The 50,521-nt window shown below is 65.1% G+C and carries 40 protein-coding genes; 26 read left to right on the top strand and 14 right to left on the bottom strand.

Annotated features, from left to right (window positions below):
• The first annotated feature begins 311 nt into the window (after positions 1-311).
• Positions 312-1,892, top strand: coding sequence for an ATP-binding cassette domain-containing protein (locus ABZ004_RS38145; RefSeq protein ID WP_355686824.1), 1,581 nt, complete (start codon positions 312-314; stop codon positions 1,890-1,892).
• A gap of 129 nt (positions 1,893-2,021) precedes the next feature.
• Here the strand turns inward: ABZ004_RS38145 and ABZ004_RS38150 are convergent, their stop codons facing one another.
• Genes ABZ004_RS38150 through ABZ004_RS38160 form a run of 3 tightly spaced genes read right to left on the bottom strand, consistent with a single transcriptional unit; the run spans position 2,022 to position 5,052 of the window.
• Positions 2,022-2,987, bottom strand: a complete 966-nt coding sequence (locus ABZ004_RS38150; RefSeq protein ID WP_355686826.1) for an aldo/keto reductase — start codon at positions 2,985-2,987, stop codon at positions 2,022-2,024.
• A complete protein-coding gene (locus ABZ004_RS38155; RefSeq protein ID WP_355686827.1) occupies positions 2,984-3,736 on the bottom strand; it encodes an SDR family oxidoreductase in 753 nt (250 codons plus the stop codon). The genes ABZ004_RS38150 and ABZ004_RS38155 overlap by 4 nt, the downstream gene beginning before the upstream one ends.
• Positions 3,733-5,052 (bottom strand): L-fuconate dehydratase, encoded by a 1,320-nt coding sequence (locus ABZ004_RS38160; RefSeq protein ID WP_355686829.1) that lies wholly within the window; start codon positions 5,050-5,052, stop codon positions 3,733-3,735. Before ABZ004_RS38160 ends, ABZ004_RS38155 begins: the two co-directional genes overlap by 4 nt.
• A gap of 192 nt (positions 5,053-5,244) precedes the next feature.
• Between ABZ004_RS38160 and folP the strand changes: the two genes are divergently transcribed.
• The 3 genes from folP to ABZ004_RS38175 are packed head-to-tail and all read left to right on the top strand — an operon-like array spanning position 5,245 to position 7,490.
• Positions 5,245-6,057, top strand: coding sequence for a dihydropteroate synthase (gene folP / locus ABZ004_RS38165; RefSeq protein ID WP_355686891.1), 813 nt, complete (start codon positions 5,245-5,247; stop codon positions 6,055-6,057).
• Positions 6,057-6,791 (top strand): pyrimidine reductase family protein, encoded by a 735-nt coding sequence (locus tag ABZ004_RS38170; protein ID WP_355686831.1) that lies wholly within the window; start codon positions 6,057-6,059, stop codon positions 6,789-6,791. Before folP ends, ABZ004_RS38170 begins: the two co-directional genes overlap by 1 nt.
• Positions 6,792-6,800: 9 nt before the next feature.
• The gene (locus ABZ004_RS38175; RefSeq protein WP_355686833.1) at positions 6,801-7,490 is read left to right on the top strand and encodes a class III extradiol dioxygenase subunit B-like domain-containing protein; all 690 of its coding nucleotides are present in this window, start codon (positions 6,801-6,803) and stop codon (positions 7,488-7,490) included.
• Here ABZ004_RS38175 and ABZ004_RS38180 read toward each other — a convergent pair.
• Together ABZ004_RS38180 and ABZ004_RS38185 are read right to left on the bottom strand one after the other, a co-directional pair.
• The gene (locus tag ABZ004_RS38180) at positions 7,466-8,125 is read right to left on the bottom strand and encodes a hypothetical protein (RefSeq protein WP_355686834.1); all 660 of its coding nucleotides are present in this window, start codon (positions 8,123-8,125) and stop codon (positions 7,466-7,468) included. The genes ABZ004_RS38175 and ABZ004_RS38180 overlap by 25 nt on opposite strands.
• Positions 8,126-8,134: 9 nt before the next feature.
• Positions 8,135-9,109 carry an iron-siderophore ABC transporter substrate-binding protein gene (locus ABZ004_RS38185; RefSeq protein WP_355686835.1) on the bottom strand — a complete coding sequence of 325 codons (975 nt, stop codon included), beginning with the start codon at positions 9,107-9,109 and terminating at the stop codon, positions 8,135-8,137.
• Positions 9,110-9,332: 223 nt separating this feature from the next.
• Here ABZ004_RS38185 and ABZ004_RS38190 point away from each other — a divergent pair, with 223 nt between their 5' ends.
• From ABZ004_RS38190 to egtD, 8 genes are all read left to right on the top strand, one after another.
• Complete coding sequence (locus tag ABZ004_RS38190) at positions 9,333-10,334, top strand: iron ABC transporter permease (protein ID WP_355686837.1); 1,002 nt, start codon at positions 9,333-9,335, stop codon at positions 10,332-10,334.
• Positions 10,331-11,359 carry an iron chelate uptake ABC transporter family permease subunit gene (locus tag ABZ004_RS38195; RefSeq protein ID WP_355686839.1) on the top strand — a complete coding sequence of 343 codons (1,029 nt, stop codon included), beginning with the start codon at positions 10,331-10,333 and terminating at the stop codon, positions 11,357-11,359. Before ABZ004_RS38190 ends, ABZ004_RS38195 begins: the two co-directional genes overlap by 4 nt.
• A gap of 5 nt (positions 11,360-11,364) precedes the next feature.
• The gene (locus tag ABZ004_RS38200; RefSeq protein ID WP_355686841.1) at positions 11,365-12,141 is read left to right on the top strand and encodes an ABC transporter ATP-binding protein; all 777 of its coding nucleotides are present in this window, start codon (positions 11,365-11,367) and stop codon (positions 12,139-12,141) included.
• Positions 12,138-12,797, top strand: a complete 660-nt coding sequence (locus ABZ004_RS38205; RefSeq protein WP_355686842.1) for a (2Fe-2S)-binding protein — start codon at positions 12,138-12,140, stop codon at positions 12,795-12,797. Before ABZ004_RS38200 ends, ABZ004_RS38205 begins: the two co-directional genes overlap by 4 nt.
• Positions 12,798-13,044: 247 nt before the next feature.
• A complete protein-coding gene (locus ABZ004_RS38210) occupies positions 13,045-14,271 on the top strand; it encodes a glutamate-cysteine ligase family protein (RefSeq protein WP_355686844.1) in 1,227 nt (408 codons plus the stop codon).
• Complete coding sequence (gene egtB / locus ABZ004_RS38215; RefSeq protein WP_355686845.1) at positions 14,268-15,602, top strand: ergothioneine biosynthesis protein EgtB; 1,335 nt, start codon at positions 14,268-14,270, stop codon at positions 15,600-15,602. The genes ABZ004_RS38210 and egtB overlap by 4 nt, the downstream gene beginning before the upstream one ends.
• Entirely contained in the window at positions 15,602-16,372 is a 771-nt protein-coding gene (egtC, locus tag ABZ004_RS38220; protein ID WP_355686847.1) for an ergothioneine biosynthesis protein EgtC, read from the top strand. The genes egtB and egtC overlap by 1 nt, the downstream gene beginning before the upstream one ends.
• Positions 16,369-17,346: an L-histidine N(alpha)-methyltransferase gene (gene egtD / locus ABZ004_RS38225; RefSeq protein ID WP_355686849.1), complete on the top strand. Its 978-nt coding sequence runs from the start codon at positions 16,369-16,371 to the stop codon at positions 17,344-17,346. Before egtC ends, egtD begins: the two co-directional genes overlap by 4 nt.
• A 107-nt stretch (positions 17,347-17,453) precedes the next feature.
• On the opposite strand, the gene ABZ004_RS38230 is transcribed toward egtD, so the two are convergent.
• Genes ABZ004_RS38230 through ABZ004_RS38240 form a run of 3 tightly spaced genes read right to left on the bottom strand, consistent with a single transcriptional unit; the run spans position 17,454 to position 20,599 of the window.
• On the bottom strand, positions 17,454-18,758 hold the full coding sequence (locus ABZ004_RS38230; protein ID WP_355686851.1) for an extracellular solute-binding protein: 1,305 nt from the start codon (positions 18,756-18,758) through the stop codon (positions 17,454-17,456).
• Between the two features lie 10 nt (positions 18,759-18,768).
• Positions 18,769-19,695, bottom strand: a complete 927-nt coding sequence (locus ABZ004_RS38235) for a carbohydrate ABC transporter permease (RefSeq protein ID WP_355686853.1) — start codon at positions 19,693-19,695, stop codon at positions 18,769-18,771.
• Complete coding sequence (locus ABZ004_RS38240; protein WP_355686855.1) at positions 19,676-20,599, bottom strand: sugar ABC transporter permease; 924 nt, start codon at positions 20,597-20,599, stop codon at positions 19,676-19,678. The genes ABZ004_RS38235 and ABZ004_RS38240 overlap by 20 nt, the downstream gene beginning before the upstream one ends.
• Before the next feature lie 123 nt (positions 20,600-20,722).
• On the opposite strand from ABZ004_RS38240, the gene ABZ004_RS38245 reads away from it, so the two are divergent.
• Complete coding sequence (locus ABZ004_RS38245) at positions 20,723-21,703, top strand: LacI family DNA-binding transcriptional regulator (protein ID WP_355686857.1); 981 nt, start codon at positions 20,723-20,725, stop codon at positions 21,701-21,703.
• Between the two features lie 367 nt (positions 21,704-22,070).
• Positions 22,071-22,937, top strand: coding sequence for an alpha/beta hydrolase (locus tag ABZ004_RS38250; protein WP_355686859.1), 867 nt, complete (start codon positions 22,071-22,073; stop codon positions 22,935-22,937).
• 341 nt (positions 22,938-23,278) lie between these two features.
• Here the strand turns inward: ABZ004_RS38250 and ABZ004_RS38255 are convergent, their stop codons facing one another.
• Positions 23,279-23,974 carry a CHAP domain-containing protein gene (locus tag ABZ004_RS38255; RefSeq protein ID WP_355686861.1) on the bottom strand — a complete coding sequence of 232 codons (696 nt, stop codon included), beginning with the start codon at positions 23,972-23,974 and terminating at the stop codon, positions 23,279-23,281.
• A 185-nt stretch (positions 23,975-24,159) separates the two neighbouring features.
• Here ABZ004_RS38255 and ABZ004_RS38260 point away from each other — a divergent pair, with 185 nt between their 5' ends.
• The gene (locus ABZ004_RS38260) at positions 24,160-24,828 is read left to right on the top strand and encodes an NBR1-Ig-like domain-containing protein (protein WP_355686863.1); all 669 of its coding nucleotides are present in this window, start codon (positions 24,160-24,162) and stop codon (positions 24,826-24,828) included.
• A 119-nt stretch (positions 24,829-24,947) separates the two neighbouring features.
• On the opposite strand, the gene ABZ004_RS38265 is transcribed toward ABZ004_RS38260, so the two are convergent.
• Positions 24,948-25,454: a MarR family transcriptional regulator gene (locus tag ABZ004_RS38265; RefSeq protein ID WP_355686865.1), complete on the bottom strand. Its 507-nt coding sequence runs from the start codon at positions 25,452-25,454 to the stop codon at positions 24,948-24,950.
• A 97-nt stretch (positions 25,455-25,551) separates the two neighbouring features.
• Here ABZ004_RS38265 and ABZ004_RS38270 point away from each other — a divergent pair, with 97 nt between their 5' ends.
• The 11 genes from ABZ004_RS38270 (at position 25,552) to ABZ004_RS38320 (ending at position 46,221) form a co-directional block, all read left to right on the top strand.
• Positions 25,552-26,463 carry an ABC transporter ATP-binding protein gene (locus ABZ004_RS38270; protein WP_355686867.1) on the top strand — a complete coding sequence of 304 codons (912 nt, stop codon included), beginning with the start codon at positions 25,552-25,554 and terminating at the stop codon, positions 26,461-26,463.
• The gene (locus ABZ004_RS38275; protein WP_355686869.1) at positions 26,460-28,049 is read left to right on the top strand and encodes an ABC transporter permease; all 1,590 of its coding nucleotides are present in this window, start codon (positions 26,460-26,462) and stop codon (positions 28,047-28,049) included. Before ABZ004_RS38270 ends, ABZ004_RS38275 begins: the two co-directional genes overlap by 4 nt.
• Positions 28,050-28,248: 199 nt before the next feature.
• Positions 28,249-31,920 (top strand): hypothetical protein, encoded by a 3,672-nt coding sequence (locus ABZ004_RS38280; protein WP_355686871.1) that lies wholly within the window; start codon positions 28,249-28,251, stop codon positions 31,918-31,920.
• Between the two features lie 201 nt (positions 31,921-32,121).
• Positions 32,122-34,932: a LamG-like jellyroll fold domain-containing protein gene (locus ABZ004_RS38285; protein ID WP_355686872.1), complete on the top strand. Its 2,811-nt coding sequence runs from the start codon at positions 32,122-32,124 to the stop codon at positions 34,930-34,932.
• 29 nt (positions 34,933-34,961) lie between these two features.
• Complete coding sequence (locus ABZ004_RS38290) at positions 34,962-41,720, top strand: polymorphic toxin-type HINT domain-containing protein (RefSeq protein ID WP_355686874.1); 6,759 nt, start codon at positions 34,962-34,964, stop codon at positions 41,718-41,720.
• Entirely contained in the window at positions 41,720-42,196 is a 477-nt protein-coding gene (locus ABZ004_RS38295) for a hypothetical protein (RefSeq protein WP_355686875.1), read from the top strand. The genes ABZ004_RS38290 and ABZ004_RS38295 overlap by 1 nt, the downstream gene beginning before the upstream one ends.
• A 226-nt stretch (positions 42,197-42,422) precedes the next feature.
• Positions 42,423-42,893, top strand: coding sequence for a DUF4304 domain-containing protein (locus ABZ004_RS38300; protein WP_355686877.1), 471 nt, complete (start codon positions 42,423-42,425; stop codon positions 42,891-42,893).
• Positions 42,894-43,609: 716 nt separating this feature from the next.
• On the top strand, positions 43,610-43,870 hold the full coding sequence (locus ABZ004_RS38305; protein WP_355686878.1) for a hypothetical protein: 261 nt from the start codon (positions 43,610-43,612) through the stop codon (positions 43,868-43,870).
• Positions 43,871-43,906: 36 nt separating this feature from the next.
• The gene (locus tag ABZ004_RS38310; protein ID WP_355686880.1) at positions 43,907-44,605 is read left to right on the top strand and encodes a hypothetical protein; all 699 of its coding nucleotides are present in this window, start codon (positions 43,907-43,909) and stop codon (positions 44,603-44,605) included.
• A gap of 446 nt (positions 44,606-45,051) precedes the next feature.
• Positions 45,052-45,486, top strand: coding sequence for a DUF4259 domain-containing protein (locus ABZ004_RS38315; RefSeq protein WP_355686882.1), 435 nt, complete (start codon positions 45,052-45,054; stop codon positions 45,484-45,486).
• A 186-nt stretch (positions 45,487-45,672) separates the two neighbouring features.
• A complete protein-coding gene (locus tag ABZ004_RS38320; protein ID WP_355686884.1) occupies positions 45,673-46,221 on the top strand; it encodes a Hint domain-containing protein in 549 nt (182 codons plus the stop codon).
• Positions 46,222-46,335: 114 nt separating this feature from the next.
• Here ABZ004_RS38320 and ABZ004_RS38325 read toward each other — a convergent pair whose 3' ends face one another.
• The 4 genes from ABZ004_RS38325 to ABZ004_RS38340 are packed head-to-tail and all read right to left on the bottom strand — an operon-like array spanning position 46,336 to position 50,439.
• Entirely contained in the window at positions 46,336-47,328 is a 993-nt protein-coding gene (locus ABZ004_RS38325) for a LacI family DNA-binding transcriptional regulator (RefSeq protein ID WP_355686886.1), read from the bottom strand.
• Positions 47,325-48,740 (bottom strand): GH1 family beta-glucosidase, encoded by a 1,416-nt coding sequence (locus ABZ004_RS38330; RefSeq protein ID WP_355686887.1) that lies wholly within the window; start codon positions 48,738-48,740, stop codon positions 47,325-47,327. Before ABZ004_RS38330 ends, ABZ004_RS38325 begins: the two co-directional genes overlap by 4 nt.
• On the bottom strand, positions 48,740-49,579 hold the full coding sequence (locus ABZ004_RS38335) for a carbohydrate ABC transporter permease (protein WP_355686889.1): 840 nt from the start codon (positions 49,577-49,579) through the stop codon (positions 48,740-48,742). The genes ABZ004_RS38330 and ABZ004_RS38335 overlap by 1 nt, the downstream gene beginning before the upstream one ends.
• Complete coding sequence (locus ABZ004_RS38340; protein WP_355686890.1) at positions 49,576-50,439, bottom strand: sugar ABC transporter permease; 864 nt, start codon at positions 50,437-50,439, stop codon at positions 49,576-49,578. Before ABZ004_RS38340 ends, ABZ004_RS38335 begins: the two co-directional genes overlap by 4 nt.
• Between the last annotated feature and the right edge of the window lie 82 nt (positions 50,440-50,521).

The following is a 50,521-nucleotide window of genomic DNA, read 5'->3' on the forward strand; positions in this document are numbered from 1 at the left end:
GCTGACCCCGCGCCCCGCGGCGCGGTGCGCTGTGCGCTGTGCGGCGGTGCGGGGTGCGCGGTGCGCGGTGCGCTGTGCGGGGGTGCGGGGTGCGCGGTGCGGGGTGGGCGGTGCGCGGTGTGGTGGTGTGAGGTGCGGGGGTCCGGGTGCCTAATCGGGTTGAACGGTGAGTGGCGGGTCCTCTAATCTTGAGCACGTCACATTGCCAACGGCAGGAGTCTGGGTTGTCGAACTGAGATCTCTCTTCAGTTGCGGTTGATCGCCACCGATCGGTAGGCGGTCTCGTTTCGAGATCTCTGAGGACGGCCTTTATGTCTTACTCCTTGACGTGTACTGACCTCTTTTTCGCCTGGCCCGACGGCGACGTGCTGTTCGACGGCCTCAGCTTCGTCGCCGGACCGGTGAGGTCCGGGCTGGTCGGCCGCAACGGCGCCGGCAAGTCCACGCTGCTCCGGCTGATCGCCGGCCGGTTGAATCCGCAGCGCGGCGCGATCCGGGTCGCCGGTGAACTCGGCTATCTGCCGCAGGACCTGACCCTCGACGTCACGCTGACCGTCGACCAGGCCCTCGGCATCGCCGGGATCCGGAAGGCGATCACCGCGATCGAGGCCGGCGACGCCTCCGAGCAGAACTTCGCGGTCGTCGGCGACGGCTGGGACGTGGAGGAGCGGGCCGAGGCGTTGCTCGGCAAGCTCGGCCTCGGCTCGATCGGCCTCGACCGCAACGTCGGCGAGCTGTCGGGCGGCGAGACGATCCTGCTCGGCCTGGCCGGCGAGCTGCTCAAACGACCCGACGTCCTGCTCCTCGACGAGCCGACGAACAACCTGGATCTGCGCGCTCGCAGACACCTGTACGACGCGGTCGACACCTTCCGCGGTGCGCTGCTCGTGGTGAGTCACGACCGCGAGTTGCTCGACCGGGTGGATCAGATCGGTGACCTGCGACGGGGTGATCTCACCTGGTACGGCGGCAACCTCACGGCGTACGAGGAAGCCGTCGCTGTCGAGCAGGAGGCGGCCGAGCGGATGGTCCGGGTCGCCGAATCCGATCTGCGCAAGCAGAAGCGCGAACTGGCCGAGGCGCGGATGAAGATGGATCGGCGCCGGGCCGCGGGGCAGCGCGCGTTCGAGGCCGGCGGGATCCCGAAGATCGTGGCCGGCAACCTGAAACGCAACGCCCAGGTGTCGGCGGCGAAGCACATCAACATGCACACCGATCGCTTCGACGCTGCCAAGGAGGCGCTCGACGAGGCGGAGGAGAAGGTCCATGACGACGACAAGATCCGCGTCGACCTGCCGAAGACCTCCGTCCCGGCGGGCCGGATCGTCCTTCAGCTGGAGGACTTCGTACTCCGCACAGGTCTCCATGCCTCATTAGAGATCCGTGGACCGGAGCGGATCGCGTTGGTCGGTCCGAACGGCGCCGGCAAGAGCACCCTGCTGCACGCGATCGTGGCGGACGAGAAGCCCCGCGTTCCCTATCGATTGGTACCGCAGCGACTGGATCTCCTGCGCGACGACCTCTCGGTGGTGGAGAACCTGGCCCTGCTCGCCCCCACGGTCGAGAACCAGGATCGCCGCTCCCGGCTGGCCCGATTCCTCTTCCGTGGCAGGGCTGCTGACCAACCAGTCAGCACCCTCTCGGGCGGCGAACGCTTCCGGGCCACCCTGGCAGCTCTCCTGCTGGCGGACCCACCGCCACAGCTGTTGATGCTCGACGAGCCCACCAACAACCTGGACCTGTCCAGCGTCGCCCAACTCCAGGAGGCCCTCGCCTCCTACCAGGGAGCCCTCGTGGTCGCCAGCCACGACCTCCCCTTCCTCCGCACCATCGGCATCACCCGCTGGATCCAGCTGGACCACGACGAATTGACCGACATTGAACCCCTCTAACCCGTACTACGAACCGCGCTGCTCCGCTCCACCTGCTCTCGGTGTGGCGCGGTCGCGGAGGGCTAGGACAGGCAGCTGTGGCCTTGAACAGGAGATGACATGTTCAAGGCCACAGCTAGTTGTTCAGAGCTAAGGGGTTGGAGCGTCTTCGCGGAGGAGGCCGGTGGATTTTAGGTCGGTCCAGACGGCGGAAGGGATGTCGATGCGGGAGAGGGCGGCGTTGGTGTGGACCTCTTCGGCGTTGCGGCAGCCGACGGCGATGCCCGCGACGGCCGGGTGGGCCAGCGGGAACTTCAGTGCGACGGCGGGGAGCGTTACGCCGTGGGACTCGCAGACGTCGGCCAGTTGGTTCGCCTTGGCGATCAATGCGGGCGGCGCCGGGCTGTAGTTGAAGGTGGCGCCGGGCGCCGGCCGGGGCCGGGACAGGAGGCCGGAGTTGAAGATGCCGACGGCAACGATCTGGACGTCGTTGGCCACACAGGCCGGTACGACGTCGTCCAGGCCGTCCGGGTCCAGCAGGGTGTAGCGGCCGGCCAGCATGATGACGTCGAGGTCGATCTCGGTGACGAACCGGGTCAGCATCGCGGTCTGGTTCATCCCGGCACCGATCGCACCGATGACGCCCTGCTCGCGAAGTTCGATCAGCGTCGGGAAGGCCGTCGCGACCGCCTCGGAGTAGTGGTCGTCGGGATCGTGGACGAAGACCACGTCGAGGCGGTCGGTGCCGATCCGGCGCAGCGAGTCCTCGATGCTCTGCAGCACGCCGTCGCGACTGAAGTCCCAGCGACGCCGCCGCTTGGTGACCACCGCGAAGCCGCCCTCATCGTCGGGCGCCTCGGTATCCGTCGAGTAGATGATCCGCCCGACCTTCGAGGACAGCACGTACTCCGACCGCGGCTTCCCCGCCAACGCCCGGCCCAGCCGCTCCTCGGCGAGCCCGAGTCCGTAGTGCGGCGCGTTGTCGAAGTACCGCCAGCCCTCGTCCCAGGCCGCCTCGACCGCGGACACCGCTTCGGCCTCGGAAACAACGGCGGTCATCCCCGCCAGCGGTGCCCCGCCGAGCCCGATCCGCGCGTCGTCCGGAAACAGCTTCACGAGCGAACCGCCGGCAGCCGCAGGTTCTGCATCCCGCCGTCGACAGCCAACGCAGTACCGGTCGTGGAACCGGCCAGCGGCGACGCGAGATAGACGATCGCCGCAGCGACCTCATCGGCCGAAACCAATCGGCCCATGGGCTGCCGGGCCTCCAGAGCAGCCCTTTCAGCAGCAGGATCCGAGGCGACATCGAGCAATCGGCCGACCCACGGAGTATCCGCAGTACCGGGATTGACGCAGTTGACCCGGATTCCCTCGCGCACGTGATCTGCGGCCATCGCCATCGTCAATGCCAGTACGGCGCCCTTGCTCGCGCTGTACAGAGCCCTGTTCGGCAAGCCCGCGGTCGCCGCGATCGAGCAGGTGTTGACGATCGCCGCCGCCGACGAGCGCCGCAGGTACGGCAGCGTCGCCCGGGTCACCCGAGCGATCCCGACCACGTTCACGTCGAGGACGCGATGCCATTCCTCGTCGTCGTTCCCGGCGACCGTCCCTTGCGCGCCGATGCCGGCGTTGTTGATCAGGATGTCGATCCCGCCCAGCTTCAACGCGGCCGCGGACACCGCGTCCCGCACCGAACTGTCGTCGCTCACATCGGCGGCGATCCCGGACAGCGGTGCCGGCACCTCCGGCTTGAGGTCGAACACCACCACGTCGGCCCCGCGCGCGGCGAGCAGCGTCGCCGCGGCCAGCCCGATGCCCTGGGCTCCTCCGGTGACCACTGCCTTCAAACCGGCGAAATCAGTCACTGCACGCTCTCCTTCTCGAGGTCGGTCCAGATCTTGCCATTCGGGTACCGGAAGTCGCACAAGGTTTCCGCATCCATCTCAGCACTGAACCCGGGTCGCACCGGCGTGACGTACTGGCCGTCCCGCACCACGACCGGGTCCAGGAAGTGCTCGTGCAGATGGTCGACGAACTCGATCACCCGGTTCTCGACCGAACCGCTGACCGCGACGAAGTCGAACATCGACAGGTGCTGCACCAGTTCGCACAACCCCACCCCACCGGCATGCGGACACACCGGTACGCCGAACTTCGCCGCCAGCAGCAGGATCGCGATGTTCTCGTTCACCCCGGCGACCCGTGCCGAGTCGATCTGCACGAACGACAGCGACTCCGCCTGCAGCATCTGCTTGAACACCACCCGGTTCTGCACGTGCTCACCGGTGGCGACCCGGACCGGCGCGATCGCCCGGGCGATGGTGGCGTGGCCGAGAATGTCGTCCGGACTCGTCGGCTCCTCGACCCACCACACGTCGTACGGCTTCAGCGCCTCGATCCAGGGGATCGCGTCGGCGACATCCCAGCGCTGGTTGGCGTCGATGGCGATCCGGATATCCGGCCCGACCGCCTCCCGCGCCAGCCGCATCCGCCGGATGTCGTCGTCGAGCGAGGCGCCGACCTTCAGCTTGATCTGGGTGAACCCGTCGGCCACCGCCTCCTGACAGAGCCGGACCAGTTTCGCATCGTCGTACCCGAGCCAGCCGGGCGTCGTCGTGTACGCCGGATAGCCCTGCTCCCGCAGCACCTTCTCGCGCTCGGCCCGGCCGGGCACCGCGGCGTACAGGATCTCCAGTGCCTCGTCGCGGGTGAGGGCATCGGTGAGATAGCGGAAGTCGACCAGGTCGACGATCTGCTCAGGGGTGAGATCGGACAGCAACTTCCACAGCGGCACCCCGGCGCGCTTCGCCGCGAGATCCCAGACCGCGTTCACCACCGCGCCGATCGCCATGTGCATGACGCCCTTCTCGGGGCCCAGCCAGCGCAGTTGCGAGTCGTGCACGAGTGACTTCCAGAAGCCACCGAGGTCGGCCAGTGTCGCGTCCACATCGAGTCCGACGACGTGGTCGCGGAGCGCCTCGATCGCGCCGGTCTGGACGTCGTTCCCGCGCCCGATGGTGAACGCGAACCCGTGTCCCTCGAGGCCGTCGCCGGCATCGGTCCGCAGGATCAAGTACGCCGCGGAGTAATCGGGGTCGGCGTTCATCGCGTCCGACCCGTCGAGGTGCAAGGACGTGGGGAAGCGGACGTCGTACGTCTCGAACTCCGTGAAGCGTGGCATCGACATCCGTTCTGCCGTGATCCGACGTGACGGACGGATCCTATAGGATATGTGCCACCTTGCCCACTGGTCGGGGGGTTTAATTCACCGGATCAACAAAGCCCGGCCGATACAGTCGTCCCCGTGCCGGAAGAACATGAGCAGGTACTACGGCTGGGCAGCAGGTCGTTCGGGCCGGGGGAGTTCGCCCTGATGGCGATCGTGAACCGGACGCCGGACTCGTTCTTCGACCGCGGTGCCACCTTTGCGACCGAGGCGGCGTACCAGGCGATCGACCAGGCGGTCGCCGACGGTGCGGACCTGGTCGACATCGGCGGCGTGAAGGCCGGGTACGGCGAACCCGTCTCCGAGGAGGAGGAACTGCGCCGGACGGTCGACTTCGTCGCCGGGATCCGCGAGCGCCATCCCGATCTGGTGATCAGCGTGGACACCTATCGCAGTCGTGTCGCCCGTCGGGTGGGCGCGGCCGGTGCGAACCTGATCAACGACACCTGGTCCGGCTCCGACCCCGACATGCCGGCCGCCGCGGCCGAGGTCGGCGCCGGGCTCGTCTGCAGCCATGTCGGCGGACTCACGCCGCGGACCGACCCACACCGGATGGCGTACGACGATGTGGTGGCGGACGTGATCGCGACGACCACCCTGCTGGCCGAGCGAGCCGTCGCGGCCGGGGTACGACCGGACGGGATCCTGATCGATCCGACCCACGACTTCGGCAAGAACACGCTGCAGTCGCTCGAGCTCACCCGCCGGCTGGACGAGCTGACCGCCACCGGCTGGCCGGTCCTCGTCGCCGTCTCCAACAAAGACTTCATCGGCGAGACACTCGACCTCCCACCGGGACAGCGGGGCAACGGAACGCTGGCCGCGCTGAGTGTCTCCGCCTGGCTCGGCGCCCGGGTCTTCCGCGTCCACGACGTCCCGGCCGCCCGGCAAGCCCTCGACCTGATCGCCGTACTGCGGGGCTCGGCCGAGCCCGCCGGAACCCGAAGGAGCCTGGCTTGATGCATCGCCTGAACAGCGCAGAGATCACCGACGACGAGATCACCGAGGCGTACCAGGTCGAGGACCGGTCGGTGCCGCACCTGCGCTGCAACTTCGTCACCAGCCTGGATGGCGCGGTCGAGATCGACGGACAGTCCAAGTCGCTGACCAGCCCGGAGGACAGCGAACTGTTCGGCAAGATCCGGATGCTCAGCGACGTCGTCCTGGTCGGCGCGGGCACGGTTCGGATCGAGGGCTACAACCCGTTGCGGCTCGGTGCCGAGCGGCGGGCCTGGCGTCAGGATCATGGTCTGGCCGAGAACCCGACGCTGGCGATCGTTTCGTCGCGCCTCGACCTCGACCCGATCAACCGGGTGTTCGCGGACGCGCCGATCCGGCCGCTGGTGATCACGCATGCGGCCGCACCGCCGGATCGCGTCGAGGCGCTCGGCGAGGTGGCTGACGTGATCATCTGTGGTGAAGCAGAGGTCGACCTGGCGGCCTCCGTGTCCGCGTTGGCCGAGCGGGGTCTGCCGCAGATCCTCTGTGAAGGCGGGCCGCATCTGCTCGGTGCACTGACGGACGCTGATCTAGTGGACGAAATGGATCTCTCGCTGTCGCCACTACTGGCCGGTCCCGGCGCGGGGCGGATCACAGCAGGTCCGTTCGACACAGTGACACGACGATTCGTACTGCACTCGACACTCGGCGCAGACGACGGCTCCTTGTTCATGCGCTACTTGCGAGCTAGCTAGGGTTATTGGGTGCCTATTGTCAGTGCTGCTGTCTGTCCGCACCCGCCGCTGCTTGTTCCTGCGGTGGCAGGCGGTGCAGCAGCAGAGCTGGACGTACTACGCGCTGCCTGCCTCACCGCGATCGACCAGCTCGCGGATGCCGACGCATTGGTGATCGTGGGCGCGGGGGCGACCACAGGTACGCAGTACGAGAGCTCCGCTGGTGGCAGCTTCGGTCCGTACGGCGCTCCCTCGGTGCGGGTGGGCTCTGGTCTGGCAGTGCTGCCGTTGTCGCTGATGATGGGGTCGTGGCTTGTCTCGCAGAGCAAGGCAGCTGGTCTGCCGACTGTGCTGCGGACTGTCTCTGCTGACGAGTCGTTGAGCGGTTGTCTGGAGCTTGGTCAAGAGATTGCTGCTGGCAACGATCGTTTGGCGTTGCTTGTGATGGGGGACGGGTCGGCGCGGCGGAGTGAGCACTCGCCGGTGCACCTGCATCCGCGGGCGGAGATCTTCGACAGCACGGTCGCTGCTGCGCTGTCCTTGGCAGACACCACCACTCTTGCTGCACTCGATCCGGAGCTGGCCAGTGAGCTCAAGGCAGCTGGGCGAGCCCCGTGGCAAGTACTGGCCGGTGCGACGGCCTCTGCGTCGTACAGGGGTGAGCTGCTCTACCACGCAGCTCCGTACGGCGTCGGCTACTTCGTCGCAGCCTGGTCCTGAGGTACGTCTGGCCAGCGGTCCGCTGTGGCTGCCAGGTCGGCATGGCCTGCCTCTGTCAGCTGGTTGATCAGTTCAACCCGAGCAGCTCGTACTGCGTCGACCGCTTCCTCCGCAGTGGGGTATGGGCCGGACCAGTTGCAGACGGCGTCCCCTGCGAACCAACCGGCGGCCGCTCGGCGTACGTGCGACGCCGCGAGGCGATCAGCGGGTAGTGCGTCACCGCGCTCGGCGGCGATCTGGATGACTGCGTCGACGGTGACTACCTCCGCGCTCAGGTCGGTGAGCGGGCGGAGGTAGACAGCGTCGGTGTAGACGAACTCGTAGCCGGCCGGGGCCTGCTCTGCCAACCAGTCGAAGGCTTCGCGGGCCGTCGTACGGAGTGTCTCGGCGTTGTCCGGATCGGCCAGGGTGTGGACGCCGCACATCCTGGTGTGGGTCGGCCGAAGCTCGTTCTGCCACAGGCGAACCTGCAACTCGCCCCGCCCGTCCAGCCGGCGCCCCAGAATCCGGGCCAGCCCCACCACGTCGAAGTTCAGCTCGTCCGGCGTCCGCTTACTCCCCGGCTCGAACGGCTCGCCAGGCAACGTCCCCCGCGTAGTCCAAGGCCCGACATGCCAACGCTCCAACGTGGTCATGAATTGACCCTAACTGTGCTCGGGCACGGCTACGTCGAAGGTGGTGCAGAGGTCGGTGAGGATGGACCAGGCGCCTTGCAAGCCGACGGCGGTCATCCAGGTGATGTCGGGGACCTCGTGCACCTTCGGCGCGAGCGGCTTCCAGAGCGGGTTCGCCTTGAACTGGTCGGCCGTCTTCTTGCTCAGGCCTTTCTCGTCGTTGTAGGTCGCGACGAAGATCGCGTCACCGTCCGCGTCCTTGATCCGCTCGGCGCTGATCTCGGCCGCGAATCCGTCGACGTCCTGCGACTTCGGCCGCTTCAGCCCGGCGTCCTTCAGCACGATCCCGGAGAAGCTGGCGTTCTGGTACAGCCGGGTCGGCCCGTCCACGAACCGGACCACCGAGATGGTCGGGTTCTTGGCCTTCTCGTTGATCGAGGCACCGACCGACTTCGCGGCGGTCTCGTAGCTGGTGATCGCCTCGTTCGCGCGATCCTCCTCGCCGAGCGCCTTCGCCTCGAGCCGGATGTTGTCCTTCCAGGTCGGCCCGGTCGTCTCGCTCATCACCGTCGGCGCGATCTTGCTCAGCTGCGAGTACAGCTTCTCGTGCCGCACCTTCGCGGAGATGATCAGATCCGGCTTGAGGGCCGCGATCTTCTCCAGGTTCGGCTCCGCCAGCGTCCCGACCGACACCGCGTCCGCTCCGTACTTCGTCCGGTCGTCGCCGAGGTAGTCCGGCAGCTTCCCGTTGATCGTCCGGTAGTCCGTGAACCCCACCACCTGCGCGTGCAGGATCAGCGACGCATCCACGAAACTCGTGTCCAGCGCGACGACCCGCTTGGGCTTGGCCGGAATCTCGGCCTTCCCCATCGCGTGCTCGACCGTCCGCGGGAACCCGGCGTTCGCCGAGGCCTGCCCCGGATCCTCCTTCTTCTCCGAGGACCCTCCGCACCCCGTCAGAGCCAACGCGACAACAGCAACCAATGCCCCAAGGCGGACGCGCACAACCACTCCCCAACACTCGACAACAGATCCCAAGCACCCTACTCCACCAACTTAGGTAACCCTAACCATCCGGGCGTGCTGACGGACAGGAGGTGTGCCGCAAAAGCCGAGCCGGCGACGGCCGGTTGAGCCGGACCACCTGCCCGACCAGCGGACACCTCCTGTCCGTCGGTACACCGGCCACTGCGAACTGGCGGGTAAGGGTCACCTAAGGTTGGGGGTTATGTGGGGTGATCGCCGGGAGGCGCGGGTGGCGGCGCTGGTGGTTCTGGTGGTTGTCGTGGGGGTGGCGTTCGGGGCGAGTTTGGCGTTGGGGTCCCGGTGGTTGGGGGCGGGGGCGGTGTGGCATGCGCTCAGCGACAACACGGGGGCCGATGCGGATGTGATCGTCCGGAGTCTGCGGTTGCCCAGGACGGTGGTGGCGTCGGTGATCGGCGTGTGTCTGGGGATCGCGGGGGCGTTGATGCAGGGGCATACCCGGAACGCTTTGGCGGAGCCGGGGATTTTTGGGGTTAGCGCGGGAGCGGCGCTGGCGGTGGTGCTCGGGTTGCAGATCGGGCTGGTGGAGTCGGTCGGGTCGACCGTGTGGTGTGCGTTGGTCGGGGCGCTGGTGGCGACGTTCGGCGTACAGCGGCTGGCGTCGCGGGGGAGTGGAGCGTCGCCGGTCGGGCTGGCGTTGACGGGTGCCGCGGTGGCCGCGATGTTGGGGGCGTTGACGTCGGCGATCGTCTTGCTCGATGCGAACACGTTGGACGGGTATCGCTTCTGGGCCGTGGGGTCCGTGGCCGGGCGAGGCTTCGATGTGGTCGGGCAGGTGTTGCCGTTCGCGGTGGTCGGGTTGGTGCTGGCGATGCTCAACGCGCGCGACCTCGACCTGCTGGCCCTGGGCGACGATGTCGCCGCCGGTCTCGGATTGTCCGTACGCCGTGCGCGGCTCGTCGGACTCCTCGCGATCGGGTTGCTCACGGCGGCAGGAGTCGCCGCCTGCGGGACGATCGGGTTCCTCGGACTTCTTTCAGGTCATGTTGCAAGGCGGATCTTCGGCGCCCGGAACGCCTGGCTGATCCCCGCCGCCGGATTGACCGGAGCGGCCGCGCTGATCCTGGCGGACCTGGTCGGACGGCTGGTCGGCGGAGCCGGTGAGGTCCAGGCGGGCGTCGTACTGGGCATCGTCGGCGCCCCGCTCTTCGTGATCGTCGTACGGCGCCGGGCGGTCGCTCTGTGACCGCCCGAACCGCCACTCTCACCACAGTCTTCGCGGCAGCCGCAGTAGTTCTTGCACTCCTTTCACTAAGCCTTGGTACGACGAAGCTCCCGCCGGCCGAGGTCTTGAAGGCCCTCCTCGGTGCTGGCGAAGCCGGGACCCGGCTGATCGTGATCGAACTCCGCCTGCCCCGCGTCGCGACCGGCCTCCTCGTCGGGATCGCGTTCGCGGTCTCGGGCGCACTCCTGCAGACCTTGTCGCGCAACCCGCTGGCCAGCCCGGACATCATCGGCGTGAACTCAGGCGCGTCGGCAGCGGCGGTCGGCGTGATCGTCCTCGCGGGAACCGGCGGCGGCAACATTTCCGGCGCCGCCGAGCAAATCGGCCTGCCCCTCGCGGCAATGCTCGGCGGACTGCTGGCCACCCTGATCGTCGGTCTGCTCTCGATCCAGCGCGGTGTCGTCGACGCGAGCAAAGTGGTCCTGATCGGCGTCGGCGTCGCGGCGGCCGCCAACTCAGTCGTCGCCTGGCTCCTGGTAGTCGGCGACGTCACCGACGCGGGGCGTGCCGCTGCCTGGTTGGCCGGCTCGCTCAACGCACGCACCTGGGCCGATGCGACACCAGTAGGGATAGCAGTAGTAATCTTGTTGCCGATAGCAATAATGTTCGGTCGCGAACTGGAAGCACTGGTATTAGGTGACGACGTCGCTTCCTCACTCGGAGTCCGGGTCTCAAGAGTCCGCTTGGCACTCCTCATCGTGGCGACGGTTCTCGCCGCGATGGCAACAGCCGGTGCCGGCCCGATCGCGTTCGTCGCGCTGGTGGCCCCGCAGATCGCGCAACGCCTGGCGAAGACGGATCGCCCACCGATCCTCACCACGGCGATGCTCGGCGCCCTCTTCGTCACCGCCGCCGACCTGATCGCACGAAACGGCCTGCAAGTCCTCCAGGTCGGCCCGTACGAGCTCCCCGTCGGAGTCGTCACCGCCGCGGCCGGCGCGCCGTACCTGCTCCACCTCATCGGTCGTCAGCAGAAGGGGCGCTGAACAAAGTGCACGTCGAGAACCTCACCCTCGCCTACGACCCCGACAAGCCGGTGGTCACCGACCTCAGCCTCACTCTGCCGACCGGCCGACTGACGGCGATCGTCGGCCCCAACGGCTCCGGCAAATCCACCTTGTTGCGCGGCATGAGCAGGTTGCTCAAGCCAAGCAACGGCCGTGTTCTCCTGGACGGCAAGGACATCCATCAGCTTCCGGCCCGCGAGCTGGCCAGGAAACTAGGTCTCCTCCCACAAGGCCCGATCACCCCCGAAGGCATCACCGTCACCGAACTGGTCTCCCGCGGCCGGCATCCGCATCGCGGGCTGTTCGCCCGACTCACCGCGGAAGACGACGCGGCCATCGACGAAGCGCTCGAAGCCGTCGAACTCACCCGTCTCAAGGACAGGCCCGCCGACCAGTTGTCCGGGGGCCAACGGCAACGGGTCTGGATCGCGATGGTGCTTGCCCAGGGCACGCAGTACCTGTTGCTCGACGAGCCAACGACGTACCTGGATCTCGCCCACGCAGTCGACGTGATGAACGTGGTCCACGCGGCCGCCCACGGCGCTGGAAAGACCGTGGTGACTGTGCTGCACGACCTGACGCTGGCTGCTCAGTACGCCGATCACCTGGTCGTGATGGGCGATGGCAAGATCGCAGCACAAGGCAGACCTGCCGACGTACTGACCGTGGAACTCCTCGACGACGTGTTCGGCCTGCAAGCGACGGTGGTGGAAGTCGGCGGAGCGCCTGTCGTCGTACCGGATCGTAGGCTGCTGATATGACCTACTCCGCCAAGCAGCTCGCCGACCTGCTCGACGGCGAGTGCTCCTGGCTGGCCGTCCGTACTGCGGACGCGCTGCCCGGGCCGGAGTGGATCGACTGCGCGGACCTGCTCGCGGAACAGCAGGCCGGCGGCGACCCGACGTACGGGTGGCGGAAGGCGTTGCACGACGACTACGGGCGGGAGTACGCGATCGAGCCGCCCGAGCAGATCGCGGCGATGTTCGTGCTGATGTGGTACGTCTCGGTGCCGTCGATGATCGCCGGGATGGCGACGGCACTCACTGGGGTGTCACCGGACGTTTCGCCGCAGTCCCTTGCTTTTCGGAGGCATCCGACAGCGCACTACCCGGCCGAGGTCGCCCTGCTGTCCGGCCGGGTGGTCGGACTGGACGAGGCGGCCGCGCAGGTCGATGCGCACACCCGGACCTTCCTCGACTCCTACCGCCCCGGCGTGAAGCTGAGCTCGCGGCAGCGCTTCGGCGCGGTCGAGGACGAGCTCCGCGGCGCGCTCAAACTCATCGAGGACGCCCCGCACCGAGCCGCCGCGGCACAGGCTTTCAAGATCGACCTGGACCAACCCATGCGTACGTCGTGTTGCTTCATCTACGCACTTCCCAACGTCAACGCGTGCGGTGGTTGCCCGAGGGTGAGCTGACAGATTTCGCTCAGAGCGCAACTGGCGACCGATGCGACCAGTCGTGCGGGTGGCGGCACGACGGGTACCGGCGGGACCGGGAAATCCTCCTCCGGACGCTGCCGCGGAATATTGTCGGTGCCGCCCGGCACTATGTCGATCATGAATCTGACACAGTGTCCGGCGACCTCCCCGGCGCCGCTGACGTCATCAATGGGTAACCAGCTGTCGGTTGTCCGTGCCCAGGGCCGCGGTTAGGTTCGATGACGTGACGGAGCCTGGTGGTATCCCGGCGACGGCCCCGATCGGCTCACGTGCGGCCGCGGAGGGTTACGTCGAAATGGTGTGCTTCAAGCACGGTCCTCCCCAGCTGCAGGGCGTCGAGCTGGAGTGGACGGTGCATCATGCGGACGATCCGCACCGACCTCTCGATGCCGCACTACTGAGCAAGGCCCTGGGCGCTCATGCGCCCGCCACCCTGGTGCCCGGCAGCCCGCAGCTGCCGCTCGGCCGGGGTGCTCTGGTCACGGTGGAGCCGGGTGGCCAGGTCGAGATCTCCGGCCCCGCGTCAGCTTCAGTCACGAGGCTGATCGACGACACCGCCGCCGACGCGGCCGAACTGACTTCTCTGCTGGCAGCCGCCGGACTGGTACCGGGCGAACACGGCCTGGACGCCTACCGGCCGCCCCGCCGCATCCTTACTGTCCCGCGGTACGCGGCGATGGAACGCGCGTTCGCCCAGCTCGGCCCGCACGGCCCGAGGATGATGTGCAGCACCGCCGGACTGCAGATCTGCCTCGACGCCGGTGAAGCGGACCAGACCGCAACGCGCTGGCGGGCGCTGCACGACCTCGGCCCGACCCTGGTCGCGCTGTTCGCCAACTCCCGGCGCCGGACCGGCGAGGACACCGGCTGGGCCTCGGCCCGGACCGAGGCCACCTTCGGTACCTGCGCCCCGTTCACCGAGCCACCGCCGCTGGACGGCGACCCTGCCGCGGCCTGGGCCCGGATGGCGATGGAGGCGCCGGTGCTCTGCCTGCGCAGGGGTGACAACTGGGACGCACCGGCCGGGCTCACGTTCGGTGCGTGGGCCGACGGGGCGCTGCCCGGCGACCGCCCGACGTACGAGGATCTCGAATACCACCTGTCCACCTTGTTCCCCCCGGTCCGGCCGCGCGGGTATCTCGAGGTGCGGTACCTGGACACCCAGCCCGGCGACGGGTGGATCGCGCCGACCGTGCTGCTGACGGCGTTGATGTCGGATCCCGCGATCATCGCCCGAGCGATGGCGGCCGCCGAACCCGCAGCGGGCCGATGGTTCCCGGCGGCGCGGGAGGGACTCGACGACAAGCTGGTCCTGCAGGCCGCACGGGACGTGGTCGACCTCGGCACCGAAGTACTGGACCGCACCGGCGTCGGTCCCGATCTGCTCGGGCAAGTCGCAACCCGGCTGACCCGCATCGTCGACGACACCCAAAGAAGGCGAGCCTCATGAGTCACCAGTTATCCGACCTGACCGAGGAGGGTCTGCGGGCCTTCGTTGCCGGGCAGCTCGAGCGGTCGCGGTCGCGGACCGTGCAGCTGACCGATGCGGTCGACACCGACGATCTGGTCCGTCAGCACTCGAAACTGATGTCGCCGCTGGTCTGGGACTACGCCCACATCGGGAATCAGGAAGAGCTCTGGCTGGTCCGTGACGTGGGCGGTCGCGAGCCGGTCCGGCAGGACATCGACGAGCTGTACGACGCGTTCATGCACGCCCGGGCGGACCGCCCGTCATTGCCGTTGCTGAGCCCGACCGAGACCCGCGCCTACGTGGTCGAGGTGCGGGACAAGGTGCTCGACGTGCTCGACCACGTGAAGCTCGGCGGCGATCGGGAGCTGGTCGAGAACGCGTTCGCCTTCGGGATGATCGTGCAGCACGAGCAGCAGCACGACGAGACGATGCTCGCGACGCACCAACTCCGAACCGGTACGCCGGTGCTCGACGCGCCCGCGCCGCCTACCGGCCGTCGACTCGCGCTTCCTGAAGTCCTGGTTCCGGGCGGTGTCTTCGAGATGGGGACGTCGATCGAGCCGTGGGCGCTGGACAACGAGCGGCCGGCGCATGCGGTGCACGTCGCGCCTTATGTGATCGACACCGCCCCGGTCAGCAACGGCGACTACCTGAGGTTCGTTGTCGGTGGCGGTTACCAGGATCCGAAGTGGTGGTCCGAAGCAGGTTGGGCGCATGTCCAGAAGGCTTCGCTCAAGGCACCGCGGTTCTGGGCGCAGGTCGACGGCAACTGGATGCGGACAAGGTTCGGTCACCGCGAGCTGTTGCCGCTCGACGAGCCGGTGATGCATGTCTGCTTCTACGAGGCCGAGGCGTATGCGGCCTGGGCGGGCAAGCGTCTGCCGACCGAAGAGGAGTGGGAGTTCGCTGCCCGTTTCGACCCGGCGACCGGCCGGACCAGGCGGTTCCCGTGGGGCGACGAGAGCCCCGGTCCGCAGCACGCGAACCTGGGCCAGCGGCATCTGCAGCCCGCCCCGATCGGTGCCTATCCGGCCGGCGCCTCGCCACTCGGTGTCGAGCAGCTGATCGGCGACGTCTGGGAGTGGACCAGCAGCGACTTCAAGCCGTACCCGGGCTTCCGCGCCTTCCCGTACGACGAGTACTCGCTGGTCTTCTTCGGCAACGACTACAAGATGCTGCGCGGAGGCTCGTTCGGCACCGACGAGGTGGTCGCCCGGAGTACGTTCCGCAACTGGGACTACCCGATCAGACGGCAGATCTTCGCCGGCTTCCGCTGCGCGCGGGATCCTCTTCCGTCGGAGCTTGTCTAGTGTGCCGACACCTGGCGTACCTCGGACCGGCGGTGCCGCTGGCATCGCTGGTCCTGGAGCCACCGCATTCGCTCTACCGGCAGAGCTGGGCGCCGGCGGACATGCGGGGTGGCGGTTCGGTCAACGCGGACGGCTTCGGTCTCGGTTGGTACGTCGACGGTGCACCGGTGCGCTACCGGCGGAGTGTGCCGATCTGGGCCGACGAGTCGCTGCCAGGGCTGGCCGGCTCGATCAAATCCGGAGCACTGCTGGCCGCAGTACGGAATGGGACGGTTGGTCAGCCGCTGACGGAGACTGCTGTTGCGCCGTTCACCAGAGATCAGTGGTTGTTCAGCCACAACGGGCTGATCGCCGGCTGGCCCGGTTCCGTCTCCAAACTGGCTGAGACCCTGCCCGTCTCCGAGCTGCTCACCCTCGACGCCCCAGTGGACTCCGCGTTGCTGTGGGCCTTGGTGCAAGACCGCCTGTACTCCGGTGCGCCTGCTGCCGAGGCGGTCGCGTCGGTGGTGCGCGACGTCGCCGCGGTCGCACCAGGTTCGCGGCTCAACCTGCTGCTGACCGACGGCGAACAGATCGTCGCGACGACCTGGACGCACGCGCTGTGGTTCCGGCGTACGGCGGACTTCGTTGCGGTCAGCTCCGAGCCATGGCAGCCCGAAGGCTGGGAAGAAGTGCCCGACCAATCGTTGCTGGTAGCAACCAAGAATTCACTGGCGATCACCCCCTTGGCTCCCCAACAGGCGGAGTCACCGATGGAAGGACGAGAGTGACCCTCATCGACCCCGAGATCGATATTCATCTGACCCCGGACTACGCGGCCCGCGCCCTGCGCGAGGACGCCCGGGACGGGTTGACCGCGGAGCCGAAATGGCTGGCGCCGAAGTGGTTCTACGACGCGCGTGGCAGTGAGTTGTTCGAGGAGATCACCCGGCTGCCGGAGTACTACCCGACCCGGGCGGAGCGGGAGATTCTCGAGGCAAGGTCCGGTGAGATCGCGGCGCTGACCGGGGCGAAGACGCTGGTCGAGCTCGGTTCGGGATCGTCGGAGAAGACGCGCCTGCTTCTGAACGGGCTGCGTGACCACGGCACGTTGACGACCTTCGTCCCGCTGGACGTGTCGGAGTCGGCGCTGCGCGAGGCGGCGGCCGCGATCACAGCGGACTACCCGGGCCTCATCGTGCACGGCGTGGTCGGCGACTTCACCGAGCACCTCGACAAGCTGCCGGGTGATGCCCCACGCGTGGTGGCGTTCCTCGGTGGCACGATCGGGAACCTGCTGCCGGACGAGCGCGAGGTCTTCTTCGCGTCGATCCGGGAGGTGCTGGAGCCGGGGGAGTGGCTGCTGCTCGGCACGGATCTGGTGAAGGATCCGGCCACCCTCGTCGCGGCGTACGACGACTCCGCGGGTGTGACGGCGGAGTTCAACAAGAACGTCCTGCGCGTGCTGAACCGGCAACTCGGCGCGGACTTCGACGTGGATGCGTTCACGCACGTCGCCGTGTGGGATGCGGAGAACGAGTGGATCGAGATGCACCTGCGCGCCGATCGGGCGATGCAGGTGCTGATCCCGGAGATCGGGCTCGAGGTCGAGTTCGCCGCCGGCGAGGAGCTGAGCACCGAGGTGTCGGCGAAGTTCCACCGGTACGGCGTCGAGGCCGAGCTCGGCAAGGCCGGCTTCACCCCCGGCGCCTGGTGGACCGACTCCGAAGAACGCTTCGCCCTCTCCCTCTGGCAAGCCGTCTAGCCGCTTACGTCCGAAGAACCGGAGGTGACGTCCCTCCGGTTCTTCGGACGTTAAGAGGGTTAGCCGGCCGACCTCCACCCCCCGCTTTCCCTAGCCTCAGCCTTTGATCAACCTGCAGATTTGATCAGGTCGTTGATCTTGCCGACGTAGGTCTGCAGATCGCTGACCGGCTTCTTGCCACTCAGGATCGGCTGGTACCAAGCCGTCGTGAGATCCGCGACCTGGGAGGCCCAGGTAGTGGTGAAGCGAACTCCGACCGTCTTCTCAGCCGCGAGATCAGCCTTGACCGTGTCGACGACCGTGGTCTGACCGGCCTTGGTGAGCGCGTCGAAGTAGCTGGCCTGCGCCGGGGTGTACGCCGGGGGCGCGACCGGCGAGGCGGGCAGCACGGCATCCCATACCTTCGAGTTCAGGTATTCGAGCACCTTGTACGTCGCGTCCTCGTTGGCCGTGTACTTCGGGGTGCAGATGCCCACCGAGTCGTACAGCGTGGTCGGCGTGGTGACCTGCGGGAACGGAGCGAACCCGTACTTGATCTTCGGCTTGTCGGTCTGGAACCCGGCCGCCAGCCACTGACCGCCGAACATCATCGGCACCTTGCCGGCCGAGAACAGCGCCTGCACGTTCGACGCGTCGTACCCGGGCGGAGCGACCGCGCCGGACTTGATCGCCGCGGCCAGCTTGGTCACCCCCTCGACGTACTTGTCGTCCGCCTCGGCCTTGGTCGGGTGGTTCACGTTGTCGGTGAACGGCGCGCCACCCGCGGACACGGAGTACATGCTCATCGTGAACGGCGAGTCGGCGGAGGTCAGCTGGTCCGCGACCAGTCCGTACTTCGCGCCGCCCTTGTTCGCCAGCTTCGTCGCGGCGGAGTACATGTCGTCCCAGGTCCAGCCCGACTTCGGCTCCGCGATGCCGGCCGCCTTGAACGCGTCGACGGAGTACCAGACGCCGTAGGTGTTCATCAGCGATGGCAGGCCGCCCATCTGACCGTCGGCGGTCTTCCAGTTCTCCATCGCGGATCCGACGAACTTGTCCGCGGTGAAGTCGCCGTCGCCCTTGCTGATCCGGTCGGCCCAGTCCACGGTCAGGCCCTGGGCGGTGTACTGCTGCTCGGTGTCGTTGCCGCACCAGAACAGGTCGGGCAGCTTCTTCGCCTGGGTCAGCGACGCGAGTTTGTCGCCGTACCCGCCGCTCGGGGTGTCGACCCGCTTGACGGTGATCTTGTCGTCCTTGAACCCGGCCAGTGCTTTGTCGATTGCCGCGTTGGTCTGGGCAGACTCCCACGTCATCACGGTCACGGTGACCGGGCCGTCGGTCTTCTTGCCCGAGTCGTCGGAGCCGCCGCACGCGGCTGTTGCCGTCAGCAACCCGGCGCACGCCAGCGTCGTACCGAAGATCTTCTTGTTCACAGCTGTGCTCCTATTTCTGGGTCGTGCTGCCGAGCGAGCCGAGGCCCTGGATGAAGTAGCGCTGCGCGGCGAAGAAGATGATCAGCGGCGGCAGCATGTAGAGCAGGTTCGTGGCCATGTAGTAGCTCCAGTCCGGCGTCTGCCCGGCGAACGGGGAGATGAAGGACGCCATTCCGACCGACAACGGCCATTTGTCGGAGGTGTACAGGTAGACCAGCGGATTGAGGAAGTCGTTCCAGGAGGCCTGGAAGGCGAGGATCGCCATCGTGATCCAGGCCGGCTTGGTCAGCGGCAGCATCACGCTGACGAAGATCCGCAGGTGGCCGGCGCCGTCGATCTTGGCGGCCTCGTCGATCGAGTACGGGATGGCCAGGAAGTACTGCCTGGCCAGGAAGATGAACAGCGGATTGCCGCCGAAGAAGGCCGGCACGATCAACGGCAGCCAGGTGTCGTACCAGCCGATGCTCTTGTACATCTGGAAGAGCGGGATCAGGCCGACCACACCGGGCAGCAACATGCTGCCGACGAACAGGTAGAACCAGAGCTTGCGGCCGGGGAACCGCAACCGGGCCAGCGCGTAGCCGGCCATCATCGCGGTCATCACCCCACCGAGCACGCTGAGCACGGTGATGATCGTTGAGTTGAGCAACAACCGCGGGAAGTGGATCGCCTTCGGCCCGTCGATGAAGTTGCTCCAGTTGAACTCGTGCGGGAGCAGTTTGGGCGGTACTTCGAAGACGGCCGTCTTGCTCTTCAGGCCGATCGCGATCATCCAGAGCAATGGGACCACCATCACGGCGCAGATGAAGAGCGCGGTTGCATACCACGACGCCGTACCGAGTGGTCTGTGTTTCTTCGGGCGCCTGGCCGGTTCGTCGAGTGCTCGCGCCAGTACGACGGGAGCCTCGGTCGCGGGGTCAGTCGGGAGTGTTGTCACTGTACGTCCAGAGCGAGGAGAACTTCGCGGTCAGGGCGATCACGGCGATGATCAGGATGAACAGCACCCAGACCTGGGCGGAGGCATAGCCGAGCTGCGGAATCCTGCCCAGGTTCGAGAAACCGTTGTTGTAGATCGAGAGCATCAGCACGTTGGTGCTGAAGCCGGGCCCGCCGCCGGTGAGGATCTTGGGCTGGTTGAAGGTCTGCAATGCGGCCGTGGTCTGCAGGATCACCTGCAGCAACATGATCGGGCTGATCATCGGCAGCGTGATCCGGAAGAAGACCGCGGCCGGTCCGGCGCCGTCGACCTTCGCCGCTTCGTACAGCTCGGTCGGCACCGCCTGCAGCGCGGCCAGGAAGATGATCATCGTGCCGCCGACGCCCCACAGCATCACGATCACGATGGACAGCATCGACATCGTCGGACTCTGCAGCCAGGAACTGGTCGGCAGGTGCAGCTTCTCGAGGATCGTGTTCGCCAGGCCCACCTGGGGATTGAGGATGAACTTCCACAGCGTGATGGTGGCGATGGCCGGCAGCACGACCGGCAGATAGGCCAGCGTCCGGACGATCCGGACCCCGGCGAACCGCTGGTTGCAGAACATCGCCAGGGCCAGGCCGATGCCGAGACTCAGCGGGACATAGAGCACGACGAGATAACCCGTTGCCTTGAGCGACGGCCAGAACGCGGGGTCGACGGTGAACATCCGGCGGAAGTTGTCCAGGCCGACGAAGACGGGATCGGTCAGGCCGTTGTACTTCGTCAATGCGAGGTAGAACGAGCGGATCAGCGGATAGACCACGAAGACCGAGAAACCGATGATCGGCGGCAGGATGAACAGGTACGCCGCCCTGGTATCGGAGCCGGCACTGCGGCTCATCCCGACTCGGGAACGATTCATCCTGCCTCCTGGACGGTAACGTTTCCAACCGCTTACTGTTGTGTGACGATGCCGTGTCGTGAGAGGGAAGTCAACCCTGTGTCCGAAACGTTTCCAAAGCAATCCGGGTCCAGCCGGCCGACGATGATCGACGTCGCGAAGGCGGCCGGAGTCGGGCTCGGCACGGTGTCCCGGGTGGTCAACGGCGGCGCGGGCGTGCGCGAGCAGACGGCGTCCCGGGTGCGGGCCGCGATCGACCAGCTCGGGTTCCAGCGCAACGAAGTCGCTCGCGCGCTGCGGCCCGGGAAGAAGTCGTCCAGCCTCGCGCTGGTGCTCGGCGATCTGACCAACCCGTTCTATGCGACGATCGCGAAAGCCGCTTTGGAGGTGGCCGGGCAGGACGGGTTCGCTGTCGTGCTCGGGTCCGTCGACGAGGACCCGGAAGGGGAGCGGCGGGCGATCCAGGAGCTGATCGGGCGCCAGGTCGCGGGGCTGATGATCGTTCCTGACCAGGGGGATCACTCGTATCTGGCCGGGGCGGGGATTCCGGTGGTGTTCGTCGACCGGCCGGCGCACGGGATCGACGCGGACATCGTGACGGTGGACAACCAGGGTGGTGGGCGGCTGGCCACGGATCACCTGCTGCGGCAGGGGCATCGGCGGATCGCGATCCTGCTGGCGCCGTCGTACCACACGACCGGGCGGCGGTTGCGCGGTTACCGGCTGGCCCATCGGACTGCTGGGCTGGAGGTCGACGAGTCGCTGGTCGTTCAGCTTCCGGAAGGTACCGCGGAGGCGGCGGAGAAGGCGACTCGCGAGTTGATGCATCGGTCGGACCCGCCGACCGGTCTGTTCGCCTCCACCAACTTCGTTGCCGAGGGCGTCCTTCGCGCACTCCGCGAGGTCGACCAGCAGCCCGCGGTAGTCGGCTTCGACGATTTCCGAATGGCCGACATGCTTCCTACTCCGGTCACCGTCGTTGCCTCCGACACCGCCGAACTAGGCCGCCTGGCCGCCCGCCTCCTCCTCGACCGCGCCTCCGGCACCGACACCCGAGCCCCCCAACGCATAGTCCTCCCCTGCGCCCTCATCCAACGAGGCTCCGGCGAACGCCCACCGGCCTGACCACCCCGGCGCCGCCCGCACCGACGCACATGAGGTGGTTGCCCCCGCCGCTCGCAACACCGCACCGCCATCCGGGCTCCCCACACCCAACGACCACCTCCCGTCCGTCGGTTCACCCCTACCCCTGCCCTCGGCCCTTCGCCCTTCCACCTCGCGGCGGTGCTGCGTCGAGCGTCTTTGTGCATGAGATGAGCATCTGGCGGGCGAGCGTCTGCTGATCCCATGCACAAAGACGTCCCGAAGTGACCGCCGACTCGCCTGCGGTTGAGGTGAGTGTGGCGTGTGAGGGGCGCGTTGGGGGAGCGTGACGTTCTGCTTCGGGGAAATTGGGCGGGATTTCGGCGGTTGGATCGGTAGCGTCGGCTGGGTGATCAGTGATGTGGACGGCTTGCCGGTGTACTACGAGTCCTTCGGCGAGGGGCGGCCGATCGTCTTCCTGCCCGGCTGGGGGAATGCGAACGGCGAAGGCCGGGACGTTCACGAGCCGGTGTTCGCGGGGCGAGAGGGGTGGCGCCGGATCTACCTCGACCCGCCCGGAACCGGGAACACACCGTCACGCCCGTGGATCGAAGACCAGGACGGAATGCTCGACGTGATAGCCCGCGCGATCGACAAAGTAGTCGGGCCAGCTCGCTCCGGGATCGGGTCGGCGCAGTCCAGGCTCGAGCCCGACTACCTCGCGGTGGAGCCGGACCATCTCGCGGTCGGGTCCGGCGATCTCGCGGTTGGGTCGGGCCGGTTTGCGGTGGTGGGTACTTCGGCCGGTGGGTTGCATGCTCGTGGGTTGGTTCGCCGAGACCCTGCTCGGATCATGGGGATGCTGCTGCGCGTGCCTGGTGTGGTGGTGGATCGCGCGGCGCGCCGACTGCCGGAGTACCAGGACCTGGGCCCCCAGTTCCAGGAAGCGAGTGAGCAGAAGCAGGCGAAGTACTACGACCCGGCCGAGCAGCAGGCGGATCTCGAGTTCCTCAGCGCGATCCAGAGCGACGTCACGAAGTACGGCCTGAGTGGTGACCTCCGAGTGCGACTGGAAGCGCCGACCCTGATCGTCACCGGCCGGCAGGACGTCATGACGGGCTACGCCGACGCTTGGGCCCTTCTCGACGACTACCCGCGCGCGACGTACGCAGTACTGGATCTCGCTGACCATGACCTGCCGGTCGTGAACCATGGCTTATATCAAGCCTTGGTGTCCGACTGGCTCGATCGCATGGAGGCAGCGGATGCGCCCTGAGACGCAGCCGGCGCTCGACCTACCCGGCCGTCTACGACTTGGTGAGGACAATAGGAACCAGGTTTCGCCGAGAAACCCGAGCGGTGTTCCGATCGAGCAGGACGGCCAGGTAGTTGCTGCCAGCAACCTCACGCTGTGGTGGGCGAAGCAGCATCGCGCAGAAGCTCGACTTCACGCCGTACGGACGAAATCTCGTCTTGAAACAAGCCTAGTGTCCGTAGGCGATGAAGCTGGCGTTCAAGGTGCCTCGCTGACGGGACGCGAGGACCCGGTCGCTGGAGGGGCGGTTGCGACCGGGTCCTGGTCCGTCGGGCCCCCGTGCCTGGGGTCCGGCGGACGGTCTAGAAGTTGGGCCAGGCCCAGCCGAGGTAGCTGTTGAAGTAGGGGAGGGAGCGGGTGCCGATCGCGCCGCTGACGCTGGTGGCCCAGAAGGTGCCGTCACCCTTGGCGACTCCGACATGCCCGTACGGCGCGGCGAGATCCCAGAAGACCAGGGCGCCCTTCGGCGGGTTGAGGTCACCGGGGTGCGCCATGCCGCGGGAGACGGCGTCGTTCCAGTCGATCTTGGCCGAACCCCAGACGAGGTCCTTGCCGTAGGAGTTCTCGGCGGCTTTCTCGCAGTAGCCCTGGTACGCCGTGGAGCCGCTACGCGCGGCGTACCAGGCGATCGCCTGGTCGGCGCGCGGGTTGCTGCTGCACAACGGTGCGATCAGGCCGGTGCTTCCGGTGTTCACGTAGGCGTCGGTGATGAAGCCCTTGCCGGGGATGTGGTCCCAGACCAGACTGCGACCGAACTTCCCGGTCACCGGTTCGCCGTAGGTCTGGCAGTCGATCTCGACCGCGCCGTTCGGCTGGTTGCCGACCGAGCCGAACGTGGTGGCGTTGCCGGACCGGATGGCGACCCCGGTACCGCTGTCGGTGACGACCGTGCCGGTGGCGGCGTGGGCGGGCAGGGTGACGGCACCGACCGCGGCGACGCCGCCGACGAGGGCGGTGCTGGTGATGCGCGCGAAGGTCTTGAGGAGAGCGGTCCGCATGATCAGATCCCTTCGATCAGGCCGGAGTTCGGGGCGGGGCTTGGCGATCCGGCGCTGGTTCCAGAGAATCAAAGGGTCACCGTGTTGTCGCAGTGGGCAACGAAAACGAATAACGGACAACCGAGTAGTCTCTGTGAACGAGTGACACTGGGGAGAAGACCGTGAGGCCAGCGCAGGCTCGCTCCGTGATCGGCAGTCGCATGCGGGAACTCCGGGAGGCGGCCGGCGTCCCGCTGACCCGGGCCGCGACCCTGTCCGGCTGGGACAAGGGCCACCTGTCCCGGGTCGAGCGCGGGCACACCAAACCAAGTCGGGAACTGATCGAGTGGTACGACGAATCGTTCGGCGCCGGCCAGGCGCTGGTGAACCAGTCGATGGAACTGGATGAGGCGGTCCGGGCCGGCAAGGACATGTCGCTACGGGACATGCGGCGGCGCGGATCCGTGCTGCATCCGATGCTGCTCGGTGGATCGGTTCCGGCCGATCACCATCCGGAGGATCGGGCCGAGTTGGTGGGGGAGACCGTGCCGGACGGCACCCGGGTCTGCCGGGACCAGGAGTTCGAGAAGAGCTGGGAGATCCGGAACAGCGGCGAACGGCCATGGCACGATCGCTGGCTGACCCGGCAGGGCGCCGCCGGGACGCCCGGCTGGATGCGGTCGCCGGCGCACACCAGGTTGCCGGACGCCGTGCCGGGTGAGGTGGTGACGGTACGGATGACGTTGCAGGCGCCGTCGCAGGTCGGAGCCTCCACGGCTTATTTCAAGGTCACCGACGAGGAAGGCCGGCTCTACTACCCAGGCCTTGAATCACCACCTGTCTATTGCACGATCTTCACCGTCTATGAGCTCTGAACGATGGTAGGTGATGGACACCGTCGCGGGCGGCGCGCTCCGCTAGAACGAAGTACGTAGTACTGGCTGCGCGAGTACGTAGTACTGGGGGCCTGGGATCTTTTCTGGATCCCGGGCCTTTACTTGTTGCTGTATTGCGCGTCGAGTTCGGCGTCGATCTCTGCCTTGCGCTTGATCCAGCGGTCGCTGAGACCGTCGACCTCCTCCTGGATGAACTTGAGGAAGCCCAGCGTCCCGCGGAGCCGGCGATCCGTGTCGGTACCCTCGCCGGCCGCCTCGATCATCAGCCGCACGCTGTCTTCCCAGCGGGTCAGGAAGCGGTCTTGCCGCATCATGCTCTGGTACCAGAAGTCGTCCTGGACCACGTACACGTCGCGGCGGCTGCCCGGGTCGCGCTCGCGGCTGGCCAGCCGCATCTGCTCGAGGTAGCGGACGGCTCCGGAGATCGCGGCCGGGCTCGCCTGCAGCTGCTCGGACAGCTCGGCCGCCGTCATCCGGCCCGGCTCGCTGCCCAGGATGGCGGCGAACACGCGGGCCGCCATCCGGGGCCAGCCCGTCTCGGCCAGCAGGTTGCCGAACTGCTCGGCGTACCGCTGGGCCGCTTCGTCGTCTCGTTGTGCGCTCACCGCCCCATCATCTCCTTTCGGTGACCGAAAAACCTGACCTGTGAGAGACGTGTTAGGAACATTCACAAACTTCTGAATGAAGTGTACCTTCTGAAGTATGACATCAGCCATCGTCGTCTCCGGACTGCACAAGTCCTACGGGAGTACACACGCCCTCGACGGTCTCGACCTCGACGTCGCGACCGGCGAGGTGCATGGATTCCTCGGCCCGAACGGAGCGGGGAAGTCCACCACCATCAGAGTCCTCCTCGGCCTGCTCAAAGGCGATCAGGGCGACGTGTCGCTGCTCGGCGGCGACCCGTGGCGCGATGCGGCGACGCTGCACAAGCGGCTCGCCTACGTCCCGGGTGACGTCAACCTCTGGCCGAACCTGACCGGCGGTGAGGTGATCGACCTGCTCGGCCGGCTGCGCGGCGGGCTCGATCCGAAGAAGCGCGACGACCTGCTGCAGCGGTTCGACCTGGACCCGACCAAGAAGGGCAGGACTTATTCCAAGGGCAATCGGCAGAAGGTCGCCCTGGTCGCGGCGCTCGCCTCGGACGTCGAACTGCTCATCTTGGACGAGCCCACGTCGGGCCTCGACCCGTTGATGGAAGAAGTTTTCCGCCAGTGCATCGAGGAGGAGCGCCACCGCGACCGGACCGTGCTGCTGTCGTCGCACATCCTGTCCGAGGTCGAGGCGCTCTGCGACCGGGTCAGCATCATCCGCCGCGGCAAGGTGGTCGAATCCGGCACGCTGGCGCAGCTCAGGCATCTGACCCGCACCTCGATCCAGGCTGAGCTCTCTTCGGCTCCGGTCGGACTCGACCGGCTGCCCGGCGTACACGGACTCGATGTCGAAGGCAGCAGAGTGCGGTGTGAGGTCGACACCGCCTTGTTGGAAGGCTTGATGAAAGAGCTGGCCGAAGCCGGCATCAAGAGCCTGGTAGCGCAGCCGCCGACGCTGGAAGAGCTCTTCCTGCGGCACTACGAGGAAGACACCGCTGAGCCTCTGGCGGCCGTGCGATGAACGAATTCGCTGGTACGTCGACATTGGTACGCCTCGCGCTCCGGCGGGACCGGGTGCTGTTGCCGATCTGGATCATCGTGTTCGTCTCGATGGCGGCCGGATCGGCCAAGGCATCGATCGACCTCTACCCGGACGTCGCCGAGCGGGTCTCCGCGGCCAACACCTCGAACTCTTCGGCGGCGCTCGTCTTCCTCTACGGCCGGATCTTCGACACCACCTCGTTGGGTGCATTGTCGCTGTTCAAGCTGACGTCCTTCGGGGCAATGCTGGTTGCCTTGCTGGCTGCGATGTTGGTCGTCCGGCACACCCGCACTGAGGAGGAGTCGGGCAGGCTGGAGTTGCTCAGTGCAGGGGTTTTGGGCCGGTACGCCGCACTGACGTCTGCCTTGATTGTCTCGGCGGGCACTGTCATCGTGATCGGCCTGCTGACTGCCCTGAGCCTGATCGGGACGGACCTGCCTGCTGCCGGTTCGTTCGCTTTCGGCCTCACCTGGGCCAGCGCCGGTCTCGCCTTCGCCGGGGTCGGTGCAGTGACCGCCCAGCTCAGCGAGGGCGCCCGTACGGCGAACGGCCTGACCGCCGTAGTACTTGGAATTAGCTATGTACTAAGGGGTGTAGGCGACTCCGGTCAGCAGTGGCTCTCGTGGTTCTCGCCGATCGGATGGTCACAACAGATCCGCCCGTACGCCGGGGATCGCTGGCTCGTAGTACTGGCTCCCCTCGCGCTGATGGCGCTGCTCGTCGCCGCGGCTTTCGCCCTGGTACGACGGCGTGATGTCGGCGCCGGCCTGGTGCGACCTCGTCCGGGCCCTGCCACAGGAGCGCCGTCGCTGCGTTCCCCGTTGGCGCTGGCCTGGCGGTTGCAGCGAGGAGCCTTGTACGGCTGGGCGTTCGCCTTCTTGCTGCTCGGCGTCGTCGTCGGCAACATCGCGAGCAACGTGGACGGGTTCGTGACTTCTTCCAGTGCTAAGGAAATGGTCGAAAAGCTCGGCGGCGTGAACGGCATCACCGACGCCTTCCTCTCCACCGAGATGGGGATGCTCGGCCTGCTCGCCTCCGCCTACGGCATCCAGGCTGCGCTGCGCCTGCGCTCCGAAGAGACGGCCCTCCGCGCAGAACCCTTGCTGGCAACAGGAATCACCCGATCCCGCTGGCTCGCGAGCCACGTGATCGTCGCCCTGTTCGGCACCGCCACCCTCGTCCTGCTCGGCGGCCTGGGCTCCGGCATCTCCAGCGGCGCCTCCCTCGGCAACATGGGCCACCAACTCCCACGCATGCTGGCGGCAGCAGCAGTCCAACTCCCCGCCATCTGGCTGGTCACAGCCCTGGTAGTGATCCTCTTCGGCTCCTTCCCCCACCTGGTCACCGCCAGCTGGGCCCTCTTCGGCGCCTTCCTCCTCCTAGGCCAGTTCGGGTCCCTCTTCAACTTCCCCCAACCCCTCATGGACATCTCCCCCTACGCCCACACCCCCCGCCTCCCCGGCGGCGACTTCACCCTCACCCCCGTCCTAGCCCTAACCGCCATAGCCGCAGCCCTCCTCCTAGCCGCCTTCTACACCTTCCGCCACCGAGACATCACCACCTGACCACCACTCTTCGGGGTGGCGCCGGTCTGAGGGGCCCGGCGCCACCCCGTTGCAACAAGCTGCAAATTTCATGGCCCGCCCTGCCCGCCCGGTATCAGTTCCCGGGCGGGCAGGTTGCGACAACATGCAATTTGGTATTGGTGGCCCCTGCACCTTGTTACGCTCCGGCTGCTCGGGGTGAGCATTCTGGGGAGGACCTATGACCGCCAAGTTCGGCGTGCGCCGCCGCATGCCCCGACGCGCTGTTCGTGCAGCCGCGATCGCCCTACTCGCCGTGGCGTTGTCCGGTCAGCTCCTGACCGCCACCGCCACAGCCGCCACACCGACGCCGCCGCCGGTCGCTGACGCAGCGCCTTGGACGACACCGGCGCCGACCGTCGCGCCACCGACGACCGCAGTACCGACGAGTGCGCCGTCGACCAAGGTGCCGTCGACGAAGGCTCCCGGCAAGCAGGCGCCCAAGAAGCTTTCGACGAAGACGACGGCTGCCTGCGGTGGTGCGCTGAGCTGGTACGCCGTGACGTCGTGCGTCACCATCGACGAGAACGAGAAGCACACCTACACGCTCCCCGCCACCGTCGCCCACGACCGGATCCTGCTCCGTCTGACGGCTACCGGCGAGGCTCGGATCGACGGACGCCTGACCGGCCCGGACGGTTCGGAATGCCTGGTCGGCGCCGACTATGAGCCCGTCGAATGTGACGTGGCGGTGGCCGGTGCCTACACCCTGACGGTTGAATCCACCTATCTCTCGGGCGCTTACGAGCTCTCGGTGGCGTCTGTTCGCTCCTCGTCGTGTACGCAACTGGACGTCGCGGACCTGTCGGCAGAGTCTCCCGGCCGAGCCGGCGACCTGCCGGGAGACGTCGTCGCGGATTGCTACCAGTTCTCCGCAGTGTCAGGCGATGTACTCCAGATCGGCCGCGGGGTCTGGATCTCGGCAATCTACGACGCTTCCGGCAACGAGGTCTGCAAGTCGCGGTACGACGAGACCTCCTGCACCATGTCGGGTCCTGGGCCCTACCGGGTATTCGTCCTGATGACCAGCAGCGGCGGAACCTCCTACACTCTCAGGCTTGCCCGCCTGACCGGTGACACCGGTTGTCCGACGCTCGCCGTTGCACCCTTCGGTGCGCCAGGCAACGCGGTCGCGACCGGTGACCTGCCGTCGAACGCCACCGGTTGCCGGTCGGTAGGTCTCTCGGCCGGCCCACATTCACTGAGGCTTTATCCCGGGGCTGTCTTCGGCAGCTACGTCCGGGCCGCTGTCTATGACGAGGCCGGTCAGCGAATCTGTGACGACCCACAGCAGATCTGCACCGTGCCGGTCGCGGGCACTCACACGATCGTCCTGACGAATACCGGATCTGCCATCGATTACAAGCTGTCGGTGATCGACCTCGGTGACTCTCGTGGATGCGCTTCGGAGGTTGGCACCAGCTGGGATCTGCCATTGCTGGAGAAGACCAGGTCGTCGGTCGTGCAGCTCGACTGCCAGCCGATCCAGGCCAGGGCGGGGGACCGGATCCTGGTCCGTTCGCCGAGCCGTGTCTACGGCGACATCGCCTCGACGATGGTCGTCGATGGCCACGGTGCCGCGACCTGCCCGACGGTTCTCGAAGTGGACGGTTGCGTTGTCGATGGCATCGGTCCGTTCCGCGTGTTGTCGGCGATCGATCAGTCAGCAGAGCCGAACGAATACCAGTTGGAGATCGGCAGACTGTCGAATCCGATCGGCTGCTCCCCCGTAGTACTGAGCAAGTTCGGCAGCCCCGCGCCCACGTCGCCGGACGGTAGTCGTTGTCGTCAGTTGACCGTCGATACACCTGGCACCTATGTGGTGGATCCGGTCGGCAGCCTCGAGGTGCTGGGTCTGTTCGGCGAGGACGGTCTGCGCGTGTGCGAGCAGGGGACGAGGTGCGAGCTCAAGGCTGCGGGCAAATACAACCTGGTGGCATCTACCGCTCAGCCTGTCGCGATCTTCCCCCTCACCTCCACGAACGGCTGTGTGACTCAGGGGACGGACACCTCCAAGGCGGTCAGCGGCACGGCTCTGCCGGCGGGGCAGTACGACTGCCTGACACTCGCCTCAGCTGTGGGTGCCGCGGTGATCATCACTGAGCCGGCGGCTCCGACCCAGACCAACGGATTCGTGCTCGATGCCCTGGGCAATCAGATCTGTTACTGGGATTCACAGGGCGCCTGGCCCTGCAAGCTCACCGGGACCGGCCCGTTCCGGGCGATCTTCGGCGACAACCCCTACACGAATGCCGCGCCCTACCGGTTGACCATCGCGCGGATCGACAGCGCAGGCTGCCAGATACTTCCGCAAGGCGACTTCACGATCCCCGGGGGAGTAACTGCCGCGTTGAGTCCTGATCGATTCACTGCCTGCTACACGATTCCGGCCGGAAGCCACTCGGCCGGTGAGGTGGTGCAGCTCGCCCGTACCGGTGCGACAGGCCAGGCAAAGCTCAAGGTCGTCGACAGCGAGGGCGTGACACCCTGCCACATCGACGCGACCAGCGGTTCGTTCGATGGCTGCGTCTTCACGGCGGGGAAGAGCTATACCGTCTTCCTGACCGGCGATGCGACCACGGCTGGTTTCCGGCTGACGAGGCGAGATGTTTCCTCGGCTGCCAAGGGATGCGCCGCGATCACTTCGACCACCATCGGGGCGACGGCCGCTAGCGGAACGTTGCCCGACAACTCGACTCTGCGCTGCTACCGGGTCATCGGAGTGGCCGCCGATCGATTCTTGATCAACACGCGGGATGCGCACGGGAGCGTCCGGGCCCTGGCCTACGGGGCGACCGGGCAGACCGTCTGCGGGACCGCTCGCGAAGGCCGCTGCGACGCGACCGGCTCCGCGGCGTACCAGGTGGTGGTCTACAACGACGCGACCCTCGGCGTACCTGGTGCCTACACGCTTGAGGCGCCTCGGATCGTCAAGGACGGAGTACCCGCAGCAGAGTGTGTGCGGGCTTCGTCGGCGTACGGCGTCGGTCCGTTGACCGGCGATCTGACGACTGCGAAGAACACGGCTTGTGTGGTCTTCCCGCTGGGCAGGTACGAATCCATGCAGGGCTACGTGGTGAACCAGGTCGCTAACGGGCCGTTGCCCTACCTGGTCACGTCTTGGGGCGGCTTCCCGATGTGTCAGGACTACGGCTCCGGCGATGGTGCGTTCCAGTGCAACAACATGACGGACGCCACTCAGACCCAGATGCTCTTGGTGAGCCTGCCCGAGCAGCAGCAGATCAGCACCCTGAAGTACAGGCTCAGCACCACCTGCGCACAGCCGCTCTGCGGTGGAGCCGTGTTCGGTGTCACGAGCGTGACGCCGACGACCGGTGTTGTGGGAACGACCGTGAGCGTGACTCTCAAGGGGACCGCTTTGCATCCGCGCGATGTGGTCCGGTTGACGGTGGCGGGCAAGCCGGCGATCACGGGCACGATGCGCTCGGTGTCGGCCGACCGGACAACCTCGATCTACGCCTTCAACCTCGCGGGCGCAGCACTCGGCGTACGGGATGTTTCTGTGACGTCCTTTGCCGGAGCATCGGTGACTTTGGCGAAGGCCTTCACCGTCCTGGGCGCCGCACCCAAGGCGACCAAGGCTCCGGCCCTGAGCGGCACTCCTCAGGTGAACCACACCATGACGGTTTCCACCGGCACCTGGTCGCCAACCTGCACCTCCTACACCTACCAGTGGTACTCCGGCGGCGTTGCCGTCGCCGGAGCGACGAAGTCGACCCTGGCCCTAACCTCTGCCCGAGCCAGCCGCAGCCTGTACGCCGCAGTCACCTGCGCTCGCACCGGGTATGCATCCGGGCGCGCCGTCAGCAACTCGGTCACCGTCCGCGCCTGACTCGGCTGCTCGCCCGGATCGGATTCAGCGATCCGGATGAGCGACGAGCCGTGATGTGACCTAGGTCACGGTCGACCGGTACAAAACGGCAAACTGTATGGGTCGAACTGTATGGGTTGTCGCTGTTGGCAACGGCTAGCGATCGTTAGGCTCCGTAGCGCATCAACGGGCTCGGGGGCGAGTCTAGGAGCAGTGGGGCCGATGTATCGGTGGAGTCTGTCCAATTTCACGGGAACAGGTACGCGCCGCGCAGTGGCGGTGACATGCGCGCTGGCGGCGGGTGTGTTCGGCTTGCTGGCGGTGGAGCCGGTAGGCGGCACTCATGCGGCTGCTGTGCCGAACGCCATCGACAATCGGTCCGCCCTTCAGCGCGCGGCCGATACCGGCCAGCCGGTCGAGGTGCTGCAAAAGCGGACGGAGGATTCACAAACCTTTGCGAATCCGAACGGAACCTTCACGCTCGAGCAGTCGGCGGTTCCGGTCCGCACGAAGAAGAACAATCAGTGGATTGATCTCGATCCGACCTTGGCGCGCGGCGCCGATGGAATGGTCAGGCCGAAAGCAACCACAATGGACATGGCATTTTCCTCCGGCGGTAGTGGTCCTCTGGTCGTCCTCGACTCGGACGGCCGCAAGCTGAAGCTGACCTGGCCGACGGCATTGCCGACGCCAACTGTTGGTAGTGACAATCTGACGTACGCCGCGGTGTATCCCGGAGTCGATCTGCGGATCAATGTCACCAAGGAGTCCTTCTCCGAGGTCCTTATCGTTCATAGTCGGCAAGCCGCTCTACAGCCGGAATTACAGCAGGTCGAGTTGGGCCTAGAAGCGCCAGGCTTGCAAATGCGTCGTACGGCCGGCGGAACCGTCGAGGCTGTCGACCACCTTGGCGAGACTGTGTTCTCGGCGCCTAAGCCCGCAATGTGGGACTCCAGCGGAGACGCTGCCGACCAGCCGCCGACAGCCGATCGCGCGGAAGAGCCCCTCGAAGGCGACAGCGTGGCGGCTATGCCCGTGGCTGTGACACAGGACAGCTTGACAGTTACGCCAGTTCGTTCGCTGATCGACGACCCCGAGACGGTCTATCCCTTGCATGTCGATCCCCCGTTCCTCGGTGCCAGGGTCGCTCGCTCGATGATCAACGAGCACTACCCGACAACCTCAAGTTGGGGCTGGGGCGGAGATGAGGGCGTCGGATACCAGTCCTACGAGCCGTGGAGCCGTAAGCGCCTGCTCTTCGGCTTCAGCGTCGGCCAGATTGCCGGTGCCGATGTCCAGTCCGCCGTCTTCAGCGCGTTCGAGACTTGGTCCGCCTCCTGTACCCCGAAGGTCGTCGAGGTCTGGAAGGTCGGAAGGTTCACTGATGCGACGACTTGGAGCAACGGCTCGGGCTCAGCGCTCTGGAAGCAGAAGCTGAGTTATGCCACTGCGGCCCACGGTCGTGAGGGCTGTGACCCAGGAGGCACTTGGGTGCCGTTCGCTGTTCCATCAGCGGTCAGCGAGGTAGTCAGTGCCCACGGTTCGACGGTTTACCTGGGAATGCGGGCATCCAGCGAAACGGATGAGACGGCTTGGAAGCGATTCCAATACGACGTCAAACTATCTGTCACCTATAACTATCCTCCGACGGTCGTCAATCCCCATACCAGGGATCCCAATACGGCATGTGTGACTACAAGCGCGAGCGACCCCGTGATCGGCGACAACACGCCGATTCCAGTGATTTCTATTGTGGATCCGGATACCGGTGGCGGTCAGCATGTCTGGGCCGATTTCGAGATGCGTCGAGCAGTCGACCAATCCCCATTCTTCACTTACACCACTGCAGCCAAGGCAGGCGGTTCAGGCATCTACTTCGAACCGCCACCCGAGGCTGTGGCGGTGCAACCGCTCTGGTCGAACACGACCTATGTTTGGCGGGCGCGGGCCCATGACGGTATAGCGACCTCGCCATGGTCGACTGGCTGTCTCTTCTACGTCGACACCACCAAACCGCCCGCACCGACAATCACCGTGGAGACAGCAGAACCACATCTGTTGAACCAGCCAATCACCATCAGGGTTGGCCCGAACGGCGGAACGGATCTCACCAGGTACGGCTACGCAATCAACGATGACGCCCCAGGGCCAGTCTCGCTGTCGCTGACATCCCCTACCTTCACGACCGTACCTCTGGCCTTCGGAACCTGGGCTGTCAGTGCCTGGAGCTACGACCAGGCAGGAAACCAAAGTGCTCAGGAGACGAAGGTCATCATCGTCAAAGGTGTCGACCCGATCGGGAAATGGCTCATGGATGAGGGAACGGGTTTGTCTACCGTGGATAAGAGCGGTAGCAATCACGGGATGAACCTAAGTCCGCAGGCTAGCTGGGATGAAGGCGATCGAGGAGTCTCAGAAGGCGATCGCTCCATTAGTCTTCACGGACTTCAGACCAGCGGTGACACGACGGCGACGGCCGCCTCCAACATCATTGACACCAGCCAGAGTTTCACCGTTGCTGCGCGGGTCAAGTTGGATATCAAGAGCAACCGCCAAGTCATCGTCAGCGAAGATCACCCCGGCCGGAGCAGTTTCGCACTCGGCACGAGCGAGATGACCTGGACAGGAAGAGACGGTTCGGAACCGGAGGATCAGGCGGATCGCTGGGTCAAGTGGAACTTCACCGTCTCCACCAGCAACGGACCTGTAACGACGGAGACCGACTTCGTTAACTACAAAGCTGGCGATTGGGCCCATGTGGTTGGAGTTTTCGATAGATCAACGAGGGACCTGCAGATCTACGTCGACGGCATTCTGCGGCAGAAGGTTGTTGCTGGAACGGCGGTGGCAACGAAGATTCCGGTGAAGACCTCTGTCGTGGACGGAACCGGCCCATTCCGGACGGGGCTGGGTATCGACAACAGTGCGGTCAACTACTGGTTCCGTGGCCTCGTCGACGACGTCAACGTCTACAACGGGCTCATCGGCGACGACTCAATCCAAGCCCTCGCATTGGGCGGCGGCCAGCAATGACACACGACGCCAAATCACGGAGCGTACATATGCGAAGGTTCAGGTCCATCCTGGTCACCGTCCTCAGCGTCAGCCTCCTGGCGGGCGTTGCCTCCTATGTGCCGCAGGCTGAGGCGAAGGCCTACAGCCGGCCGGCGCCTGCGGCGCAAGAAGACAAGTCTGTTGTCGGCCACGATCTGCAGGTGGCATCGGTCAAACGCCCAGACCCAACGGCGGTGGACGCCCAGAAGCCGACACCGCAGGCGATCTGGCCCGGAGCAGCGGACTCGACGATCGTGCTGGGATCGGCCAGCAAGTCAGCCGCTGCCAACCCAATCCCGGTATCTCCACAACGTGTCGGCAGCTCGCCTGTATTCGTGGCTCCGGCTCCGGCGTCCGCGAAGGCGAAGGTCTCTGATGCTCCCTCGGCTGTACGGGTGGAAGTGTTCGATCAGCAGCGGACGCAAGAGCTCGGTGTCAAGGGACTCGCTCTCCGAGTAGCTCGCACCGACGGCGTGGCATCGTCCGGCCGCCTCCGTGTGAAGGTCGACTACTCCTCGTTCAGGTACGCATTCGGAGGCGACTGGGGGAGCCGTCTTCGCCTGGTCCAACTTCATTGCTCTAGCGACAAGACCTGCGAGCAATCCACCGCCGTACCGAACGGTGTGAACGACGGCAAGGCAGGTACCTTCACGGCAGACGTACCAGTAGCTCAGGGGGTTTCTGCGTTCGCGTTGCTGGCGGCTCCGTCGGGTGCCTATGGCTCCTATGCTGCCTCCACGCTGGCTGCCGCGTCGACGTGGAATGTTGGCAAGCAGACCGGCGACTTCACCTGGAGCTATCCGTTCCGGATGCCACCCGGAACGGCTGGGCCGCGCCCCGAGTTGTCGATCGGGTACTCATCAGGCTCTGCCGACGGTCAGACCGCGTCGACCAACAACCAGCCGTCGTGGTTGGGGCAGGGGCAATCGCTCGAAGCCGGCTTCGTCGAGCGTAAATACGTGTCATGTGCGGATGACATGGACGCCAACTCGAACAACACGACCAAGACCGGCGATCTGTGCTGGAAGTCGAACAACGCGACGCTGTCGTTGGGCAGTCACTCGAGTGAACTCCTCTGGGACGACACGCAGAACAAGTGGAAGCTTCGCAAGGACGACGGCTCCCAGATCGAGCACAAGACAGGCGCTGCCAATGCTGACGGCGGCGATCTCATCGTTGACGGGAAGGGTGATGGGAGAGGTGAGTACTGGATATTGACCACAGCGGACGGCACGAAGTACTACTTCGGTCTCAATCCGCCGGCCAACGGGACGACGCCCACCAACTCCGTCAATACCGTTCCGGTCTTCGGCAACCACGCGGGTGAACCTTGCTACAAGGCTCCGAACTCCGGCGGGTTCGCGTCGTCGTACTGTCAGCAGGCCTGGCGCTGGAATATCGACCGCGTGGTCGACCGATCCGGCAACGTCATGACCTACCGGTACGTCAAGGAAACCAATAACTACGGGCGGAACAACAACACGGGTATCTCCACCTATGAGCGTGCGTCGTACCTGAGCTCCATCGAGTACGGCGAACGGGTCGGAGCTGACACGGGGGTACCGCCGGCCAGGGTCATCTTCGGTCCGACCGAGAGATGCCTGCCGAGCGGCACGATCACGTGCGCTCCTGAGCAACTGACTGCGTCGACAGCGTCGAGTTGGCCGGACGTGCCCTTCGACCAGATCTGTGCCTCCGCAACCACTTGCCCGAACCAAACATCGCCATCCTTCTTCACACGCAAGAGGCTGTACACGCTCTACACCCAGGTGCTGACGCCCGATGGCGCTCCTCGGACAGTCGATAGCTGGGCGTTCACCCAGTCCTTCCCGCCCACCGGTGACGGTACAGCGCCGTCGTTGTGGCTGAGCACAATCCAGCACAAAGGAATGGTCGGCGGACAGTACACAGACCCGCCAGTCACCCTCGTTGGGGTGGCGTTGGCGAACCGGGTCGCCGGGTTCCTCCAAAACGGCTTCCCGATGTACAAGTACCGGCTCTCGAGCGTGAAGACTGAGTCCGGTGCTCAGGTCTCGGTGAATTACTCTGGAGCTGAATGCACCTACACTGCGGTCAAGGACGCTGATCCGGCGACGAACACTCGGCGCTGCTTTCCGGCCTACTGGACCTCCGAGGGTGGAGCTACGCCAACATTGCATTGGTTCCACAAATATGTCGCCACACAACTTGTCGAAGACGACCTGATCACTGACGCACCCGATAAGGTCACGACGTACACCTATTCGGGTGGCGGGGCGTGGCACTATGACGACAATGAACTTACGCAGCCAAAATTCAGGACCTGGGGCGATTGGCGTGGTTACGGAACGGTTTATGAACAAACCGGACCGGTCGGGTTAGAGACGTCCGCAAGAACCTTGTACTTCCGCGGCATGCACGGGGATCGCGCGTCCGCTGCGGGCGGTACCAAGACAGTCAACGTCGTCGACTCCGCAGGAACCTCTTACGCCGACTTCGATCGCCTTAACGGGTACGTACGTGAGGAGATCACCTACAACGGCTCCGGCGGTGCCGAGGTAACCGGCACCATCAATACTCCGTGGCTGAAGCAGAGCGGAATCGGCGACGGGCACACCGCAACGCTTCTCAATACCTCGTACACCCGGATCCGCACGCGACTGGCTGACGGCTCGTACAGAGTGGCCGGCGTTGACACCGACTTCGATGCCTACGGCATGCCAACGGCCGTTAGCGACATAGGCGATGTCAGTCGAGGCGACGACGACCGCTGTACGCGGTATACCTACGTTCGAAATCTGGATTCTGATGTTGCGATCATCAGTACCGTCAGTCGCGAGGAAAAGGTCTCGGTCAGTTGCGACAGCACGCCAAGCCGGCCGACGCAGGTGATTTCTGACGAACGCACCTACTACGACAAGCACACTGATGTGGCTGCCGAGCCGACCGCGGGCTTGGTTACCAAGGTCGAGTCGATGACGGGGTGGAACGGCGGGCCGGTCTACAAGCAGCGAGCCAGAATGGCCTACGACACGCTGGGGCGCACTACCGAGACCTATGACGGCCTCGATCGGCTGACGAGCAGTGTCGAATTCGTTCCGGCGATCGGTGGCCCAGTTACCCAAACAAAGACCAAGGATGCTGCGGGCAACGTCAGTACCTCGACTCTTGAGCCTGCCTGGGGATCGCCGAAGCTCGAGGTCGACGCCAATGGCAAGCAGACCAATCTGGCCTATGACCCTTCCGGCCGACTGACGGGCGTCTGGCTGGCTGACCGTCCCACGTCAGGCGCCGCGTCGGTGAGCTTCTCCTACCTCTTGTCGAATACCGCTGGTCAACCGAACGTGGTGACCACTCAGGAGCTGAAGCCGAACGGGGCCTACAAGACCACCTTGGCGCTTCTTGATGGATTCCTCCGTCAGCGGCAGGTGCAGACGCCAGGCGCAAACGGCACCGGGCGCCTTATCACCGACACCAAGTACGGGAGCCGGGGCGTCGTAGCTAGCGAAGGTGGTCCCTTTTACGAGGCGACCACAGCACCCACCAACAAGGTGTACGACGTCCTGGAACAGAACCTGCCCGCAGAGACTCTCTACACCGTGGATGGTGTCAACCGAGTCACGACCGCGGTGTTCAAGACCGAGGGCGCCGAACGTTGGCGCACCCTCACCTCGTACGGAGGGAACTACGTTGCGGTGGATCCGCCTGCCGGCGCAACTCCCACGATGACCTTCAGCGACATCCGGGGAAACACGACTGAGCTCCGTCAATACCAGGGTGCCAACGCGACCGGCGCCTACGACAGCACCACCTACACGTACACGCCCGACGACCAGCTCGACACAATGAAGAACGCGGGCAACAGCGTCTGGAGCTACACCTACGACCTTCGCGGCCGACAGATCTCGGCAAGCGATCCGGACAAGGGCACCACGACCTCGACGTACGACGACGCCGACCGTCTGGTATCCAGCAAGGACGCCCGCAACCAGTCGCTGTTCTACGACTACGACGTCCTCGACCGTAAGACTGCCGTTCACAGCGGCTCTGCGGGTGGCCCGGTACTCACTTCGTGGAAGTACGACACGCTCGGCAAGGGGTTGCTGACTTCGTCGACACGCGTGATCGACGGCCACAGCTATGAGTCGGCGATCACCGGCTATGACGACCTGAATCGCCCGACCGGCACCCAGATCACAATCCCAGCTTCTGAAGGCAAGCTGGTAGGTACCTACTCCTCCAAGACCGCGTACAACCCCGACGGCAGTGTCGCGAATGTCGAAATGCCATCCGCACCGGGGCTTCCCCAGGAGACCGTTCGAACCATCTATGACCCGGCCGGCAACCTGCAGGCAGTCGGCGGTTGGTCCTCGTACGTGGTCGGCGCTCAGTACTCGTCATATGGCGATCCGACCCGATACACCATGGGAGATGTCCTTGGCCACAAGTCGACCTTCCAGGGCTTCACCTACGAGCCTGGAACTCGGCGGCTGACGACCATGAAGGTCGACAGAGAGAGCCAGGCGACAACCGACGACACCTTCAACTACACCTATGACGCAGCCGGCAACGTCACCGCACTTGCGCACTCGCAGATGCAGGGCGCGAGCGTCGACCGTCAGTGCTTCGACTACGACTATCTACGGCGCATGACGCAGGCTCGTACGACGTCGAACGCATCCTGCTCAACTGCTCCGACTACGGCGACGATGGGTACGACCTATCCCTACTGGCAGAGCTACGAGTACTGGAAGTCAGGCAACCGCTCGAAGGTCACCAACTACGCGGCTGTAGGCAACACCACGACGACCTATGCCTATCCGGCAGGGACAGCGCCGCACCCGCACGCGGTGACGGGTGTCAGCTCAAGTGGTCCGGCAGGAACGTCTGCGGACACCTACGGCTACGACGCGTCGGGCAATATGTCGACGCGGACTGTGTCCGGCGACACGGACACCTTCGGCTGGGACGCCGAGGGACGCTTGCAATCTGTGACCGGACCAGGCGGTAAGACCGACTTCGTGTACGACGCCGAGGGCGAACGGCTGATCAAGCACGACCCAACCGGTGCGACCCTGTACCTCGGCCAAACCGAGATCCGGCTGGACAAGGCCACAGACTCGGTCACGTCAACGCGCTACTACCAGTTCAACGGCGCAACCGTCGCCATGCGGACGAGTTCAACACAAGTGACGTCCCTAATTGCCGACCCGCAGGGGACGGCGACCGTTAGCGTAGACGTCCAGACCGATCAGTTGGTCCGCCGCTGGATGGACCCCTTCGGTGTTCCACGCGGAGAAGACGCAAACTGGAAATCAGACGCACGAGGCTTCGTCGACGGGAAGTTGGACAACTCGACCGGTCTGACGCATCTGGGTGCTCGGGAGTACGACCCGAAGCTAGGCAAGTTCATTTCCGTCGATCCGAAGGTCGACATCGCAGACCCGCAGACCCTGAACGCATACGCCTACTCGAACAGCAACCCGGCCACCTTCAGCGACCCCGACGGCATGATGTTCCTCGGCAGCAAGGGCAGCAAGGGCGGGGACGGGGCTTCTGAGACCCGCGGCACATCAGTTGTCGCGCAGAAGCAGTCCCAGAAGAAGAAGACCGGCAGCACCTGGATTTCTTACAAGGGTTACAGCGGTGACGAGATCACCAACGAGACCGAAGCTGACATCGATTCGAAGATCACCGCTCACTCCGAGGCGGTCCGCGAGGCCAAGGAACGAATCAAGCGAGTCATCAAGGACCTGGTGAAGATCGTCGCCGACGAACTTGGCATCACCGACGCCCTCAACTGCTTCACCAACGGCGACATCGGCTCCTGTGTAGCCACCGGCGTCACCATCTTGGCCTCCTTCGCTGGAGGCATAGCCGGCAAGATCCTCGCCAAATACGGCTCCCCCTGGAAGTGGAAGAAGGGCATAGAGCTAGTAGGCAAACTCAAGGACCTAGCCGGCAAGGCCATCGGCGGCATAAAGGACCTACTGAAGGCCGGTTCAAGTTCCTGCCCCGTCAACTCCTTCGTCCCAGGAACGAAGGTTCTCCTGGCAGACGGGACCAGTAAGCCGATTGAGCAACTGAAATTGGGCGATAAGGTCAAGGCGACAGACCCAGATACGGGCAAGACCGCCACTGAACCAGTCGTTGCAACGATCGTCGGCCGGGGCTCCAAGCACCTAGTTGACATTGCGGTGACGAGCAGCAAGCCTGGCGGCACCCTCGAGACAGCCAGCATCGTCGCGACGGATCGTCACCCGTTCTACCTTGCGTCCAAACATCGCTGGGTGAATGCGACCGAACTCGCCGTTGGTGATGTCCTTCAGCCCTACCTGCCTGGCGTTCGCAGCCGCGTTACCGCAGTGACACGCCGCGACGCCACGGCTCGGGTTCATAATCTCACTATTAGTGACCTGCATACGTACTATGTACTCGCGGGTGGTGCGCCGGTCCTAGTCCACAATGCGTCGTGCTGGCGGCTCGGTGCCGACTACTCCCTTCCAGGTAGGAACGGAGGTGCGCCGGCGTTGTCAACCATGCGCAAGAGATTCTGGAAGAACGAGGCTGCTGAGCCGGCTGCGGCTGATCAATGGGGCGCCGACAACGTCACTCGCATGCAGCGCGGATCAGCACCGCAGCGTATGAGGGACGATGGGAAGATGGAGTCAATGGAGTTGAGTCATGAACCGATCCCGGATCGAGAAGGTGGATTGCTGCTCACCCCGCGTTGGCCCGACGAGCATGCGCTAATTGATCCATTTCGCCACCTTGCGAGCGGTGACTGATGAGTGAAGAGAAAGCCCGCCTGGATGAATTATTCCGCGCGTCGAAGGGGGCGCCTATCGAGGTCGATGGCCAGACCGTGCGGATGTCGTATGAAGTTCCGGTTGGCGAAGGCGAAGCAGTCGGGACGGTTTCGGTACGTGGTTTTAAGCGCGAGCCTGTCCAAGGAATCTGCCTCGAAATGAAGAATGGTGGAACGCTGGAAATAAATGACATTCGTCATTCAGGGTTTGTGTTCTGGATGGACACGGCTCCTTCGGAGATTGAGTTCGGAATCACGGGAGTGGCAGGGTCAGGGTTGCGGATCTGGAATTGCTGGCGTGGCAAATTTGGCGAGCGCGCAGCATGGCTGGGCAGTGCAGGGCTAATCTGTGAACCGCGAGATTATAACTTCTATCGCGTTTCCTGTAGTGATGGGCTGGGAGGAGCAGAATTTGATGCAATTGAATTCGACTTCGAACTCAGGCGGCAGAGATAGAATCTAGGCCGTCGATGTGGAGTGCTTGCAGGGATGTGGAATGTGAGCTGCTGTGGGCAGGGAGTCAGGCAGGATGACTCGCGTGCTCCGGGAGGGTTGCCACGGCGATTGAGGTGATAGTCAATGGACTCCGGACAGTCCACCTACGACCGTCCGGAGTTTGCTGCCCGCATCGAAGAGGCGTGGTTGAGGCGTGACTCACAAGCACGGACCCTCAAGAGGTTTGATGAAGAGGAAGAAGTTGTTAGTGAGGCTGATCGGTACCGCCGTGAAGCCGCTTGGATTTATGGCGCAAGGTGCTGCTAACTGGCATCGTGTTCGATCAGATCTGTACTCGATTGTGAATCTCCAGCAGTCCGGCTGGGCTGACTCTTCCTACTACATCAATTTGGGGTTCTCGCCCGCCGAGACGGTTTCGGATGCCTGGATACCTGAATCGAAGTGCATGATCCGGTTTAGGATCGAGGCCATCAAGGCTATCGATTCAACTGCGCTAGACATATTAGATGAAGGTGCGGTGTGGATGGATGAAATAGAGTTTGAATCTATTCTTGGGCGAGATGTCTTAAGTCCGCTGGTTCAGTTCCTTGAGCGAATCGACGATTCTAGCGCGCTCGGACGCTTGTTGAATTCCGACGTTCCAGGTCGAGTGTTCATCCACAAGGATGCGGGAGCGATTTTGGGCCATCTTGGATGACTAGCCGGGAGTGCGTCGTCCGAGTGCGCATTAGCGACGAAGGACCCAGTGGTGGAACGTCAGGAGGAGGTCGGCTGGTTGGCGGCTCGACTCGCAGTTGAATGCGATTCTTGAGGCTTGGGGTTAGCTAGCGGCGCTCGGCTTCGAGGCGCTCATCTGTGTGGCGACGGAGGGCTGCTGTCTACGATCGGGGGCAGCAGTCTTTGAGGGAGCGGTCCGGGGAGTTTGTGGGCTTTGGGCCGAGCAGTATCTGGTCGTGGTGAGTACGGTGCGGGCGGATGGGAGTGTGCATTCTGTTCGGGTGGAGGCGACGGTCGATTCGAGCCGGGGATTGCTCGGGTGAATTGTTCGGGTGGGTCGCACAAGGCGCGGCAGATTCGGGCGATGGGAGGCTGCGGTTGCTGCTTCGTAGGTCGAGGGGCGGCGGTGGTCGACGCTCGAGGTGGGCTGTCGTCAGTGACGACCCGGAGCAGTCGCTGACGGCGTACGGCGGTATGCGAAGCGGTACAAGGAGCCTCGGGTGAATCCGGAGCGGGTCGGTTGGGCTGGCTGCAGGATCAGGTGCAGGTGGTCAGTTTGTTGGGGCATCATATGGAGCTGGTGCGGCCGCATGTTCGGCATGGCTGGCGGGTTGGGGTGCAGAGTTGGGTGCGCATACGCCGGCTGAGGTCGCGCAACTGCTGATTAATCGTGGGTACGGCGGGAGTCGGTTCACCATGTTGGAGCAGTTGGGGTCGCAGGATGAGCGGATCCGCACCGCGACTGCCGCCGAGTGGACCGCCGATGTGGATGCGCTGAACGTGATCGGTTTCGAGTGCGCTCAGGCACTCGTGCTGTCGACGGCGCCGGGCTTGCCGGACGTACTCATTCAACATCACTCGAATGGTCACCATTTTGAGGACACAACACATTCGCTCGGCCGCATTATCATGGACCGGCTGGGCGAGCACTTCTTCTACGGCGAGCGTGTGTGGTAAAGGGTTGGTCGAGCGGGTGCTCAGTATCGGAGTGCGATGGTAATTATTGAAGATATCGGCCAGTATGACTGGTGGCCGTATTCGGTCGTCGAGCCGGACCAGAAGTTGGCGGGTGTTTGGCTACCGGCCGAGGATGGCGCTGAAGGCCTGATTATTGCCGAGATGGCGCGATGCTTGAATCAGTGGAGCTGGCTGGTTAGTGGAACATGGTATGGGAAGGATGCCGCTTCAATACAAGGTTTTGACCGGTATCCGGGATTAATGAAGGATCTTATCGGGAGCGCGCAATCGCGAACTCCTCGCGAGTTGGCAACTGTGAGTGAATGGGGGGTTGGTAATCCGGATCCGGCGCAGCTCAGTAGCTTCGCGGCATCAGTAAGATCTTCTCGCGGCAGAAGTTACTGTCTTGCCCTGGCTCCGGAGGATTTCTCGCGCCGGACTTGGTATGGCGTCACCATGGGCGCATATTGGCGGGCCGTATTGGCGTTCCATTTCGAACCGGCTGGCTTGCAGTACACGGATCGCGCAATTGCGGGGTGCTATCTTGAGCAGCTTGCTAAAAGCAGGTTCGTCGCCGTTATCCCGCTCGATATGCATCCTCAATTTGGGTTTGCATTGATTGGCTCTGCGGAGCAGGCGGGACTGGTGGCGGCAGCTCTGGCGGACAGCATCCCCAGTATGCGGTTAGAGGAAGTAGCCAAGCTGCATGAGAGGGGCGGCGGCCTGGCGTTCTAGGCCTGATGGTGCCCGTCTGTTCAGCTCGTAGCCTAGGCCGATGCTAACGGCAACCTCCAATGGGTGACCAGGCGGGTAACACCTGGCGCCGGTCCTAATACATAACGCATCGTGTTGGCGTCTGGGTGTCGGGCGCGTATTGTCGGCAAGACGAGCCAAATTTCAAATCGGCGCCTGGGGCAAGCATATTAGCGATGGAAGGCTCAAATGGCAGGAGTGACGCAATTTGTGTTCATGTTTCGCAACGACGAGGCGCTACGAATCCAGGAGCAACATTTACGAGACCGCAACTTGAGAAAATGGGCATACCGTTCAGCAGTGGCATCGAAGGGCGTGGGAGAAATCTCTATGATGCTCGCGCGTCCCGTGCCACGCAATTGGAGCTTCCGTTAGATCAACGAGAGTTCTCCCACCTTTACTAATGGAGCCAGTGATGGCGCAGGTAGATGAGTAGATGGGGCTATCTCCCATTCGAGAACGATACCGCTGCTGATTTCGCTGACGATCTGGATGAGGCGCCGGAGTCGGAGCGTCTGGGTCGGCTGGCGGCAGCACTGTCCGTCGTTGCTGCAGGTGATGGGCACATCGACGCCGGTCGTGCGGAGGTTGCCATCGCGGCCGCTGCGATTGTTGTCCGGGATCTCCCCTGGGGTGATCGGTTTCAAACAAGTGAAGAGATACCAACTCAATGGGTTCCTGTGTTGTCGCCAGATCTGCTCAAGCTGGCGACCGGTGCGATTGATCGCCTGCTGAAAGGCGACAACGACTTGAGTGATGACTGGAGCGGTGAAGCCGATGGTGGGCAATGGGTAGGGACTCTGCGGCAGTTGGGCAGGGTTCTCTCCGGCGAAGACGCAGAACCACCAGAGAAGCTCTTCTAGTGCTAGGGCCTCGGACTTGGCGGATCCGCCCTCAGCCTTGGCCGGGCATCGCTGGCTCCCTGCAAGGGGGATAGCGGTCACGAGATCACGAACGAGACCGAAGCGGACATCGATTCGAAGATCACCGCTCACTCGGAGGCGGTCCGCGAGGCCAAGGAACGAATCAAACGAGTCATCAAGGACCTGGTGAAGATCGTCGCCGACGAACTTGGCATCACCGACGCCCTCAACTGCTTCACCAACGGCGACATCGGCTCCTGTGTAGCCACCGGCGTCACCATCCTGGCATTCTTCGCTGGAGGCATAGCTGGCAAGATCCTCGCCAAATACGGCTCCCCCTGGAAGTGGAAAAAGGGCATAGAACTAGTCGGCAAACTCAAAGACCTCGCCGGCGAGGCCGTCACCGGCATCAAGGATCTCCTAAGGGCAGGTTCCTGTAACTCGTTCGTCCCAGGAACCAAGGTCCTTCTCGCCGACGGCACCAGTAAACCGATCGAACAGCTAAAGCTGGGCGACAAGATGAAGGCGACCGATCCAACCACAGGCAAGAGCACTGACGAGCCCGTCGTCGCAACGATCATCGGTCGAGGAGCTAAACATCTCGTTGACGTTACGGTCGTGAGCAGCAAGCGTGGCGGTGGTGTCGAAAGAGCTCACATCGTGGCGACCGATCGTCATCCTTTCTACCTCGTGTCTGAGGGAGAGCGTGACTCAAGTTCGGAACCGCGCTTCTGACCTCCATGGCAAGCGCGGCGATGGTCGCGGCAGGCGTCCTGGCGGTCAGGTGCTCGGCCGCAGGTGTGGTAGGTGGTCAGACCTGGGCTTGTTCGTCTGCGGAGTTGGTCCAGGTCAGGTGGTGCCGCGGAGTTCTAGGTGGGTGTCGACGATGACCTGGGACTCGGGGGGCTGGTCGCCTGCTAGTTGGGCTAGGAGGAGGCGGGTCATTTCTCGGCCCATCTCCTCGGTGGGTTGGAAGACTGAGGTGAGGGGTGGGTCGGAGTGGCGGCCGCCGGGGGAGCCGTCGAAGCCGATGACGGCTACGTCGTCGGGGATGCGGCGGCCGGCGGCCTTGAGGACTCGCATGGCGCCGAAGGCCATCGGGTCGGAGGCGGCGAAGACGGCGTCCAGAGATGGATCGCGTTCCAGCAGGGCGGCCATCGCGCGGGCTCCGCTGTCTTCGCTGAAGTCGCCGTATTCGACCAGGTCGTCGCCGGCCACGTCGCGGAAGCCCTGCAGACGGGCGACGCCGGCGGACATGTCTTGAGGGCCGGCGACGCAGGCCAGCCGGCGGCGGCCCTGATCCAGCAGGTACTGCGCCGCCTGCCGCGCGCCGGTCGCGTTGTCCGCATCGACGAACACCATGTCCGGCCCAGCCAGCGGCCGGCCGCACAGAACCAGCGGAAGTCCGCTGGCACGTACCTTGGCCGGCAACGGGTCGTGGGCGTGCTGGGACAGCATCATCACGCCGTCCACGTGTTCCCGAGTCAGGAAGTGACCGGTGCGTTCCCGCTCGGCCGCGCTCTGCACCATCGACAACCACAGCTGCAGCTGCGTCTGGGCCATCGCCGAGCTGATGCCGCGGACGATGCCGGCGAAGTACGGCTCGGTGAAGAGCCGCTCGCCCGGTTCGGAGATCACCAGCGCCACACAGTCCGTACGCCGGGTGACCAGGTTCCGGGCCGCCCGGTTCGGCACGTACCCCAGTTCGTCGATCGCCTTGAGCACCGCGGCGCGTGCGGCGGGGCTGACCTGGGACGACCCGTTCACCACGCGCGAAGCGGTCCCCCGCCCCACCCCCGCCCTGGCCGCGACGGTTTCGATGGTGGGACGGGATTCGGTCATGGCGCTAGCCTGCCTCGGATCAGATCGCTGTACCAATACGCGCTGCTCTTCGGCGTTCGTGTCTGCGTCGCGTAGTCGACGTAGACCAGGCCGAAACGCCGCGAATACCCCCAGGACCATTCGAAGTTGTCGAACAGCGACCAGCAGAAGTACCCGCGCAGCGGCACCCCGGCGTCGATGGCCGCCTGGCAGGCCCGCAGATGGCCGTCCAGGTAGCTGATCCGGTCGGCATCCCGGATCAGACCGTCGGGATCCGGTACGTCGGCGAAGGCGGCGCCGTTCTCGGTGACGTACAGCGGCACCGCCGGGTACTCGAGCGACACGCGCTCCAGGACGCTGGTGAGCCCGTCGGCGTGGATCTCCCAGCCCATCGCGGTGACCGGCAGTTCACCTTTGGTGAAGCCCACGTGCTCGCTGCCGGGCCACGGCGATGCCCCGGTGCCGCCCCCGCCGCCATGACCGTCGTCGCCGGTGCCGGCTTCACCGGTCACCACGTGCCGGCTGTAGTAGTTCACGCCCAGCACGTCGAGCGGAGTCGAGATGACCGCCAGATCGTGGTCGCGGACGTGCGAGAAGTCCGTCACCGCGGCGAGATCGGCGACCACGTCGGCCGGGTATGACCCGAGCAGAACGGGGTCGAGGAAGAAACGGTTCTGCAGCCCGTCGATCCGCCGGGCGGCGTCCACGTCGATCTCACGTTCGCTCACCGGCACCACGTCGTACAGGTTGATCGTCACGCCGACCTTGCTGCCGCCGGATCTGATCAGGCCGGCGGCCAGACCGTGGCCGAGCATCAGGTGATGCCCGGCCCGGACCGCTGCCGCCGGATCCTGCCGGCCAGGCGCATGGACGCCGGAGCCGTAACCGAGGAACGCAGAGCACCACGGCTCGTTCAACGTGGTCCATTGCTTGACCCGATCACCCAGTACTGCGGTGATCGCGCCGGCGTAGTCGGCAAACCGCTCCGCCGTGTCCCGCTCGGGCCAGCCGCCGGCGTCCTCCAGCGGCTGCGGTAGATCCCAGTGGTACAGGGTCGGCCATGGCTCGATACCGGCTGCCAGCAGCTCGTCGATCAACCGTGAATAGAAGTCGACGCCGGCCTGGTTGAGCGCCCCGCGACCGCTCGGCTGGACCCGGGGCCAGGCGATCGAGAAGCGGTAGGCCTGCAGGCCGAGGCTCGCCATCAACCCGACGTCCGCGCGGTACCGGTCGTAGTGCTCGATCGCGACATCGCCGGTCTCGCCGCCCAGCACCCGGCCCGGTGTGTGCGAGAAGGTGTCCCAGATGGAGGGGCCGCGGCCGTCGGCGGTCGCGGCACCCTCCACCTGGTAGGCGGCCGTGGCGGCGCCGAAAAGGAACCCGGTGGGGAACTGGAGGCCGGTACCGGGTTCGGTCTGGCTGTCGGTTGTCACTACTTGATCGCACCTTCCATGAGTCCGCTGATGATCTGCCGGCCGAACAGGACGAACACCGCGAACAGGGGCAGCGTGGCAAGTGCTGTCGCCGCGAAGACCTGTGCGTAGTCGGTGTAGTACGCCGTCGCCAGCAAGCTGAGGGACAGCTGCACCGTTGGCGTGTTGGCGTCAAGTACGGCGTACGGCCAGATGAACTCGTTCCAAGTCTGCATGAAGGTGAGCAGACCGAGGACGGCCGCGGCGGGCCGCAGTACGGGCATGACGACGTTCCAGTAGATACGGAAGGTCGAGCAGCCGTCCACCCGGGCGGCCTCCACGAGCTCGTCGGAGATCGCCTCCATGGCGTACTGGCGCATCATGAAGACGCCGAAACCGCTGACCAGGAACGGCACGATCACCGCCTGCAGATGACCGTTCCAGCCGATCTTCACCATCAGCATGTAGAGCGGGATCAGGCCCAGCTGGACCGGCACCATCATGGTCCCGATGATCACCATCAGCATGCCGTTGCGGCCGCGGAAGCGCAGCTTGGCGAACGCGAACCCGGCCAGCGTGGAGAAGAACACGACCGAGATCGTCACCACGCTGGAGACCACCACCGAGTTCACCAGCCCGTAGGCGAAGGCGGCGTGCTCGTTGGCGAACACCCGCTCCACGTTCGCGCCGAGATCGCCGCCGGGCAGCAACGGCGGCGGTACGTCGTTGATCACGTCGTTGGACCGGGTGGCCACGACGAACATCCAGTAGATCGGGAACAGCGACAGCACACAGCCGACGACCAGTGCCAGGTACGTCGCGGGGCTGGTGCGCCACAACCGGATCGATGCGGCCCTCATCGTGCTGCCCTCCGGACGATCAGCAGGTTGATCAGTGAGAAGACCACGATCAGGCCGAACAGCGACCAGGCGATCGCGGCACCGTAGCCGTACTGGAAGCGCTGGAACGCGGTCTCGTACATGTACATCGTGACCGTCTGGAACTGCCCCAGCGTGCCGCCGAGCATCCTCCCGTTGCCGAAGATCACCGGCTCGGTGAACAGTTGCAGCCCGCCGATCGTGGAGATGATCACGGTGAACACCAGCGTCGGGCGCAGGTTCGGCACGGTGATCCGCCAGAACTGCTGCCAGGGCGCCGCCCCGTCCAGCGCGGCGGCCTCGAACAGGTCCTTCGGGATCGCCTGCATCGCGCCGAGCAGGATCAGCGTGTTGTAGCCGGTCCAGCGCCAGTCGACCATGGTGGCGATCGCGATCCAGCTGGACCAGGTGTTGGCCTGCCAGTCCACGGCGTCGAGGCCGAACCTGGTGATGATGTAGTTGACGAGGCCGACGTCACGGGCGAACAACTGCCCGAAGACGATGCCTACGGCCGCTACAGAGGTGACGTTGGGGATCAGCACACCCATTCGAAAGAAGGTCCGGGCACGGATCTTCCGGTTCAAAAGGTTCGCCATCGCCAGCGCCATCACGAGCTGAGGCACGGTCGCCAGTACGAAGATGCCGACTGTGTTCTTCAGCGCGTTCCAGAAGTCCGGATCCGAGAACAGCGCGGTGTAGTTGTCGAACCAGACGAAGGTGTGTTCACCGATCAGGTGCCAGTCGTGCAGGGACACCCAGCCGGTGTAGACCAGCGGGAACGCCCCGAAGACGGCGAACAGGACGAAGAACGGCGCGATGAAGAAGTACGGCGCGAACCTCATGTCCGCGCGGGTCAGCCGGGAGCGCCAGCCGCCCCCAAGAACTCACCCGCCCGGGACCGCTACATCTTCCGTGACGGTGAAG

Origin of the sequence: Kribbella sp. NPDC006257 (assembly GCF_040613535.1) — a bacterium.
Lineage (GTDB): Bacteria > Actinomycetota > Actinomycetes > Propionibacteriales > Kribbellaceae > Kribbella.

Bases quoted from the DNA above. Each gene is read 5' to 3' on its own strand.
- ABZ004_RS38145 (WP_355686824.1), top strand. From the start codon at position 312: ATGTCTTACTCCTTGACGTGTACTGACCTCTTTTTCGCCTGGCCCGAC.
- ABZ004_RS38160 (WP_355686829.1), bottom strand. From the start codon at position 5,052: ATGCCACGCTTCACGGAGTTCGAGACGTACGACGTCCGCTTCCCCACG.
- folP (WP_355686891.1), top strand. From the start codon at position 5,245: ATGGCGATCGTGAACCGGACGCCGGACTCGTTCTTCGACCGCGGTGCC.
- ABZ004_RS38170 (WP_355686831.1), top strand. From the start codon at position 6,057: ATGCATCGCCTGAACAGCGCAGAGATCACCGACGACGAGATCACCGAG.
- ABZ004_RS38180 (WP_355686834.1), bottom strand. From the start codon at position 8,125: ATGACCACGTTGGAGCGTTGGCATGTCGGGCCTTGGACTACGCGGGGG.
- ABZ004_RS38190 (WP_355686837.1), top strand. From the start codon at position 9,333: ATGTGGGGTGATCGCCGGGAGGCGCGGGTGGCGGCGCTGGTGGTTCTG.
- ABZ004_RS38205 (WP_355686842.1), top strand. From the start codon at position 12,138: ATGACCTACTCCGCCAAGCAGCTCGCCGACCTGCTCGACGGCGAGTGC.
- egtB (WP_355686845.1), top strand. From the start codon at position 14,268: ATGAGTCACCAGTTATCCGACCTGACCGAGGAGGGTCTGCGGGCCTTC.
- ABZ004_RS38240 (WP_355686855.1), bottom strand. From the start codon at position 20,599: ATGAATCGTTCCCGAGTCGGGATGAGCCGCAGTGCCGGCTCCGATACC.
- ABZ004_RS38245 (WP_355686857.1), top strand. From the start codon at position 20,723: ATGATCGACGTCGCGAAGGCGGCCGGAGTCGGGCTCGGCACGGTGTCC.
- ABZ004_RS38255 (WP_355686861.1), bottom strand. From the start codon at position 23,974: ATGCGGACCGCTCTCCTCAAGACCTTCGCGCGCATCACCAGCACCGCC.
- ABZ004_RS38270 (WP_355686867.1), top strand. From the start codon at position 25,552: ATGACATCAGCCATCGTCGTCTCCGGACTGCACAAGTCCTACGGGAGT.
- ABZ004_RS38275 (WP_355686869.1), top strand. From the start codon at position 26,460: ATGAACGAATTCGCTGGTACGTCGACATTGGTACGCCTCGCGCTCCGG.
- ABZ004_RS38280 (WP_355686871.1), top strand. From the start codon at position 28,249: ATGACCGCCAAGTTCGGCGTGCGCCGCCGCATGCCCCGACGCGCTGTT.
- ABZ004_RS38285 (WP_355686872.1), top strand. From the start codon at position 32,122: ATGTATCGGTGGAGTCTGTCCAATTTCACGGGAACAGGTACGCGCCGC.
- ABZ004_RS38290 (WP_355686874.1), top strand. From the start codon at position 34,962: ATGCGAAGGTTCAGGTCCATCCTGGTCACCGTCCTCAGCGTCAGCCTC.
- ABZ004_RS38295 (WP_355686875.1), top strand. From the start codon at position 41,720: ATGAGTGAAGAGAAAGCCCGCCTGGATGAATTATTCCGCGCGTCGAAG.
- ABZ004_RS38300 (WP_355686877.1), top strand. From the start codon at position 42,423: ATGAAGAGGAAGAAGTTGTTAGTGAGGCTGATCGGTACCGCCGTGAAG.
- ABZ004_RS38305 (WP_355686878.1), top strand. From the start codon at position 43,610: ATGTTGGAGCAGTTGGGGTCGCAGGATGAGCGGATCCGCACCGCGACT.
- ABZ004_RS38310 (WP_355686880.1), top strand. From the start codon at position 43,907: ATGGTAATTATTGAAGATATCGGCCAGTATGACTGGTGGCCGTATTCG.
- ABZ004_RS38315 (WP_355686882.1), top strand. From the start codon at position 45,052: ATGAGTAGATGGGGCTATCTCCCATTCGAGAACGATACCGCTGCTGAT.
- ABZ004_RS38325 (WP_355686886.1), bottom strand. From the start codon at position 47,328: ATGACCGAATCCCGTCCCACCATCGAAACCGTCGCGGCCAGGGCGGGG.
- ABZ004_RS38335 (WP_355686889.1), bottom strand. From the start codon at position 49,579: ATGAGGGCCGCATCGATCCGGTTGTGGCGCACCAGCCCCGCGACGTAC.
- ABZ004_RS38340 (WP_355686890.1), bottom strand. From the start codon at position 50,439: ATGAGGTTCGCGCCGTACTTCTTCATCGCGCCGTTCTTCGTCCTGTTC.